Below are 57,671 nucleotides of genomic sequence, written 5' to 3'. Positions count from 1 at the left end.
TCGCCTGCCGGAAAAAGATTCAGGTATTCCCGTCCTGTCATATAAGGGTAAAAATAGTTTTCGGCTTCCAGATACGCTATATCTTTTCTTTTCAGAGCTGTGTCCTTGTAAAGGACCGAACCTTCGGACGGGCGGATGAAAGCATAAAGCGTATTCAGCAAGGTGGTCTTTCCTGCACCGTTCAAGCCGACCAAACCATGTATTTTACCCGGTTCCATCGAGAGGTTGATCCCTTTCAGGACAGGAGATTCTTTTTTATATTCTACTTGCAGATTCCGGATTGTAAGCATATAAATAGGTTGTTAGAGTCCGGCGTGCCGCCAGATAGTTTTTGATCAGGAAAAACAGGATAACCGGTAAAAGAACCGGAAGGAAAATGCTTATTACAGCAACAGTAAGGGGCACTTGTCCTCCTGTTATCTTAGTGCCAGGCAGATAATGGGTATATTTGTTTACAATGAATAACGATATATTAAGGGATACTGCGGCTAGAAAGGTGAGGATAAGCCACCAGTGTTCCGGATATAAAAACGTATATATCACGCAAACGGGAATTATCGCGCAGAAGAATAATTTAAGATACAGGAACAGTTTCCTGTGCAGAAACTTATTGGCAGGGAGTTCCTGTGCACAGAGTATCTGTACCGGCTCTGAAAATCGGAATAGATCGGATAATATAACCGTAAAGAACCAAAATGATGCCAAAGAGGCGAAAGGCAGCAACAGACCTACCCATGCACTGATATAAAGAACCAATAGCAAGCCACCGTATTTTCGTATTCCTGACCGTAGTTCAAAGGCTTCTGCCGGTATCCATTCAGGAGAATCTATCCCTTTCTTTGTCCGGTGAAAAGGCTGTTTTATGAAACTGACTCCCAGGCATCCTATTATAATTGCCAGCGATATATACCAAAATGAATTTATTAGTATAATAATAAAGAACGGTAAGGATAATAAGATGTAATCTATGCAAAATACTTTCCAGGCATTCCTTTCCGCAAGAAAGATGAAATGGTAGTCTTTTCTTCCTAACTGAAACAAAGACAGAAGTGTCTGCAAGAGGGCTGCTATGATCAGGCATCCTGTTAATTCCTTTGTAAATTGGTACAGTGCAATTCCGGGGATAAGCAAAATGCCTGTTATCGCAATCAGATAGATCACAGGAATTTCACGGATAAACTTTCCCGACTGCCGGAGCCTGAAACGAAGGAATGCACTGTTCATGGGTGTTCAATTAACGTTCCCGACAAATGTAGGGAATTTTATCTATTTCAGATTAGTATACATGGTAATTGTATTTTGCATCGGGAAGAAATTTGTATTTGCTAATAGGCGGCTATCCGGTGTAAAGCGAATATATTTACTATCTTTGCGAGGCAATGAGCAAAAATATGGAAGACGATTTTGATATAAGAGATACCCGTATGCCGGAAAGTGAACGAGAGTACGAGAATGCACTCCGTCCCCTTTCTTTTCACGATTTCAGCGGACAGGCCAAAGTAGTCGAGAACCTGAAAATCTTTGTAATGGCTGCCCGTATGCGTAAAGAAGCATTGGATCATGTATTGCTGCATGGACCTCCCGGACTGGGAAAAACGACATTATCGAATATTATCGCCAATGAACTGGGAGTAGGTTTTAAAGTGACTTCCGGGCCGGTGTTGGATAAGCCCGGCGATCTGGCGGGTGTGCTGACTTCGCTGGAAAAGGATGATGTCCTTTTTATCGATGAGATTCACCGTCTGAGTCCGATCGTGGAAGAATATTTGTATTCGGCTATGGAGGATTACCGGATCGACATTATGATCGATAAAGGACCGAGCGCCCGTTCCATCCAAATAGACTTGGCGCCTTTTACGTTGGTGGGGGCAACTACCCGTAGCGGTTTGCTGACCAGTCCGTTGCGTGCCCGTTTCGGGATCAATATGCACCTCGAATATTATGAGATGGAGACATTGACGAAGATCATTCTTCGTAGTGCGGATATCCTGAATGTAAAATGCGAACTGAGTGCAGCCAAGGAAATAGCTTCCCGCAGCCGTGGAACTCCTCGTATTGCCAATGCGTTGTTGCGTCGTGTGCGTGACTTTGCACAGGTGAAAGGTTCCGGCGAAATAGACAAGGCTATATCCTGCTATGCGTTGGAGGCGTTAAATATTGACCGATACGGTCTGGATCAGATAGATAATAAGTTACTGACAACAATTATAGACAAATTTGGCGGAGGTCCGGTCGGCCTGACGACTATTGCTACGGCTTTAGGTGAAGATCCCGGAACGCTGGAAGAAGTATATGAACCTTTCCTGATCAAAGAAGGATTTATCAAACGCACACCGCGGGGCCGCGAGGTAACGGAACTGGCTTATACCCATTTGGGACGGACGCGGGGTGACGGAGTGATAGGTTCTTTATTTTAATTGTCAATTGTCAATTATCAATTGTTTAGTTATGGCTGGAGGAATGAAGCGGCTCGCAGGAGAGACTGCGATTTATGGCGTTAGCAGTATTGTAGGGAAATTCCTGAACTGGATGCTCGTGCCGATGTATACGCGTGTACTGGCAACGGAGAGTGATTTTGGGATCGTTACGAATTTATATGCCTGGACGGCGTTGTTGATGGTTATACTTACTTATGGGATGGAAACGGGATTTTTCCGTTTTATGAATAAGAAGGAAATAACGCTTCCGATGCGGGTATATGCTACCACTTTGTTTAGTATAGCTTCCACTTCCGTTCTGTTCCTGGTGATCATTTTTAATGCCTTGCATCCTATCAGTAATTCTTTGGGATATGCTTCGAATCCGGAATTTGTCGGAATGATGGCGGCTATTGTAGCGATAGATGCCTTTTGCTGTATCCCGTTTGCTTTTCTGAGATATCAGGGAAAAGCGGTTCGTTTTGCCTCTATAAAGCTGTTCAATATTTTTTTAAATATTATCCTGGTTCTTTTCTTTTTAATAGTTTGTCCGTGGTTATCCGATCATCTTCCGGCTTTGGTTAATTGGTTTTATATGCCCGATTACCAGGTCGGTTATATCTTTATTGCTAATGTGATAACTTCGGTGGTAACCTTTGTTTTGCTTATTCCGGATATGGTTCCGGGGTTGCGTGAAAAAGCCAGTTTCGTTTTGCTCCGTCAAATGCTCAAATACTCTTTCCCAATATTGATCTTGGGAATAGCCGGTATCTTTAACCAGACGGCAGATAAGATATTATTTCCTTTTCTGTTTGAAGATAAGGAGTTGGCAAATACACAGCTGGGAATATATGGTGCCTGCTTTAAAATAGCTGTTGTACTGGTGATGTTTACCCAGGCGTTCCGCTATGCTTATGAGCCATTCATCTTTGCGAAGAATAAGGATGATGACAGCAAGAAGTCCTATTCGGAAGCGATGAAGTATTTCATTATTTTTTCATTGATCATATTCCTGGGAGTCATGTTCTATATCGATATATTAAAGCATTTTGTGGCAGAAGCTTATTATCCGGGATTACGTGTGGTACCTATCGTTATGTTGGGTGAATTATTTTTCGGTATTTATTTCAATCTTTCGTTTTGGTATAAATTGATTGATCAAACCCAGTGGGGAGCTTATTTCTCAACGATCGGGTGTATAGCTACGATTCTGATTATTGTATTCTTTGCTCCAACATACGGATATATGGCTTGTGCATGGGCCTCTTTTGCCAGTAATCTGATCATGATGCTTCTTTCATATCTTATCGGCCAAAAGAAATTCCCGATACAATACGATCTTAAATCCGCAGCTATCTATTCTGTTTTAGCCGTCGCTTTCTATCTCGCCGGCATGTTGCCGACGATAGAATCGGAGTTTTTGCGTTTAGGATACCGTACTTTGCTGCTTTGTCTGTTTGTCGGTATCGTGGTGAAACGTGATTTGCCGTTACAGGAATTACCCTATGTCGGACGTTATTTTGGGAAAAAGAAATAGTTCCCGAATATTTATTCCGGTTTGAGGGGGAGCGTCAGGATGATACGTAGGCCGGTTGTATAATCGGGGTCTACGTAAATCTTACCTTTCATACGGTGTGCAATCTGCCGGCAGAGGTATAATCCCAATCCGGAACCCGGAACGAAATCGTCTGCTTTGGTGAACCGCTCGAATATCCATTCACGTTGGTCAGGGGAAATGCCACAACCGGTGTCTGTGATCTCAACTACCATCCGGTTCTGTTCCTCTTCTGCTTTGTAAGCAAGGGTAATGTGTCCCTTGTCGGTGAATTTATTCGCATTGTTCAACAGGTGGGACAGGATGAGGCTGAAATGGTTTGCATTGGTGTAAGCCATATCTTTTTGCCGGTCGCCTTCGATCTGGTATTCAATATCCTCTTTTCCGTTAAGCCTCTTCAATTGTTCCATTTCACAAGAGCAAAGCAGGTGGATATTGACCGGTGATAATGATAATTCTTCCTTATTACTGTCCAGTTGGGCAATTTCCAGAACACTGTTCATCATGGAAGTGATGTGGTTGCAATTCTCGAAAATGATTTTGCTGAATTCCTGTTTTTCTTCGGCTGTAATATCTTCTTCCGTGATCAGGTCGGCAAATCCGTTGATCGCATTCAATGGTGTCCGGACCTCATGACACATGTTTTTAATGAAAGCATTTTTCATCCGCTCACTTTCCTGGGCTTTCTCGCTGGCAAGGATTACTTGTAGGTTAGATTCTTGCAGTTTTATATATAAAGCTTTAATTTTCCATAAGCGAAATGCGACAAAAATGGCAAAACTGACGGCCAGGATGAATAAAGACAGGAACATATAGAGTTGATTTCTGCTCTTTTGCAGATCGATTTCCAATGCTTTCTTTTCAATGACCAGTTCATCTACCCGTTTTTTGATTTCCAGGTCTTCCAGCTTCTCGTTCATGTTCCTGATCCGTGTAGAGTCCAGCAACAGGGTATATTCTTTTTGAGCCTGATAAGCATCCTTATAAAGATGAAGGCTGTCGAGCATATCTATTTTATCCTTCAGAGTCGATATGATATGATCGGACAGGTCAATTTTGAAGTCAGCTGTACGGAAATAATGCATGACGGAATCGCAATATTGTGTGGCTTTCAAGAGTTGATCTGTTGTCCGGTAATAATTAAGCGATGTGAAAAGTCGATCGTAATCTGCAGAAAAGGGGGCATCTTCAGGATATTGCCTGTTCAAGTCCATAAAATGCTGATAATAGGAAGTTGCCATATCTTTACCGAATGTTTTAGCGGTACAAGCCAGACAGGAATAGGCATTGAGCAGATGTCGTTTGGTTACATAAGGACGCTTTTTCATCTCTTTTGTTTCTGCATATTCTTTTTGCATGTAAAGATACTGAAAGGCGTATTTGGCCTGGTCTGTCGGATCAAGTGAATAGAGCGTCAGGAGGTTAAACGTGTTCAGGCGGAACAGATAAGAATATTGCAGCGGGATATTTTCAGAAAGTGTTATAACCTCTTTAAAGCGTGTACAGATATCGTTATGCAATTTTTCTTCATTACCCGGTTCTTCGCGGTTGCTGTATGCCATTCCCAACAGGTAATTGATGGACATTTTTTCCAGTGGTGACAAATCTTTGTCTGTTTCCAGTTTAAGCTGGTATTGTTCTATCAACTTTTTTCTGCTTTCCCCTTCTGTATAAAAGACGACACGTACATCGATGATCGTTTGCATATAAGTAACCAAAAAATCGCGTGCTTTCCCTTTCAGTTCGCGTTTTGCCTCGTCCATGTAGACATCGGTACTGTCTTTGATGTCGTTGTTGACGTAGAAACGAAGAATTTCAGTAAGAGCTGCTTCTTTATAGTAATCGTCGTTCTCGGCAATAGCTTCTTTATAAAGTTCTTTGGCATAGTTGACTTGTTCCTCTTGACGGGAGATATCCATTAGGTTAGTCAGTATTTCCAGCTTTTCCCGGGCGGAGGTTACTGATTTTAAACCAGCGTTTAAGATTTCTTTAGTCGCAGAATTATTAGCTACGACAGACAGGACGTAACTAAGCAGATATATAAGAATTAAGTAGCGTTTCATTATTTATATAGATATTAAAATGAACTCTTGTCGTAAAATGTGATTGCTCATTCGCAAAGTTAATTGAAAATCAACAATTCTTTTAATTTTGAACAACTTATTCTTGTTCACACTTCTTATTTTTTATTTCGATATACAATTTCTATCTTTGCACGATTAAGGTGAGGCTATTAGTCGGAGTATTTATAAATACAAGTTAGTGGGATGGAAAAAGGAGTGTTACACAAGCAAATACGCGACTTCTTTGTTCGTAATTTTGACGTTCGCCAAGAGAAAGAAAATGAACTGGAAACAGTTGAATCTATAAAGAAAGGTATTGAGTTTAAAGGTACTAATCTTTGGGTTTTGATCTTTGCAACATTTGTCGCTTCATTGGGGTTGAATACCAACTCTACTGCGGTGATTATCGGTGCGATGTTAATCTCTCCGTTGATGGGACCTATTATGGGATTCGGTCTTGGATTGGGTATCTATGACTTTGAACTGATCAAGCGCTCTTTCCGTAATTTTCTGACAGCAACTGTCTTTAGTGTAATCACTTCAACCTTGTTTTTTCTGATCTCACCAATCAGTGAGGCACAAAGTGAATTGTTGGCGCGTACGCAACCGACCGTGTATGATGTCCTGATCGCTTTCTTCGGTGGATTGGCGGGAATTGTTGCCAGTTCTACCAAAAGTAAGGGAAATGTGATTCCGGGTGTGGCTATCGCAACGGCGTTGATGCCTCCGCTTTGTACGGCGGGTTTCGGATTGGCAAGTGGTAATCTGTATTATTTCTTCGGAGCTTTTTATCTCTATTTCATCAATACGGTATTTATCAGCCTGGCTACTTTCGTGGTTGTCCGGCTTTTGAAATACCCTAAAAAGGTGTTCCTGGATAAGCAACGTGAGAAAGTGGTGACGCGCTATGTCGGTGTGATCGTATTTTTCACGATCGTTCCCAGTCTTTTCTTAAGTTATAACCTGATCCGTTCCAGTTATTTCAATGACCGGGTTACCAATTTCGTATCGGAAGAGCTGGCGTTCCCGAATACGCAGATATTAAGCAAAACGGTGACAAATACCAGTGAGAAGCAGGAGGTGAAGGTCGTATTGATCGGTGAAAACGTGCCGGACCCGATGATCGAAATAGCACGGAGCCGGCTTCGCAAATATGGACTGAAAGATGTTTCATTAGTTGTCCAGCAAGGTTTTGGACAGGAAGCCACAGATATAAATGAACTGAAAAGCATGTTGATGCAGGATCTTTATAAGAATAGTGAAGAAGTTTTACGTGTACAGTCCATACAGATCGATTCGTTGAAAAAGACGGTCGACCGTTATAAAAATGCTTCACGTATCACATCCGAACTGATCCCGGAAATGAAAGTATTATTTCCGGCCGTTCTCGAAGCCTCCTGTTCGAATACCTATATTATGACTACCGACAGCATGAAGCAGGATACGGTTATGTTGGTTTACCTGAAAAGTAAAGAACGTATCAATGAAAAAGAACAACAAAAAATACGGGAGTGGTTGGAGGCCCGTGTGAATGCAAAGAATATCAAATTACTAATCGAATAAATATAAAGAATGAATTTTATGAAGAAGGTATGGGCAGTTTTACTGCTTCTGATTGCTGCAGGCCAGGTATATGCCGATGAGGGTATGTGGGTTCTGAAGGAATTAAACAAACAGAACCTGGCGAGGATCAAGGAACTTGGATTTGTTCCGTCCTACAAGCAGCTCTACAGTGAAACTGACCCGTGTGTGGCCAATGCTGTTGTGATTTTTGGTGGCGGATGTACCGGTATTACCGTATCGGAAGAGGGATTGGTCTTTACCAATCATCACTGTGGTTTCGGCTCGATCCAGCAGTTGAGTAGTGTTGAACATGATTATCTGAAAGATGGTTTTGTTTCGCAGAGTAAGGAAGAAGAGTTGCCCGTTCCGGGTTTGAGTGTCCGATACCTGCGTGAGACAGTGGATGTCAGTGACCGTATCAACGGTGAAATCGCGAATATTGAAGAAGAATATCTGCGTTTGGCTGCTGCCGATTCTATCGGACAGGTAATCTGCGACTCTATCGGCAATACGGAATTTCAGTCGGCAGACGTGATCCCTTTCTACAATAATAACAAGTATTTCCTGGTTGTTTACGATGTATTCAACGATGTTCGTATGGTGTTTGCTCCGCCCAGTTCTGTCGGAAAGTTCGGTGGCGATACGGATAACTGGATGTGGCCGCGTCATACGGGTGATTTCTCTGTATTCCGTGTGTATGCCGATGGCAATAATAAACCGGCAGAATACAGCAAAGACAACAAGCCGTACAGTCCTAAATATGTAGCGGAAGTATCTCTGCAGGGCTATCAGGATAAAGACTATGCGATGACGATCGGTTTTCCGGGAAGTACGGACCGCTATCTGAGTTCATGGGGCGTAAAACAGCGTATCGAAGACAGCAATAAACCGCGTATCGAGGTGCGTGGCGTGAAGCAGGCTATTTGGAAAGAAGCTATGTTGGCCAGCGATGAAGTTCGCATTAAATATGCATCTAAATATGCAGGAAGTTCCAACTATTGGAAGAACTCGATCGGTATGAACCGCGGTTTGGCTAACCTGAACGTGATAGACCGTAAGAAGGAAGAAGAAGCTGCTTTTGCAGCCTGGGTTGCTCAGACACCGGAGCGTAAAGAAAAATATGGAGAAGTACTGGAATTATTGGAAAAAGGATATACTTCGACAGATGAATACAGAAATGTTTCCACTTATTTGTCTGAAGCATTTGTGAGCGGTACTGAAATAGTGCGTCTGGCACGTATGGTTCAGGGAGTGGATGTAAATGGTTCTACTCCGGAAGAGATAGACAGCATTCTGCAGGATAAGATCCAGCCGTTCTTTAAGGATTATGATGCTACGCTCGATCAGAAAGTACTGGCAGCCATGATGCAGGTAGTGAAAGAACGTGTTCCTGCCCAGTATCTGCCGGATATCTATCAGAAGATCGATAAAAAGTATAAGGGCAATTATGCTAAATATGCAGCAGATGTCTTTAAAAAGACTTCCTTGCTATCATACGACAAGATCGAGAAGATGCTGAAAGATCCTAAACTGTATGCGAAACTGAAAAAAGATCCGGCAGCCGAACTGAGCTTGTCTACGCTGATTTCTTTATTCGAATTGCAGCAGTTTATGGGTGATGCCCATTTCGAAATCGCTAAAGGCGAGCGTCTGTATTTTGCCGGACTGAAAGAGATGTATCCGGAAAAGGCCCTTTCTTCGGATGCGAACTTCACTATGCGTTTGAGCTACGGTTCCATCGGCGGTTACCGTCCGTATGATGCTGCCTGGTATGATTATTACTCTACAGAAAAAGGTATTCTTGAAAAAGAGAATCCGGAAGATGACGAATTTTGGGTTCAGCCGGAAATCCTGGATCTGATCCGCAGCAAAGACTTCGGTCAGTATGCCAATGAAAACGGCGAATTACAGCTTTGCTTCTTAACGAACAACGATATTACCGGTGGAAACTCAGGAAGCCCTGTATTCGATAAAAACGCCCGTTTGATCGGTCTTGCTTTCGATGGAAACTGGGAAGCGATGAGTGGCGATATCGCATTCGAACCGGACTTGCAGCGTTGTATCGCAGTAGATATCCGTTATGTCCTTTACATGATCGACAAATGGGGAAAATGCCCGCGCTTGATCAAGGAATTGCAGCTGGTTAGATAACGAGTAATAGTATTCAACAAGAAGGCTGCGCCATCTCTTCACAGGGAATTAGACGCAGCCTTTTCTGTTAACATTTTTTAGGCGCACCATCTAACCAACGTTGGTTACGCCCCTTGCCTAACGTTGGTTAGGAGGGTTAACCAACGTTGGTGAGCTATCCTGCCTAACGTTGGGCAGGGAGGCTGACTAAAGGTGGTTATTTTACAGCCCGTTTGGTCCGGACTGTTACATTACCTTTCAGGCCTACGGCACTGTCTGTTGTTCCGTTCAGTAATACTCGCAGGTCACATCTTTCGTTTACTGCAGGGAACTCGACTGTAAAGTCTTCTTCCTTATCTGATGCCTTGGAGCCTATCTGTTTTCCGTTCAACCAAATTTCTGCTTTCCCCGTCAACTGTTTGAAGAGGATACTTCCACCTTCTGTCTTATGTGCTTCATAGGGATTGAACGTGGAACGTAATATAACGAAGTTGGCATTTTCCAGTTTGATCAGTTCATTACCTGCTACCGGTTGCCAGCTGTTCATGTCGTTGTCTGCTATCTGGCGGGTTGCATCAGGCTTCTCGGTCGAAAGGGGAGAAGCAACCCATTTATTCAGCAACATAGGCGGAAATTCAGGAGCAATGGATGGAATAGGAGCGACCTGGTCGGCATTGATTGTAATCGCAGCCGGTTTTAATCCGGGAGTGGAGGCTGTCAGTGTAATTGTTCCTGCGCCTTCTTTACTTTGGATGATCACTTGTGCAAGGCCATTAAACAGGCTGCGTTTATTCCCTTTTTCCGGTTCGTGACAATTGGGGTCACCATTTCCCAAACCGATGATTTCTGCCGGACCGGTTACGGTGAATTCGATCATATGGTTGGCTGTCGGGACGTGGCGGCCTTTGGAATCGACGACCTCTACGGTTATAGGCATAGCATCTCTTCCGTCGCCTGCCAGGTTGTTACGATCCGGAGTCAGGCGGACCTGGACAGGTTCTTTAGTCGTTTCCACCTTCGTTCGCGAAACGATCTTGCCGTTTTTGTAGCCGATCGCTTCCAGTTTGCCCGGCTTGTAAGGAACGAACCAGGTATTCATTTCATAGGGATCTACCTGTTGTTCGGATATTTCTTTGCCGTTCAGCAACAGTTTCACTTTGTCTGCATTGCTTAAAGCCATTACTTTGATCGGTTTTCCGATGGAATCGGCAGGCCAGTTCCAGTGTGGGACCAGTTCCAGGATTGGCTTATCCTTTACCCATTGTGCCTGATGCAGATAATAAGCCATTTTGGGGAAACCACATAAGTCCATGATGCCGAAGAAGGAACTGACTGTTGGCCAGCGATGCGGAGTCGGCTCGCCATGATAATCGAATCCGGTCCAGTAGAAGCAACCGGCCATCCAGGGACGTTCGTTCACAGCTTTCCAGGCTCTGCGATGCGTAGCACCCCAGCCGGCACATTCAGTGTCATAGGAATCCATCACGTGCGTTTCGTAGTCTGTCTTATATTCTCCTCGGGTCATAAAGGCCGAACCATCTTCCGAACTGGTCAGAGGAAGTTCCGGATTCTCTTCATGGAAGCGGTCGTAACTTTCGATCTGGTAATTGAATCCTCCGACATCTACAGCTTGTGATACATTGTATTTGGAGAAGAATCCTCCGTTCATGGCTGCCGTAATAGGGCGAGTCGGATCCATCTTTTTAACGACATCATACATACGTCGAACCATTTCAACCCCGTTTTCCGTGCCCTGCATCGGTTCTTCATTGAAAACAGACCAAAGGATGACACTTGGACAATTACGGTCGCGGCGTACTTGCCACTCCAGTTGACGCACATATTCGGGTGAAGTGTTGAACAATCTGTTTTCATCTAAAACCATGATACCCATGCTGTCGCAAGCAGCCATAAACTCTTTGGCAACCGGATTATGAGCTACACGATAGGCATTGACTCCCATCTCTTTCAATTTGCGGAGGCGGAATTCCCAAAAGGCATCGGGAACGGCAACACCGACTCCGGCGTGATCCTGGTGGTTACAAACACCTTTTATCTTGATGTTCTCTCCATTCAGCCAAAAACCTGTATTGTTATCGAAACGGATGGTACGGAAGCCGCATTTGGTTTCGACCTCATCGGTTACAATGCCGTTTTGTTTCACTGTAGTCTTTACTTTATAGAGGCTAGGACTGTCGGGTGACCAAAGTTTCGGGTCTGATACGGTCAGCGGGAGATGGGTAATGCCTTCTCTTAATGCAGTGACAGAGACTGCTTTTGACTGTGTTGTCATTTGTTTGCCATCGGGAGCGAACAGGGTGACTTCGACTTCTCCGTCAGCCGGTAACTTGCCCGAGTTATATAAAGTAACTTCCACAGGTATTTCCCATTGGCTGTCGTTCTTCTTTACCGGATGAGCAAATACACCGTCGGTAATGATATGCAGCGGCGAACGTTTGACCAGCCATGTATGACGGTAGATTCCCGCTCCTTCATACCACCAGCCTTCCTGTGCTTCTGCATCCACGCGTACGGCGATCGTATTGATCTCATCTCCGTAAGTCGCATACGGAGTGATGTCGATATACATGGAGGTGTATCCGCACCAGTTGCGATGCAGTACAGTTCCGTTTACCCAAATGGTTGCATGGGTTGAAATACCGTCGAATTGTATCTCAAGATGTTTCCCCTTGTCTTCGGGATCGAGTTTGAATTTGCGGCGATACCAGCCAAAACCGCGGTCGTAGTATCCCTGGGAGAGGTTGGCATCCGGATTCACATTCCCTTCGATGGCCCAGTCATGAGGTAGATTGACTATACGCCAGGAAGAGTCGTCATAGTTTGGAGAGGCGACTCCGCTTACATATCCGGCTTTGGCGTTCCGGTAAGTTGCATTATGGCCTTTGATGACCGGATAAGGGATATCCCCTTTGTGGAAGCTCCAGCCTTTATCGAGGGACAGGACTTCGCGCTTGGTTACTTTTTCCTGTGCATGTGCCTGCAGAGAGAAGCTTATGCACAAAAGAAGTAGAAAACTTTTGAATGTTGTCATTGTAATATTATTGGATTATTTGAATATCGATTTTATTACCTCTCCAGTCCAGGATAAAGGTTGATCGACCTTGAACAGATGCAGGATAGTTGCTGCAGTATTTACCGTATTATTGGCTTCTGTGATCTTGAATCCTTTTTTTATTCCGGGACCAGTGATTCCCCACGGCACGATCATTTCGTCTGTGCTGACTCCGCCATGTCCGTAATTAATACCGCCATGGTCTGTGAGAAACATGAAATGAGTATCTTTATACATTCCTTCCTGTTTCATTTTATTGATGAACTTGCCGATCTCGATGTCTGCTTCTTCAATCGATCGGATATATTCCGGAGACATCCATTTATATTTATGTCCGGCATGATCGGTATGCACAGAGTAGAGAAAGACTAAAGTCGGATTTGTCCGATTTGCCATCAGGAAGGACAATGCTTTTTCATAATTCGGTATGTAAGCATCCTGTTCAAGATAACTTACTTCGTCGAAATATTGTTTGTTATATGGATAGAACAGATTGATCCAGTTATAGTAAAATGCCGTTTTCATCGTAGGAATAGCATCTTTCAATATTTTGAATACCGAAGGATAATATCCTGCATTGTCTTTTTCTATAGCGGGTAATGTGAATTTGGTTATTTCCCAGCTGTTGTCCACTACACCGTGCTGTTCCGGACCGCTCCCGGTTAGATGGCTGGTCCAGTTGGGTAATGTGACCGAAGGCATGACCACACGTGTCTCTAGTGAAAGCGAACCCTCGGCCATCAGTGCATCCAGATTGGGTGTTTTTGCTTTCAGATATCCGTCTACGCAAATGCCGTCGAGAGAGATTAAAACAATGCGTTTTGCACGGGAGGCGCTTGCCTTTGTTGATAAAGCCGTTGTGGGACTGGCAAGGGAGACAGTACCTAATGTCAATGCTCCGGCAAGTCCTTTCTTAAAAAAGTTTCTTCTTGAGTTTTCCATAGGAGTTTATATTTTATATTGTTTTGTCAATGGTTTAGCAGTGCTCAAAAATAATGGAATATATTGTTTTACACTTAATTTTCACAAAAAAAGTACGCAAACGTTTGCGTACTTTTCTTTTGCCCTGTTTACATGAGTTTAAATAGAATCCATTTCTATTTTGAAACGATATTCCTGTTTTACCTGAATACCGGAAATAGTAGGATTTACACAATCGGCAGGATCAACATTTTTTTCAAAATAAATAGGAGCGTCAGCCGATTTTAATCCGTTGATGCGGATTTCCATCGGGTTGACATCAATGGCTTCTTTTAACCGACTTAAGCTAAGAATCCAGTCTGTACCGTCATAGAATGAATCTCCTATTAACCGACCGTTCTGGTATGCGTTGGCTATATCCCCTTTGTAGGAGATATACATGCGTGTTTCTTCTTCTCCGGAAGATACCCTCGGAGCTTTTATTTCGTAGAGGGCAATGTGTTCTTTCGGATCGTAAGTGACAACCTTTTTTTCTTCTTTTGCGATAATTACCGGTTGATTGTCTTTTGCCGATAGCCAGGTTGCATCTGTATTCCATATAATACGTTCGCCGTTCTTCAAGAGAATTTCAATCTCGGCCATGACACTTTTATTTGTCGGTAAAGAGAACTCTATCGTATTGTCTTCTTTTTGAAGTAAAGAAGTTACGTCAGCATACGAATAATGGTCCATCGTAGTCGTTTTAGCCTCTTTACCGTTTAGAATACAACGGACAGAAGTTGGAGAGACGTAGCGTAAATAGGCCTGTTCTATCGTAGAGAATGTATTCAGAACAAATGAGCGTTTTACTTTATCTCCTTCTGTCGGTCGGATCCACTGACTTTTTTCCATAGGTGTGATTGAACGGAAAGTGGCTTGCAGATTGCGTGGGGCTGCCTGATACTTTTGTTGTTTGAAGGAACCATTCCGGTACATCCATATTTCTGTTGCAGGCCGATCATCGATAAGCGTGATCTTGTCCTTGTCGTAGATCAATGCCGAATGAGTGATAGCAACAAATTCTTTTCCTTTTAGAGTTCCTTTCCATATATGGTCAGATTCCTCTTCCGTCAATGTCACGAAACGTACCGTCGAACCGTCCTTTTTAGTGATTTCGATTACGCATTCTTTACCAGGAGTTAACTGATTGATAAAATATCCGTTTTTCTCTTTTTTACAACTGCCGTTTTTTACTTTAACATCCAGTATTTCTTTGTCTGCTATTAGATATTCACTTTGAATATAATCGTCTTCAAAAAAGAAATAGGTATCGTTGTTATCTTCTTTTAAAGAGCAAATAGGTTGTGCGGTTGCATATTTCAATAAGACATTGCTCAATTCTTGATTGAACGGCCAAAGGAAATAAGTTCCATCTTTTATTGTCACTTTTTTACGCGGCATACGGATGGTTTCATCTTTCAGCTTTATGGAAAACTGAACATTTTTATAATCTTTCTTACCGTTTCTGTATAAATAGTTCGAACAAAATAAGTATCCTGTAGCCCCATTGTTACGAACAGCCCATTGTAAATTATCACGATTTTGATTTTCTTTGGGAAGATAAGCGATGGATGGTGCCAATGTCGTTCCAAAATCATTCATGAAATAATTATATTTTTTAGTTTCCTGCATAACAGTACCTAATGTTCCAAATTCACGGATCGGTGCTTGATAATCGTAACTGATCCGTGGTCCGGAAGATTGGAAGGTTCTCTTTTCTCCTACGGGGTTGGAGCCACCTACATACATGTAATATCCCATTAGATTAGCCCCACATCCCAGGCGTAAATTAATCATTTCTCCCGCCAGTTCTTCAGGGACAACTGCGCGGCGGTGATAAAATGTGGTTGACCCGACACCGACTTCACAGGTAAAGAAAGGAGAATCGTTGTTCTCTCCACTCAATGATTCTACGTCTCCTTCGATTTTGATGATATCTGTGCCGATGTTATCGGATAAACGATTGTAAGTAAAGAACTCAAAGTTAGAAGTTGGCATTTCTTCTTTTCCGGTGGTAGTCCACGGTGCTTCAATATAGAAGCCGGCGTAAGGCACGATTTCTCCTTTAGGATATTCACTGTCCATCCAGTGAGTCATGGTATAAAGAGGTACATCGAAACCAATTTCGACAGCCATTTTCTTCAAGTTCATTAAATGAGAGACGATCATTCCTCTTGTTACATATTCATTTTCTAGTTGAAGAGCCATGATCGGACCGCCATCTTTCCATAGCAAGCCATTGATCTGTTCATATAAACCTTGATACCATCGACGCGTATATTCAAGGTATAGAGGGTCATTCGAGCGAACTTTGAGGTGTTTGTTTTCGACAATCCAGTCAGGAAGTCCTCCGTTCTTGATTTCTGCATTGCAATAGGGGCCGACGCGGAGATGTACTTTCAACCCTAACTCTTTACATAATTCAACAAAACGCCGGAGATTGAGATGACCTTCCCAGGATAATTCGCCTTCCGTCTCTTCATGTAATGACCAAAGACAGTAGGTCGCAACGATATTAATGCCGGAAGCTTTCATTTTCAATAGAGCGTCTCGCCAATAGTCCGGCTGCATCCGGCTGTAGTGAAATTCCCCCATGACAGGTAGTTTTGGAATTCCTCCTTCATCCATGTACAGGTTATTTATACGGATTTCTTTTCCGGCCGGACCTGGATTACCTAGTGTCAGGTATTTGACGGAAGGAAGGGAGACTTTACTTAGGTCTATCGTATGCTGGGCGGAGATTGTTCCCGCGATAAGAGAAAAAACGGATAATAAGCGTATTTTATTCATTCCCGATAATATTGAATTTAGTTAAGAGGCTGGGTTAAAAAGGATAAAAAATCCTTCTTAACCCAACTTTCAGAAAAAAGTTAAAAGAGTATGTTTTACGAAATTTCCTTATTTTACGAAATTCGTAATCTTGATTGTCCAGTTTGCATCATCCCCGTTTCCGGCTGTAACTTTATATACAAATTCTTTTGTTGAAAAGTCGGAGGGGAATGTTCCCATTGCCGGAGCACCACCAACCGGGCTGATACGGGCAGAAGAGGATGCATCTACATTGATTGCCAAGGTGCTTAATGAAACCTGATTTCTGATTTCGGTTGTAAAAGTTTGTGTGGCATCAGGTACTTTAATCGAACAGACTATTTCTTTTGCATTATTGTCGATTGTCTTCTCCGTACCCATTTCTATCACCCGGAGTCTTTTACCACTCTCATCCCACCATCTGTATTCAAAACGAATATTTGTAATATCATTCTGATTGTACGTTTCCAAGTCATCCAAACCGGCCTTCAGACAAGATGTGTTTATGACGATCAATAAAAGTAGAACTAAATAATTATACAGTGCTTTCATTTTTCTTGTTGTTTTATAAGATATTTATGATTTGTTACCATCCTTCGTTTTGATCGAGAGACGGGTTATTTACTCTTTCTCCTTCAGGAACCGGGAACAAATATCTTTTCTTTGTAAAGATACGTTCGTTGGAAGAGCTCTGATAGGGTAAAGGAATAATTTCAAAGCTTTTTCCGTCTTCGGAAATACTGATAGCGTGATGAGCTTTTGTCAATTCTTCCACTTTATCTTTTTTGTCGGCTTTTCCCCATCGCAATAGACTCCAATATCTGTCACCTTCATGCACTAACTCGATACGGCGTTCGCGTTTATAGGCTTTCCAGGCAAGTTCTGAAGACAAGTTCAAAGGTAGTTCGGGCATCCCACCATGTACTGTGCGGGTTTTGTTAATATATTCAATTGCCGTAGAGATGTTGCCCAAGCGTAACATTGCCTCAGCATAGTTCAGATAAGAGCGTCCCAATCGCAGAACTACGTAATGATAGTAAGTCGGGTCCGAATTCAATAACGGTTTTGCCGTGTATATGCCTTTGCGATAAACATATCCGTTTAGAGCCATTCCCCAATCACCTCCGGCCTTACTATCCCAATGCATGTTACCTTTTGCGCGCATCGTTACGAGGCTGTTGAAAAAATGGCTTGAGTCTTGTACGACAGTTGCATAGAAGCGATTGTCCCGGTTCTTATAAATAGCGTCCGAAACATATCCGCCATTTTGTTGCCAGCTTTTGTAAAAACTACTTTGATCCCAGTCTTTGGCTGTTCCGTCCGTGTCTCTGACTTCGTAATCGTTTACCAGGTCAACGGAAGGAAATGTACCGATCCATCCTTCAAAGCTATCATTCAGTTTAGGATTGGCAAACTCTTTCAGTTTATCATTGTTCACATTCGGAACAAGATTCTGCATCCAGGTATCTGCGAACGTTGTGTTATTTTCATGCCTGAACTGGGCTAGAATAATCTCTTTTGAATTGAGTGCATAATCGAACTCGTTGAACATTTTTTCGTAATCGGTATCCAAACTATATTCTCCGAGGGCAAAAAGGTCTTCACTGGCTTTCTTTGCAATGTTGTAGTACTCATCTTGGCCGGATTCGATATAGGCTGCACCGTGAAGTGCTACTTCCGCCATTAATGCATAGGCTGCACCTTGAGTAAGCATACCTGTCTCGGAGCCTTTAATGGAGGAGGGCAGTTCGGCAGCTGCATCCTGCAAATCTTTCAGTATGAAATCATACGTGTCCTTGATTGTTTCCGTTCTGGGCAGTTCCATCTTTTCTTCCGGATCGAGTACACGATCTACAATCATCAGTTTTCCGAACAAACGAGCACGGCTGAAGTAGATCATGGCACGCTGCATCTTAGCCTGTGCAATCAGGTAATTTTTATCTTGTTCCAGGAAGGTCGTGTTTTCTTCCATTTTTTGGAGCATGAGATTACATTTGCGGATGTTGGTATAAATATCCCCGGCTTTATCTTTATCTGCCCCAGGGTTCCAGCCGGCATCAAAATATCGGTCGATCTGTTCTTTATTTACGTTCGAAGCGTCTCCGTCATCCTGGATGACATCATTGTCCGTCCATTTATCATTCCACACCAACTGTCCGGTGGCATAATTGAGTGAGGGATACAAGAAGGCTTGTGCCAATTCCGCACTTTCCCATACATCGTTTTCCGAGAATTTGTCTAACGGGCCTTTGTCTAGAATGTCACTACAAGCCGTACACCCTATTAGTAAGGCCACTGATATTGTTTTAATATTCATATTTTTCATATTATTAAAATTCAATTGTTATACCTTTATTAAAATCCGACTGTTACACCGATAGAGTAAACACGCTGTACCGGATAACCTCCGTTTGTGGAAGTCGTTTCCGGATCGAAATAGTCTGAAACTCCGGAAATGGTAAATAGGTTGCTTCCCGTCAGGTTTACCCGGCACATGCTGAGCCAGTCTGCATTCTTCAACAGCTTGTATTTGAAATCATAAGATAGTGACAAGTTTTTCAAACGAAGGAATGAAGCATTTTTCACCCAGAAGCTCGATTCTACTTGATTGTTACCTCCGTTAACGCTTGCTGATAACGATTTTCTAGGGAAAAGTGCATCCCTGTTATCTTCTCTCCAATAATCCAGTTGATATTCGTTTTTTACATGGACGGATTCGTCTTTTTTGGTATTGACACCGAATTCCATGTTGCGTTTACCTGTTCCGTAGAGCAGGCCGGATAGAGAAAATCCTTTGTAAGAAAATGCAAAATCCACGCCATAGGTAAAATGAGGAGCGGTAGGCATACCGTAACGTATCTGGTCTTCAGCATCTATCTTTCCGTCACCGTTGAGATCCTGATAAACGATATCTCCTAACTTTGTTTCGGAAGATGCTAACCTGCGCGGTACACCCAATATTTGTTCCGGGGACTGATACAAACCGTTGTCGATAAGTATGACTTTGTAATAATCCGTTTGGTGTGTACTGCGTTTATACGGGTTCATCAGCGTAGATAACGCTTCTTCTTGCTTTACCACATACAAATTGTTGTAATAGGTCATGTTTGTTCCGATCTCATAATGGAAATCCGAACCTATATTATCATTCCATCTCATGGATAACTCAAAGCCTTCGCGACGATGTTCATTGTTCGACTTGATCTGTGGCAATTTGGTCCCCAGCGGAGTCGTGTAACGGTCTTCCGGACTAACCAATCCCCCCTTGGTTATATAAAAGAAATAGTCGACGGAACCTTTTAACCGATAGTTGAAAAAGGCCGCATCAATACCGTAGTTTAGAGAATTACGTGTGTACCAGCTTAATAATTCGGGGGATGTCAGTCCTCCTTCATTAAATCCGGATAATAAATCTCCACCGATACAGATTGCATTTTCAACCATATTGTAAGTGGACAGATAACCGAATCGGTTTACTCCGGACTCTGTCCCCATCTGTCCGTAAGAACCACGTAGCTTTATGAGATCGACGTTCTTCGGATTGAGTTTTTTGAAGAAAGGTTCTTCCGTAATATCCCATCCCAAAGCGACAGATGGGAAGAATCCCCAACGATGTCCCGGAGCAAAATTATCCGAACCATCGTAGCGGAAGCTACCTTCTATATAATAACGGTTCGCGAAGTCATATTTCAAGCGACCAACCAATCCCATTCGACCGCCTTCTTCCGAATTTCCTGCATTTTGCATGGTCGTGCTGGAGCCGGCAAACAACTGATCGACGGTAGTCGACAGATAGTCTCTGCGGGAAGCCCAGAAATTATGTCCGGTATTTTCAGCCAGGGTAAATACCGCCTTGGCATCAATTGAATGCACACTGGCAAATGTACGCTGGAAAGCTGCATTTAATTCAAATTGGTAAGATTCACCGGTATAGGATTCTTCTCTTAGTGATGGTTTTGTTACTTCCAACAATGTACCATCTTTACCATATTGGGGAGCACGGGCTGAAAGCTTTTTTATATGACTGGAATTGACGCGGTAATAAAGCATAGAACCAAGTGACAAACCTTCCACCCAAGGCAATGCCCAGTCGGCTGCAAATTGTGTGTTTAAGTACATTCCGTCGTTCTTATCATATCCGGAGCGTTCATCCATTTCCATCAACGGGTTATCAGATACTGTACTTAAAGTGCCGTCTTCATTGAAGGCAAGATCTAAAGGTGATTTGGCATTCAGATGATCCCAGATTTTATCAGCAGAAAATGAAGGGTATTTTTTCTTTTCCATGGCAGCATTGATGTTGAAAGATACTTTCAGACCAATTTCTTCAAAAGTCGTATTCACATTGCTTCGGAGATTGTATCTTGAATAATTCAAAGCATCGGAAGTGTACAAACTACCTTGGTCGAAAAGACCTAATGAAAGATAATAGTTGACATCTTTCTGATTGCCAGTCATAGATAGAGAATGTCTGTATTCCGGAGCGAAGTTTTTCAATCCTAACGAATACCAGTCTGTATTCGGATACAGGTAAGGATCGGACTGGTTTCGGATGGCATCCATTTCTTCCTTGCTGAATTGATGGTATTCTCCGTATCCGTCTGCTATTGCTGCCTGGTTCTGAACATCTGCATATGTGTAAGCATCCAGTTTCTTTGGTAAAACAGTTGGCTGGCTGTACTGTGCATTGAAAGAGTAGACTATTGACCGTTTGCCTTTTCGACCTTCTTTTGTTTTAACCAAAACAATACCGTCTGCTGCGCGTGAACCGTAAACAGCCAGTGAGGCAGCATCTTTTAAGATGGAGATGCTTTCAATGTCTTCAGAGTTCAATGTTTTGAACTCCCAGTCTGTGGTAATGATACCATCGATAACATATAACGGGTCACCACCGCCACGAATGGATATTTTAGGTTCACTACCCGGTTCTCCGCCTTGGTTCTGGATGATTACGCCGGAAGCCCGTCCCTGCAGGGTGGATGCGACGTTCGGAAAAGGTAAGTCCTGTAATGTTTCTCCTTTTACGGATGTGACGGCAGAAACCATTTTTTTAGCAGAAGTGGTACCATAACCGATAATGATAATTTCATCCAATGTTTCGCTATCTTCTTTTAGCAGGATAGAGAAATCCGATTTGTTTCCGACCGCGATTTCCTGTGCCAGATAGCCTATATAAGAAATAGTAAGGGTTGCGTTTGCCGGAACATCCAGTGTGAAACGACCGTCTATATCTGTGACACTACCAATAGTAGTCCCTTTCACTACGACATTAGCTCCGATAATAGGAGTACCGGTTGTTTCTTTAACAATACCGGATATTTTTCGTTTTTCCTGATTGATTGATCCTTTTTCTGCTTTTCGTAGGGAAATATATCCTTCATTGAAGTTATATTTGATTTGGCTGTCGGCAAATACCTCTTCCAGTACTTCTGAAACAGGTTTGTTTTTTGCTTTGACTTGTACCTGTTCTTGCAGATCGATCTCTTTTTCGCTATACATAAAAAGATAATCGGTCTGTTTCTCTATCTCATGGATAAATTCCCTGAGTGGCAGATTATTCTTGCTGATGCTCACTTTGGCATTTTGGGAATGCAAAGAAGTGGCACTTAGCTGGAAAATTGCAATTAATGTGAGAACTGTCGTTATTTTCATAATACGAATTGTATGCTTTAATTCAATATAATTGACACGATTGAACAATAGCAATAAGTTTTTTTTCATAACTTTGCTCATAGCTTTAAAAGTTAATACTGTTTTTAAATGTTTGTGGAATACATGAAAAAAGGAAGGTATTGACTTAGGGGGTAGGTGCTGGTAACACTTGCCCCTTTTTTTATACCATGTCCTGTGGAATGATCTGGTTCTATTTCATAGGCATTATAATTTTAGGTGAATATTTGTTTTATTAAAATATTTCGATTTCTTCATTGTTGACTATTTTGTACCGGAAATGGTGAACGCCCTGAAGTGCTTTCAATATCCTTTCAATATCATCACTTTGGCGGAATTTTCCAGATACATACTGATCAATCTGGGCTGTATTTTTGATATCAAATTTTACCTTATACCATAAGGTCAGATAATCCAGTATTTCAGAAAATTTCTTATTACTAAAATAGAATATTCCACTTTCCAAATACTCTTCATTGTTGAATGAAGCGGTGGATTTTATTAGGTTACCATTAAAAAGGGAGACCATTTCATTTGGTTTCAGAATAACATTTTCCTGTGGTCTGTTATTGTTGATAACCTGTACACTACCTTCTACCAGATTTGTTTCAAACCGGTTGCTTTCTGAATAAGCGAATATATTGAATTTGGTACCGAGTACTTTTATATCATATTGTTTAGTTTTAACGATAAAAGGACGTTCCGTATCTTTTGTTACTGAAAAGAAACCTTCTCCATCCAGTTCAACCGAACGTTCTTTATTGCTAAACTCATTCGGGATTTTAATAACCGACCGGGGACTTAACCATGCTTTCGTCCCGTCCAGAAGTGTCATATAGATACGTTGACCTTTGGGAACTTCTATTTTTGTATAGAGTACGGTTTTTTCTTTGGGTATGAATTTATCGGTGAGTAACCAGATATTGACGAGAAGAATAGCTGCCACAGCCGCATATTTAGCCAGATTGAGATAAAGGTTACGGGTCTTTTTGTGGTTGATCCGGCTTCCCAGTTCTTCCATTTTTTGTGTGGCCCATTCATTATCTCCACTTTGCTCTCCGAGTTTGGATATCGTAACTGTGTTCTGCATCCGGATAAATTCTGCTTTATTAGCCGGATCAGATTCTATCTGATCGAAGAGTGCTCTCTTTTCTATGTTTGAAAGTTCTCCGAGGAAATATTTATCTAGTTGTTCATTCATGTTATTAGTGCTTGTTCTGTTTATATGACGGATAAGTTCCGGCCATCTACTAGTCGGAAACAGAAAAAAGTAAATTTTTTTTGAAAAAGATTTTAGATGATGAAAACAAAGAGAGGGAGATAGTCCTTTAGCTCAACTTTCAGTTTACGTATAGCGGTTACAATGTGGTTTTGCACAGTATGGACGGAAATATCCATTTGTGTGGCTATCTCTTCATATTTTAAACCATTCATTCTGCTCAGAATGAACACCTGCCGGCATTTCTCCGGCAGGTGTTCGATTGCTTTAGCCAGTAAGTCTTCTATTTCCTTCTCCGTAAAAATGTTTTCATCGAATTGCATCAATGCCTCCATTTTTAATTTTAGTTCTCTTTCCGGAAGGTTATCCAGCGATTCATTCTTGCTGTCTATGAATGTTTTGTGACGATAGAAATCAATACATCTGTTTTTTGTCAGAGTAAACAGAAAGGCATTCGGATTGGTCAGGGAATCCAGCATATCCCGGTGTTCCCAAAGATACATGAAAATATCCTGTACGATGTTTTCCGCATCTTCAATAGATATTACATATTCCCGTGCAAAACGTACAAGCTTAGGAAAATAGATCAGATAGATTTTTGAGAATGTAGCATTCTCTATTCCTGAGAGTTGTGTCATACCTTCTCCTTTCCCTTTACAGATACATATAATACAGTTTTTCCATGACCGAGTTTTTTTATTTTCTCATCTTCGATCAACTCGTTCAGATCGCGTATGGTAGTGGAACGGTTACATCCGTTCAAACGCATATATTGTGCAGCCGTAAAGTATTCTTTCCCTTCCATAGAGTTCAGCATCCGGCCTTTACGTTGTTCCGGAGAATAACGAGTAGCTCCGGCTTGAGAATCACGTTCCAGGTCTAGGGGTTTCAACTGTTCTTTCAACTTTTTGCTTCCTTTAAAATGGACATTATTGAAATGTACTGACCAGGAACGTAATTCCTTCTTGTCCATTACCGGACGGCATTTCAGCGAGATAGAGAATGAGCCGAGATCATCCAGTTCCACAGTATATCCTCTGCGTAGGTTCTTGGAAATCACTTTTGCTAGAGCATCCAGCATTCCTTTGGTCGTAGCCGTGGAATAACCACAGCTATCGGCTATCTCTTCTGCAATTTCCGGTGTACGGATTGTCCCTTTAGGCACGATTCGAGCATGTAGAGGCTGTTTCTTCCCATCTTTTCTGGGATTAGGATTCTCATATAAAGCGTATTTAGCTCCCATAATAATTTCTGATAAAAGGTTATTTAACAGTTTTATTGCATATCACAGCTGTGTTTCTTTCATATCACAGTTGGATTCCGTTTGTATCACAGTTGAGTTTCTTTTGTATCACAGCTGTGATATGAATAGGGAATCAATACAAATGTACAATATATTCCAGTAAACCTATACAGTCTGCGAGGTAATTTAATCTTGCTGGAGGATAATTCATGCTATCTGTCTATTATATTTGATTACGTTTGTATTGCAGTTTGGGATATTTATGTAAGTTTGTATTGTCTATACTATTATAACAATGTCAGAGATCGAACGATTTAACAATATATATGTGAAGCATTATGATAAGACATACCGCTTTGCCCGGTTGTATGTTCGTAATGACCAGGTGGCTGAAGATATAGCAACGGAATCTCTTATCAAGCTGTGGGAAACGATGAAAAAGGAGCCTGTTGAGAAGCCTCTTGCTCTGTTATTGACCATACTCAAACATAAATCACTTGACTATTTGAAAAAGCAGATCAGTATAGAAGAAGCCTTTGAAGCCATGGCGGCATGGCAACAACGGGAATTATCTATCCGTATTTCGACGCTTGAAGCCTGTAACCCGAATGATATTTTCTCAGAAGAGATCCAACAGATCTTAACCAGGACTTTAGAAGAACTGCCTTCGCAGACCCGCAAGGTTTTTATGATGAGTCGTTTCGAGCAGAAATCCGGCAAGGAAATTGCCGAAGCACTGGGTATCACGGTAAAAGGAGTCGATTATCATATAGCAAAAGCATTGAAAGCGTTACGCATTTCTTTAAAAGATTATCTGCCTTTGATTTATTTCCTGCTTAATTGAATTGGGTTTCATTCGGACGAAAAAATAGTTTCATTCGAATGAAATTTTTTTTTCGTCCGGTACTAGTGAACTTTCTCCAGCTGTCGTCTTATATATGTAAAGCAAAAGAATATGGACGATAAACTATTACAATTATATTTTGAAGGTCGTACAACGGAAGGACAGTCCCGCCTGATCACGGAATGGCTGGATGCTGATGCGGCAAATATGAAACATTATCAGCAGCTGTGCCGTTTGTATGAAATTGGTTTCTGGCACGAAGAACCGGAAACTGTCACACTGTCGCTGAAAGGAAAGTTCAGGTGGCGGAGTATTATGCGGGAGGCGGTGAAGATTGCTGCTGTTTTTGTTTTGGGATTTACGTTGAATTACTGGTTCAATCCGGGCACGGAAGAAGATATTGCCATGCAGACCGTACATGTGCCGGCCGGACAGAATGCACAGTTGATACTGGCCGATGGCTCTAAAGTCTGGCTGAATGCCGGAAGTACACTGAATTTTCCTACTCGCTTCGTTGAGGGAAAACGGCAGGTAACCCTGGAAGGTGAAGGTTTTTTTGAAGTAAAGGCCAATAAGGAAAAACCATTTATTGTTTCGACATCTATATATGATATTAAGGCATTGGGTACCTCCTTTAATGTAAATGCCTATAAGCAATCGAAGGAATTTGAGACAGCCCTGTTAACAGGAAAAGTCGAAATATCGGATCGTATAACAGCCCGTGTCCTGTCTCTTGCTCCCAACAATCGTGCCGTGCTTGGGAATAACGGGCTATCGGTTGTTCCCATAGAAAGTAAGGATTATTACCTCTGGCGCGAAGGTATTCTCTATTTTGATGAGCCGCTTACCGAAGTACTGGATAAACTGAAATTATATTTTGATGTAAACATCGATGTAAAAAATAAATCCGTACTGGAGAACAAACGGCATTGTACGGGTAAGTTCCGGACGAGGGATGGTTTGGATCATATCCTGAGAGTTCTGCAATTGACAAATCATTTCACTTATAAGAAAGATGAGGAGAAGAATCTGATTACTATTAATTGACTTTATTGTGTAACCTTTAAAATCTGATCGCCTATGACACAAACGTAAAAAGTATATGAAAAACCGGCAAGCGCGCCAACGCTTACCGGTTATGGGTTAGAACCCCGAACTGGGATATTTATCGAAGTACTAACAACTTATTAACTACAAAATTATGAATTATATTTTGTACAGACAATCTATACGTGAAATTAAACATACATTTCGTATTATGAAGATCACTATTGTAGCTTTGTTTACTTGCATTTATACACTTTTTGCAGTAGAAGCCAACTCACAGAATACAAAAGTCTCAATACAAGCTAACGATTTTTCTATTCAGAAAGTGATTAGTGAAATAGAAAAACAGACCGATTATTTGTTTGTGTATGACAAGAATGACGTAAACGTAAGCAGAAAAGTTTCTCTGACTGCTAATAACGAATCCGTCTCTGAAGTGTTAAACAAGATATTTGAGGGTACAGGTGTGACCTATAAAATGGTGGGTAAGAATATAACTCTTATTAAAAGGGAGGCGCTTACTGATAATAACCAGCAGGTGTCTAAAAAGGTAACAGGTAAAGTTTTGGATCAGAATGGTGACCCTGTTATTGGAGCCAATGTGGTAGAAAAGGGAACTACTAACGGTAGTATAACTGATATCGACGGGCATTTCACTTTATCGGTTGCTCCGAATTCAACATTGATATTCTCCTTTATTGGTTATGCGACTGCGGAACTGCCTGTTTCCGGTAAAACAAATTTGACTGTAACATTACGGGAAGATACCGAAATACTGGATGAGGTTGTAGTAGTAGGTTATGGAACCATGAAAAAGAAGGATCTGACAGGAGCAGTAGCAGCTGTTAAAGGGGATGCCTTGGCTTCTCGTAAGACAACCCAATTGTCGACTGCATTACAAGGTGCTGTTGCCGGAGTAACGGTGACACGTGATAATAGTGCTCCGGGTGCGGCTGCAGGAAGTATTAAAGTACGTGGTGTCACAACGATTGGCGACACCAGCCCATTGGTTATTATAGATGGTGTCCCGGGAAGTATTAACGATGTGAACCCGAATGATGTCGAAAGTATGTCTGTGTTGAAGGATGCTGCATCAGCTTCTATTTATGGCTCTCGCGCTGCTGCTGGTGTTATTTTGATTACAACGAAGCGAGCTCAAGAAAAAAGTCTTTCAATTGATTATAATTTTGAGTATGGTTTGGAAATTCCGACAAAGCAACCCAAATATGTAGGTGTTAAGCGTTTCTTGGAAACGACTAACGAACTGCGCTACAATGATAATAAATCAGGAGGATGGAATCAGGCCTATTCTGAAGATGATGTCAATAATTGGGAGAAATATAATCAGACAGATCCTGACAAATATCCGATGACGGATTGGGTTGGTATGATTTTAGACGGATCAGCTCCTCGACAGACACATACGATTAGTTTGGCAGGAGGTTCAAAAGCCGTTAAGTCGAATGCCTCATTTGTATATGATAAAGTAGATGGATTGTATGCAGACCGTTACTATGAACGGTTTATGATCCGTGCAAATAATGATTTTACGGTGAATAAGTATTTAGGGGCAACTTTAGACTTCAATTTCAAGCGGACAAAAAATCATCAGCCCTATTATTCTCCATTTTCAGATATGCGTTTGGCCCCGATGATTTACCCGGCTGTTTGGGCAAACGGAGAGTATGCCAGCGGTAAAAATGGTTGTAATCCTTATGCTATGGTAAACTCGGGAGGTTCTAAAGACGAATGGTATAACAAAGTGGGTGGACGTGCAGCCATAAATATCACACCTCTTGAAGGATTAAAAATTTCCGGAGTGATCGCTCCTAACTATACATTTACTAAGAATAAGGATTTTCGCAAAACTGTCTCTTATTCTTTGGAAGATGATCCGAATACAATCGGCGGCTACATGGAAGGTTATAATACGACCAAGTTGTCTGAAAAAAGAAATGATAGTTATGATGTAACGATCCAGGGAATTGCAAATTATATGAAAACATTCGGCAAACACGATTTAAATGTGATGGCTGGTTATGAAACGTATCGTTATTTTGGTGAAAACTTAGGGGCTTCACGTGATCAGTATGAACTTAACAATTTCCCTTATTTGGATATCGGCCCTTTGGATCTTAGGGATAATAGTGGAAGTGCCGTACAGTTAGCTTATCAATCCTGGTTCGGTCGTGTTGTTTATAATTATGATAATCGATATCTGTTGCAGGCGAATGTGCGTTATGACGGATCTTCCCGTTTTCATTCAGACTATCGTTGGGGTGTTTTTCCTTCTTTTTCTGCCGGTTGGGTAATGAGCGAAGAAGCTTTTATGAAAAATGCGGATATAGACTGGCTGTCTTTCCTGAAATTAAGAGCTTCTTATGGTACTTTGGGTAATGAGAGAATTACGGATAATGATGGTAATGCGTTGTATTATCCATATCAGGCATTTATTAATTTTAGTGATGTCTTGTTTTATCAGAATGGAACGATAGTACCCGAATTATCTGCTGCACAGTGGGCATACGCGGTTGAAAATATATCTTGGGAGACGACAAGCTCTGTCGATGTCGGTTTGGACGCTACGTTCTTTAATAATCGTTTGCGTTTTACTGCCGATTATTATAAGAAGCAGACCAAGGACATGTTGTTGGCTTTGGAGATTCCGGATTATGTCGGATTTGACAATCCTCAGCGGAATACGGGTAAAATGTATACCAATGGATATGACATTGAACTTGCTTGGAATGATCAGATCGGCGATTTGACGTATGGCATTTCTGCCAATTTCTCTGATTTTGTTTCTAAAATGGGAGACTTAGGAGGTACGGAATTTTTAGGAGACCAAGTGAAGATGGAAGACAGTGAATTTAATGAATGGTATGGTTATTTGAGTGACGGCCTGATATTGACAGAAGAAGATCTGAATGGTCCTAAATTAAATAATAACGTACAACTTGGCGATGTGAAATATAAAGATATTTCCGGACCGGACGGTGTTCCGGATGGTAAGATTTCACCGGAATATGACCGTGTATTGTTGGGCGGTTCTCTTCCGAGATTCCAATATGGTGGTTCATTGAACTTAGGTTATAAGGGTTTTGATTTTTCATTGGCATTTCAAGGGGTTGGACGACGCAATGCACGTTTGTCTTCTGCAATGGTACAGCCGTTGCAGGCTAACTGGGGAAATACTCCTGCCATTATAGATGGCAATTATTGGAGTGAAAAGAATACGGAAACCCAGAATGCAGCTGCTTTTTATCCCCGTTTGACGTATGCTAATGCAAGTAACAATTATGCAATGTCGGACTACTGGATGTTTAAAGGCCGTTATTTTCGTTTGAAGAATCTTACGTTCGGGTATACATTACCAACTGCATGGACTGAAAAAGTGACAATTAAGCAGGTTCGTGTTTATATTGCCGCCAATGATCTGTTTTGCATCAGTAAATATCCGAGCGGTTGGGACCCGGAAATGGGAAGTTCTTCTTATCCGATCACAACATCTTTGTTGTTTGGTTTATCTGTTAAATTTTAAAAGAGCGAAAAGATGAAACGTACATTAGTTATATTATTGGGATGCTGTTTAGGATTGAATTCATGTTATGAATTGGATTTGAATCCACTGTCACAGGCATCTAGCGAGAACTGGTACTCCAGTGAAACGGAAATAGAAATGTCTGTCAAAGATTTTTATAGAGATTCTTTTTGGCCGTTGGACAATGAAGATAAAACTGATAATTTTATCTACCGGGAAACTCCTTCGGAAATCATAAAAGGAACTTTTAACGGTCAAAGTGGTGATGTTACTACATTATGGGCTAACCAATATAAATCCATAGCCCGTGCAAATACGATCTTGGCTAATATGGATAAGGCAGCAAGCATGGGAATATCGGAGGTGAAATTGAAACAATATGAATCCGAAGCCTTGTTCCAGCGGGCTTCTTGTTATGCGAGGCTGGTCACTTATTTCGGAGATGTTGTTTATGTGACGGAAGTGGTCGACATAGAGGAAGCATTTAAACTCGGACGTACTCCGAAATCTGAAATTATACCAAAGATCTATGCCGATTATGATAAGGCAATCGAGGGGTTACCTGAAAAATATTCAGGAGTCTCTTCCCAACGCGCTACAAAAGGAGCTGCATTAGCATTGAAAGCTCGCTTTGCTTTGTATATGGGAGATTGGGAAATCGTAGCAGAGGCCGCTAAGAAATGTATGGATTTAAATATTTACAAATTGTATCCGGATTATGCGGGCCTTTTCCTGTCCTCTACAAAGAATGCAGAGGAATCCATATTCTTACTACCCCGTTCTATCGAATATAAAGTAACATTAGGCAACTGGACGGTGATGAATGAAGTATCAAGAAATACCGGAGGTTGGGGAGCTTTTGCTCCTTCATGGGATTTGCTTGCTGCCTATGAGTGTACGGATGGGTTACCTATTGATGAATCTCCTTTATTCGATCCGCATGATCCGTTCAAGAACCGTGATCCCCGTTGTACGGCTACTATTGTTGAATTTGGAACTCCGCATCTGGGGTTTGAATATAACCCTCATCCGGATGCCGTAGAAGTAATGAACTATAATACTGGCAAAATGCAAAAGAACAATGATGCCCGTGTGAATGCCCAGTTCGCATCTTTTAACGGATTATTATGGAAAAAAGGGATTGATGAAACATGGCTGGAAAACGGGAAGGATGTGGCCCCGGATAAGATCATAATCCGTTATGCGGACGTTCTGTTAATGTATGCGGAGGCAAAGATCGAATTGAATCAGATCGATCAGTCGGTTCTGGATGCGATCAACCAAGTACGTGCAAGAGCGTATGGTGTCGACTATACCAATGTAAGTGCCTATCCGGCAGTAACTACGACTAACCAGCAGCAACTACGGACGATCCTGCGCACGGAACGGCGTGTAGAGTTTGCAAAAGAAGGATTGCGTTATATGGACCTGGTCAGATGGAAGATTGCAGGCAAGGCCTTGACACGACCGAATTATGGTATGTTGTATCCTGTTAATCTGTTACAGGAGAAAGTGGTGAATAAAGGTTTGTGGTTCTGGCCCGGCATTCCACAGGTTGACGAAGATGGAATCCCTGATTTTTCTGCTATGGAGAAAGCCGGATTGATAGCCTCGATGTCTCAGCGTATGTGGAACGACCGCCAGTATCTCTGGCCGATCCCGACGAAAGAGGTTCTGATCAATGAAAACCTGAAACAGAATCCGGGATATTGATAAGATTAGGTTAGCACTATTAAATACCAGAGGCTCTTCTCTGATTTTTAAATGAAAACCTGACCGGAGAGCCTCTGTATAAACATTATTTTCAGAAATAATCAAAAAAGAAGATGAAGATGAAATTAAACAGTACGATAGGTCTGATGGCTGTACTATCGGTGATGAGTTGTTCAGTGCAGAAAGAAACTAAGAGAATCCCGGATTCCGTTTCCGGTATTTATCCCCATTTGGCATATTATAACAATGAAGGAGAGTGTGGAACCGGGGCGGTTGTTCCCTGGGTAGACCGGCTGTGGGTCATAACCTATGGACCGCATTTGCCGAACGGGTCATCTGACAAATTGTATGAAGTAACACCGGATTTTCGGCAGATCGTACGTGACGAGAGTATAGGAGGAACCCCGGCGAATCGTATGATACATAAAGAAAGCGATCAATTATTTATCGGTCCGTATGCCATTGATAAAACCGGAAAAGTCCGCGTGATACCTTACCAGACGATGCCGGGACGTCATACCGGGAATGCTCGTCATCTAACGGACCCGGCAGGTAAAATCTATTACGGGACGATGGAAGAAGGTTTTTATGAAGTAGACGTCAATACGTTGGAGGTAAAAGAACTGTATCAGGACGGAAATAACAAGAAACAGAAAAAGAGTGATACGGATGCAGGTCCAATTAACGCCTTATTGCCCGGCGTACATGGGAAAGGACTTTATTCCGGTCAGGGAGTTATGTTATTTACCAACAATGGTGAAGGGACTCAGGAAGCATTGAAGAAGTTCGATGTGGAAGCCGGTGTTTTGGCAGAATGGGATGGAAAAGACTGGAAAGTGGTTCGTCGGAATCAGTTTGTGGAAGTGACGGGACCTGGAGGAATTTATGGTAATACCAATCCGGAAACGGATCCGTTATGGGCAACCGGATGGGATCATAAGTCAGTGATATTAGGAGTTCGTGATGCGAAGGATGGTTGGTCGTTTTATCGTCTTCCGAAAGCGAGCCATAGCTATGACGGTGCACATGGTTGGAATACGGAATGGCCGCGTATCCGGAATGTAGGGACAGGGGCTGCCCCGGATTATCTGATGACGATGCATGGGATGTTTTGGCGTTTCCCCGGACAGTTCACGGCAAAAAACAATGTCGGTATCCGACCTCGTTCTGCTTATCTGAAAGTGATAGGTGATTTTACCCGTTGGAATGATCAGCTGGTTTTTGGTTGTGATGATTCTGCTCAAAAAGAGTTCCTGAATAAACGAAAGGCGAAAGGAGATATAGAAGGACCAGGACAGTCCAATTCCAATCTGTGGTTTACCTCTTTCACTAAACCGGATGAATTGGGACCGGCTACAGCTGAAGGTGCAGTTTGGGCGAAAGAAAGTGTAAAAGCGAATGAAGCCTCCGAACCATTTTTGTTTGCCGGTTGGGCTGACCGTATAGGTTGGGTTAAGAATGAAGGGGTTCAACCTGTAACGTTTACCTATGAAGTGGATGAAACCGGTACTAACGATTGGAAGCAACTGAAGTCTGTCACAGTGGAACCGGGTAAAGCCGCTTGTGTAATGTTTTCTGCAGGTGATAAAGGAGAATGGATCCGTGTGAAAGCAGATAAAAACACATTGGCAACGGCAAGTTTCTCTTATACGACATCGGATGTGCGTTCATCACAGCCTTCGGCCATGTATAAAGGTTTAGCTTTTGTAGCAGAAACAGACTTAACAGGAGGCTTATTATATGGACTTGGAGACAATCGTCGGGCTTTAGGACTATTGGCCAGTACTGTTGTAGATGGAGAGGTTACAGAAACTGGTTATTATGAAATGGGTGATAAGTTGGAACTGGTTCGCAAAGATGATACTGCAACAGCTGATTTTATTCGGTCTAAATTTGCTATTCCGCAACAAGTTGTTTCCATAGAAAGTAGTTCGGTGTTGGTTGTGGATGATTTAGGACGAAGGTGGCGCTTACCTTTAGGAAATGAAGAATATACATCATTGACCGATCAGGGAAAACTTCGTATTTGTCGTGAAGTCGCAACAGAACGTGATTTATTCTCTTGTATGGGAACATTTTATGAACTTCCTGCAGAAAATGCAGATGGTTATGCTAAAATTCGCCCGGTCTCAACTCATAATTATCGTATTAATGATTATGCCTCTTATCGTGGAATGCTTGTTCTCACAGGTGTAAAACCGGAAGAGGGAAAAGAAAATGAACATATTATTGTTTCCAATGATGGTAAAGCTGCTGTATGGGTAGGAGTTATTGATGATCTGTGGCAATTGGGTAAACCGGTTGGTAAAGGAGGTCCGTGGAAAGATACGGAAGTAAAGGCGAATACTCCGTCTGACCCTTATCTGATAGGTTTTTATGATAAAAAAGAATTGACATTATCACATCAGTCGGCAAGTGATATTTCTTTTACAATTGAGGTAGATCCTACAGGAAACGGAGATTGGATGGAGTATCTTGTGCAGAAGGTGAAAGCAGGAGAAAAGTGGACGTATGAATTCCCTAAAGAATTTCAGGCCCGCTGGATCCGTTTTTCTACTGATGCAGATACAAAAGCTACGGCATGGTTGACGTATAAATAAACTGGTAAAAATGGATTTGCTTATGAAAAGATATAGTATATTAATAGTTTGTTTACTTCTTGGATTGGACCTGTTTGGGCAGGAACAGACGTGGAGGAGTATTCCTTATTATCTGAAAGGGTATGAGGCTGAATATGAGAGATCACCCAAAGAAGCTGCTTTGGCATGGTTTAAAGATGCCCGTTTTGGTCTGTTTATCCATTGGGGACCAGCTTCTTTGTATGGAAAAGGGGAATGGGTTATGTATAACGAGACAATTCCTTATGATGAATATGAACAGACTGCCAGGAAGTTCAAAGGAGATAGATTTAATGCCCAGGATTATGTCGATTTGGCTGTTAGTGCTAAAATGAAATATATAACATTTGTAGCAAAACATCATGACGGTTATACTTTATGGGATACGAAGGCCACCGATTATAATAGTATGGACTATCCGGCTCAACGTGATTTCGTAAAGGAGTTAGCAGTTGCCTGCCAAAAAGCCGGATTAGGTCTATTTATTTATTATTCGATAGGCATAGATTGGCATCATCCTTATTTTTTACCGAGCTCTATGTATAATCCGGCCCGTCCTCATTATAAGAAGATCCCTGATGCCTATAAATTTAAAGAGGTCGAGGACTTTAAACATTATCTGAATTTTGCAAAAACACAGATAATGGAATTATGTACGCAATATGGTCCGATTGCAGGGCTTTGGTTTGATACGGTCGGTGGTGTATATCAGTACTCTGAACTTTTTAATATTCAGGAAATTTATGATATGATCCATGCTATTCAGCCTCATGCACTGGTTGTTTTTAAAACCGGAGCTAATGGCAATGAGGATTTCATTACAGGTGAAAGGGAAATGGGTTCTCTGGCTTCAGTATTTAAAAGTGCAGGTCTTCCTCAAAAGGTACAGGATGCTGCAGACCATTCCTGGGAAAGTAATAAGGAAAAGCCGGCAGAATTGAATATTCCTATTCAAACGTTGGGTTGGGCCTATCATAGTTCTCCGCGCCAAAGGCAAAAGTCAAAAGAGGAAGTCATAGACTTGCTTAATTATTGTGCTCAGATAAATGCAAACTTACTATTGAATATAGGACCGCGTCCGGATGGTACAATTTTAGAAGAGAATGTAGTGACTTTGAAAGAAGTGGGTGATTATCTTGAAAGTAATGGTTTTCCTGTTTTGAATACAAACGACTATATGTATTATAGAACAAAAGCCGTCCAACAAACTGATAAAGAGAAAGAGAATCAGACGGCCAGATAAATAAACTATTGTAAAACCAGAATGTTTTCCTCTGAAAGGAAGGCATTTTGGTTTTTTCATATTAAACATGAAAAAGCCTGTTTACCCTTTCTTCTGTTTCTTATATTCCCGCGGTGACATCCCCATTACCTTACTAAACAATCGGGAGAAATAATAGGTGTCTTCTATCCCTATCTTATAGCAGATTTGGTTTACTTTCATATCCGTGAAGTCCAGGAGCTGGCAAGCCTGCTGTATTTTCAGTTGGTTGAAGTAAGTCAGTGGGGCATATCCGGTACGTTTACTGAACAGAACAGAGAAATGGGATGGTGAGTAACCGATATGAGTTGCCAGGTCGGCCAATGTCAGTTTCTTTTCCAGGTTTTCTTTCATATAATGGATGGCCGCTGTTACGATATCATTTGCATCCGATTCGTTGCGGGCCGCTTCGCGGTATTGTTGCAGGTAGCGTAAAGACCCCAGGTAATAATGGAAGGCGGAGCAGGCATACAACAGGTTCTCATGGCTGTATCCCATTTCCAGTGTGCGGAATATCTCTTCGAAAAGATCGTTCCGGTTACTGATACGGGACTGTACGCTCGGTTTGATCTCTATCGGACGACTGGCCTGCCCGGCAAAGTAAGAGGCTAGTTTCCCTTTGAAATGTATCCAGTAAATTGTCCAGGGATTATTCTCGTCCGAACCGTAAGCGTGAGGAACTCCCGCTGGCAGTATGAAATATTGATTTGCTCTTACCGTACATTCCTGTTCGCCGACGCGAAACCAGCCGGCTCCTTCTATACAATAAATGAAAACGAACTGGCTGACCGGTTCCGTACGTTCCCGGAAATGATGCAGGGCTTTCGGATAATAACCTATGTCTGTAATATGCAGGATCGATGAAAGAGCATCTTTCTCCATCTCCTGCACAACCGATTGGGGAAGCACAAGTGCACGTTCGCCGCTAAAACCGTCTTTTAGTTTGATCATGGTACCAGATTTATAGATATTTGCAAAGATATGATTAAATCGGAATATTGTCCATCTTTAAGCTGATTTTATCTATTTCGTTGTTGAAGAAAAGACCGTTTCTTTGCACCATAACTTTAATTCTATTGTCATGAAGCGAACAACAGCTTATTTATTACTTATCTGTCTCGTCTCTGCCATGGGAGGATTGCTATTCGGTTACGACTGGGTGGTGATCGGTGGTGCAAAGATATTTTATGAACCGTTCTTTGGGTTGGAAGGCTCTGCCGCTCTTCGCGGATGGGCTATGAGTAGTGCTTTGATCGGTTGCCTGGTGGGTGCATTACTGTCCGGCGAATGGAGTGATAAATACGGGCGCAAGAAAATGTTGATCATCGCTTCTTTTCTTTTTGTATGGTCGGCCTATGGGACAGGGGCGGTCGACAGTTTTACCTGGTTTGTTATTTATCGTATAATCGGTGGGTTTGGTATCGGGATTGCTTCGAACGTATCGCCGGTATATATCGCTGAGGTAGCTCCGGCTTCAGTCCGTGGAAAATTTGTTTCCCTCAATCAGTTAACGATTGTATTAGGTATCCTGTTTGCACAGTTGGCAAACTGGCAGATCGGAGAATACTTTACACAAGGAGGCGAAACGCTGACGGCAAACAGTATCGAATGGGCGTGGCGTTGGATGTTCTGGGCGGAGCTGGTTCCGGCAGGATTGTTTTTTGTCCTTTCTTTTATTATTCCTGAAAGTCCTCGCTGGCTGGCAACCGTACAAAAGACCACACAGGCACGAGGCATTCTTCTGCGTATCGGTGGCGATGAGTATGCCGATCAGACTTTGAACGAATTAGCCCAATTGACCGATAAAAAGGAGGAAAAAGTAAACTGGAGTGCACTCTTGAAGCCAGGAGTCCGGAATGTATTGGTAATCGGGATCGTACTGGCTATCTTCCAGCAGTGGTGTGGTATCAATGTGATCTTCAATTATGCACATGAGATATTTTCAGAGGCAGGCTATGCCGTATCTGATGTCTTGATGAATATTGTAGTGACAGGGGTGACTAATGTGATCTTTACTTTCGTCGCTATCTATACGGTGGATAAATGGGGCAGACGTACCCTGATGTTTGTCGGTTCTGTTGGGCTGGCCATTATTTACGCGGTATTAGGTACCTGCTACTTCCTGGAAATGAGCGGCTGGCCGATGCTTCTATTGGTAGTGATGGCTATTGCCTGCTATGCCATGTCGCTGGCACCGGTGGTTTGGGTGGTTCTTTCCGAAATATTCCCGGTACGGATACGCGGGATGGCAATGGCGATCTCTACCTTCTTCCTTTGGGTGGCCTGTTTCCTGTTGACCTATACCTTCCCGATACTGAATGAAGCGGTGGGCGCTTCGGGAACCTTCTGGCTGTATGGTCTTATCTGTCTGGGCGGATTCCTGTTTATCCGTGCGAAACTTCCTGAAACAAAAGGTAAAACTTTAGAGGAACTGGAAAAAGAATTAACGAAATAAATATACTGAAATGACTGAAAATGTGAAAGTTTGGGAAGAAGATATCCTTCTTCCTACCTACGGTATTGGCAAAGCTGAAAAGAATCCGATGTTCCTGGAGAAGCGTGTTTACCAGGGAAGCAGTGGTGTGGTTTACCCTTATCCGGTGGTTGAAAAGATAGAGGATACCTGCGAGGAAAAGAGTTACCATGCTGTCTGGCTGGAAAACGAATATATAAAAGTGATGATCCTTCCCGAGCTGGGCGGACGGGTACAAATGGCGTACGATAAGATCAAAAACCGCCATTTCATCTACTATAACCATGTTATCAAACCCGCTTTGGTCGGACTGACCGGACCGTGGATCTCCGGCGGTATCGAGTTTAACTGGCCGCAACATCACCGTCCGAGTACGTTCCTGCCGATCGACTATACGATCGAACGTTGTGCCGATGGAAGTGCCATCGTTTGGGTAAGCGAACGCGAACGGATGTTCCATCAGAAAGGGATGGCAGGTTTTACCTTGCGTCCGGGACGTGCAGTATTGGAGATACAGGGGAAATTGTATAATCCGACTCCGGTTCCACAGACCTTCCTTTGGTGGGCCAACCCGGCAGTTGCCGTAAATGATGCCTATCAATCGGTATTTCCTGCCGATGTAAACGCCGTTTTCGATCATGGAAAACGGGATGTTTCGCGTTACCCGATTGCTACGGGCACTTATTATAAGATGGACTATTCGGCAGGCGTAGATATTTCCCGTTACAAGAATATCCCGGTTCCAACCTCTTATATGGCGATCCGTTCCAAATATAACTTTGTGGGAGGCTATGAGAACGATACCCGTGCCGGTGTCCTGCATGTGGCGAACCATCATATCTCACCGGGTAAAAAGCAGTGGACCTGGGGGAACGGTGATTTCGGGCAGGCCTGGGACCGCAACCTGACGGATACCGACGGCCCTTATATCGAACTGATGACCGGTGTCTACACCGACAACCAGCCTGATTTCACCTGGCTGCAACCTTACGAAGAAAAAACATTCACCCAGTACTTCATGCCTTACCGTGAACTGGGTGTCGTGAAGAACGCCTCTTCCGATCTTCTGATGAACATAGAACCCGATGGAAAGGGCGCTTTATTAAAGATATTTGCCACTTCGGTACAGAAGGAGCTGCATATTACCATCGAAAAAGCAGGGGAGACCTGTCTCGATATTACCCGTGATATCACCCCCGAAAATGTACTGGAGGAGTTTGTTCCTGTCGACAGTTTGTGTGATGTGAAGGTTTGTATCTGTAATGCAAAAGGCAAACAGGTATTGACATGGGAACCTGAACCGGATGTGATCAAAGAAGTTCCCGAACCTGCGAAAGCAGCACTCGATCCGGAATATGTACGGACTACCGAACAACTCTACCTGACCGGTCTGCATCTGGAACAGTATCGCCATGCCACCTATTCGGCTACGGATTATTATCGGGAGGCCATCCGCCGCGATCCGACCGATGTACGCAATAATAATGCAATGGGTTTGTGGCTGATCCGCAAAGGACAGTTTGCCCAGGCAGAACCTTATCTGCGTCAGGCGGTGAAGACATTGACCGAGCGGAATCCAAATCCGTATGACGGCGAACCGTTATACAACCTGGGTCTCTCCCTGAAATATCAGGGAAAGAATGAAGAAGCATACGACTTTTTCTATAAAGCCTGTTGGAATGCAGCCTGGCAGGATGCCGGTTATTATTCTCTCACCCAATTATCAGTCGCAAAAGGAGAGTGGGAAGAAGCTCTTTATGAAATAGATAAATCCCTGCTCCGCAACTGGCATAACCTGCGGGGACGTCATTTGAAGGCTATTATTCTTCGTCACTTGGGACGAAACGATGAGGCGATTGCGTTGATCGACGAATCGTTGCGTATCGACCGTTTCAATTTTGGTTGCGGCTTTGAAAAGTATCTGATAACCGGGAACGATTCCGATCTGAAAGCACTGGTCGCTTTGATGCGTCCGGAAGGACATAATTATAGCGAGCTGGCACTCGATTACGCATCGGCAGGTTGCTGGGAAGAAGCATTGAAGGTGGCTGAGACGGCCATCGATTTGCAGGTTGCCGATCAGACGATGTTACATTATTATAAGAGTTGGTTCCTGATCCGCTTGGATCGGAAAGAGGAGGCTTTGGCGGCAATCCGTGAGGCTGAACAGCAAATACCTGACTGCTGTTTCCCGAATACGTTGGAAGCTATTTTGGCTCTTCAGGCAGTGATTGATTTTGCAGCCGAGGCTCCGAAAGCATTGTATTATCTGGGCAATTTGTGGTACGACAAACGTCAGTATCCGGAAGCGATTGCCTGTTGGGAAGCTTCGAAGAAACAGGATGAAACATTCCCGACCGTATTGCGTAACCTTTCGCTCGCTTATTTCAATAAACTGAATAAGCAGGAAGAAGCAGTTGTTTTATTGGAGAAGGCTTTTGCCCTCGATCCGACAGACGCCCGTATTCTGATGGAGCTCGACCAACTGTATAAACGCTTGAACCGTCCGCATGCCGATCGGCTGGCTTTCTTGGATAAACACAAAGAAGTCGCTTTCGAGCGCGATGACCTGTATCTGGAATATGTCACTTTACTCAACCAGCTTGGACAGTATGAAGAAGCCATCCGCAGGATCGATGCCCGCCAGTTCCATCCGTGGGAAGGGGGAGAAGGTAAAGTTCCTGCCCAATATCAGCTTGCCCGCGTAGAGCTGGTGAAGCAATTGCTGTCAGAAGGGAAATATCAGGATGCATTGAACTTGATAGAAGAATGTTTCGTCTATCCGCATAACTTTGGAGAAGGGAAACTGTACGGTGCCCAGGAGAATGATTTCAATTATTATAAAGCTTGTGCTTTGCAGGGATTGGGACGCAATGAAGAAGCAACCGGATTATTCCTCAAAGCCAGTGTCGGAAACAGTCAGCCTGCTGCTGCCATGTATTACAACGACCAGAAGCCGGATAAAATATTCTATCAAGGATTGGCCTTGCGTAAACTGGGGCGTGAAGACGAGGCACGCGGTCGCTTCAACAATCTGATCTCCTATGGTGAAAAGCATGTGTATGATATCTTTAAGATGGATTACTTCGCCGTCTCCCTGCCGGACTTGCAGATTTGGGAAGATGATATGAACAAAAAGAACCGTATCCACTGCAATTACCTGATGGCATTAGGCCACCTGGGATTGGGAGATACCGAAAAAGCAATGAAGTATTTCGATATTGCTGCCGAAATGGATAATAACCATCAAGGAGTACAGATACATCGGGAAATGATCTGACTATAGGAGGTCTTGGTTGTTACAGGTTCCTTTGCCGTCTGCTTTAGCTGACGGATTACAAATTGTTTCTTTTTGGGCTTTAGCCACATTTCTCTTAACATAGAGAGTGTGTTTAAAATGGGACTAAAGTCCAGAGATTGATCATTTATCAATCCGTCAGCTAAAGCAGACGGCAAAGGAACCTGTAAGGGCTAAGTCACTTTGATGAGGGGATAGCTTACTAACAATAACCAAGCAACTAGAACAACAAAATATGATGAAGCAACTTCTATTTGTATGCATATCTCTGATGATATTTTCTTCTTGCAGGGAAAGATCATCTGAACTCTCTTTAGCCGGAGAGTGGCAGTTTGCTTTGGACAGTACTGATGTCGGAGTAACGGAGAAGTGGTTTGAACATTCGTTTACCGATAAAATAGAGTTACCGGGGACTACCGATGAGGCAGGCTACGGCACTCCGAACAGTTTGCCTCCTTCAGTCGGCAAGCCGCAGATACTTCACCTGACCCGTCGGAACAGCTATGTCGGCCCCGCCTGGTATTCGCGTGAAATCACGATTCCATCGGACTGGAAAGACAAATCTATCGAACTGAAACTGGAACGCGTTATTTGGCAGACGAAAGTCTGGATAGACGGACAATCTGTGCCGGGAACTTGTGAAAGCCTGATCAGTCCGCATCGTTTCGACCTGACGGACTATCTGACACCCGGTAAACACAAGCTGGCGATCCGTGTCGATAACCGGAAACAACACGATATTTCTGTCAATGATATGGCACATGCCTACACCAACGAAACGCAGATCATGTGGAACGGTATCATCGGAGAAATATCTCTGACTGCAAAAGAGGCCCTTTCCATCGACAATCTGCAGGTGTATCCGGATATCACCCGTAAGCAAATCCGCATACAAGGTAAGGTCTTTAATGCAGGTGAACGAATAGAAGGTATGTTGTCAGCGAAGGTGGAAAACTCAACAAGCAGATTGCAAATAGCTTCTTTCGAGCAGCAGATGGATTTTCAGCCAGGTGAAAACCTGGTGAACATCACCTGTCCGATGGGTGATTCGATAGAAGTGTGGAGTGAATTTAACCCTACTCTATATACAATGGATCTGAAGGTGGAAGCTGGTTCACAGAAGGCAAAAGGGAGTGTTAGGTTTGGTATGCGTGAATTTAGCCGAAACCAGTCAGATCTGTTATTGAACGGGAAAAAGGTATTTCTGCGGGGAACGCTCGAATGCTGTATTTTCCCCCTTACCGGTCGTCCGCCGATGGAACCGGAAGGATGGAAGAAAGTATTCCTCACTGCCCGCGAATGGGGATTGAACCATCTCCGTTTCCATTCCTGGTGCCCACCGGAAGCCGCTTTTCAAGTGGCGGATTCTTTGGGCTTTTATCTGCAGGTGGAGCTGCCTCTCTGGTCTTTGAAAGTGGGTGAAGAAGCCCGGACAAACAAATTCCTGTATGCTGAAGCCGACCGTATCCTGTCGGAATATGGAAATCATCCCTCTTTCTGTTTCTTTAGTTTGGGTAATGAGTTGCAACCCGATTTTGATTTCCTGACCGGATTACTGAAACATGTCAAATCGCAGGACCCGCGCCATCTCTATACAACTACCTCCTTTACCTTTGAAGGAGGTCATGGTGACTGGCCCGAACCGGACGATGATTTCTTTATCACGCAATGGACAAAGAAAGGCTGGGTACGTGGTCAGGGTGTGTTTGATACCCAGTCACCTTCGTTTGACAAAGATTATGTTGCATCCGTCGAGGGCATGACCGTTCCGTTGATCACCCACGAGATCGGACAGTATTCCGTTTTCCCGAACCTGAAGGAGATAGATAAATATACAGGTGTACTCGACCCTCTGAACTTTAAAGGTGTCAGACAGGAACTGGAACAGAAAGGTCTTTTGGATAAAGCCGGTGATTACCTGAAAGCATCCGGTTATCTGGCATCTATTCTCTATAAGGAAGAGATAGAACGTGCGATGAAAACGGCTGGTTGCAGTGGTTTCCAGTTGCTGGACCTGCACGACTTTCCCGGACAGGGAACGGCTTTGGTCGGTCTGTTGGATGCCTTTTGGGACAGTAAGGGGGTAACCGATGCGGAGACTTTCCGTCAGGCATGTGCTCCGGTAACTCCTTTGGCACGTTTTCCGAAAGCTGTTTATACAAACGATGAGACTTTTACGGCATCTGTGGAGATTGCGAACTTTACCGATCGCGAGCTGAGCGGGCAATCTCTTTCCTGGGTATTGAAAGATGAGGCGGGAAAAGAGATGAATCAGGGAAAGATCGCTTGTCCTCCCCTTTCCATCGGATTGAACAAATTGCCTGTAGCGATCAGTTGTCCTTTGAATCGGAAGGAAGCAGGCCGCCTGACTTTATCGCTTTCATTGGAGGATACGCCTTACCGGAATGAATGGTCTGTTTGGGTATATCCGGCAGAGTTGACAACTGAAAAGGGCGAAATCATCGTTACTCGTGACCAACGGGAGGCTCAAAAGGCGTTAGCCGACGGAAAGAAAGTATTGTATAACCCCGATTATAAGAAGGTGGAAGGACTGGAAGGCAAATTCGTTCCGGTGTTCTGGAGTCCGGTTCATTTCCCGAAGCAGGCAGGTTCGATGGGTATCTTATGTGATGCCACGCATCCGGCATTCCGCCATTTCCCGACAGGCAACTATACCGACTGGCAATGGTGGTCATTGCTGAAACAGTCCCGGACGGTCGTGACAGACAGTTTGCCTGCTGTAACGCCTTTGGTGGAGGTTGTCGATAACTTTGCCAATAACCGCCGCTTGTCGAATCTGTTTGAGGTGAAAGTCGGAGCGGGCAAACTCCTGTTCTGTTCTATGGATTTGCTGTCTGACTGGAAGCAACGCCCGGAAGCGCGTCAGTTATATTTCAGTCTGCTTGAATATATGAAAAGCAATGCATTTAACCCGTCAAACACGATGGAATCGGGAGTTTTGTCCCGATTGCTTATGGGCGGAACCTCTGCGGAAACAAGCAAACCGGAAGATATTTATTGATTAATGTAAAAAGAAAGTAACTTATGAAGAAGCTGTTTATTGTGTTATTTGCACTGGTGACAGGAATGGGTTGGGCACAACAGTCTGCTGTTACAACGGGTAATGACGGAAAGTCGTGGACATTGTCTACGCGCTCTTTTATTTATCAGATACGTGTGTCTGAACAGGGAGTCGTGAATATGTTTTATTTCGGTGATAAAAGCCAGGATCCGGACATGCTTCGTCATCCGTTAGGCGAGGAAGTAACGGTTCGCGGCGGCTATTCGGCTACCACTCCGATGCTGGAAGCTGTCTTTAAAGACCGGGTGAGGGATATAGAGCTGACTTATGCCGGTTCGGAGCTTTTGACACAGGATGGATACACGACGTTGGCTATCCATCAGAAAGATAAGTTTTATCCGCTGGCGGTAACGGAATATATCCGTGTCCTTCCGGAATACGACCTGATGGAAAAGTGGATAGAGATAAAGAATACGGGAAAGAAAGGCAGTATCGATATCGAAAATGCCCAGTCCGGAACCTTCTTTCTGCCGAAGAATGCCTATGAACTGACGCATCTGTCCGGCAGGTGGGGCTACGAATATCAGATGAACGTGACCAAACTGACCCAGGGACTGAAAACAATTCAGACAAAAGACCTGCGCTCATACGGTTCTTCCTTCTTTGCGATAAGACCGGAAGGCGAGCAGGAAGAGACCTGCGGGGAAGTCTGGTTCGGCACTTTGCAGTATAGCGGCAACTGGCGGATGGATTTCGAAAAGTATGCTCCCGGCGAGGTACAGGTGACCGGAGGTATCAGTTTTTGGGATCAACTCCTGGTTCTTCAGCCCGGAAAAAGTTTTACTACCCCCAAAATGATGATAGGATATACCAATCGGGGGATGGAGGGGGTCTCACAGAACCTGGCCTCTTTTACCCGTGAAAAAGTGCTGTATCCTTCCCATCACGACCAGGTACGCCCGGTTTTGTATAATAGCTGGTATGCGACCACTTTTGATGTGAATGAAGAGCATCAGCTGGCATTGGCAAAGATTGCTAAAGAGCTGGGTGTCGAGGTTTTCGTAATCGACGATGGCTGGTTTAAAGGCCGTGTGAACGATAAAGGCGGTCTGGGCGACTGGACGGTCGATAAGAATAAATTCCCCAACGGCCTGCAGCCGATGATCGATAAGATCAATGCTATGGGGCTGGATTTCGGTATCTGGATAGAGCCGGAGATGGTGAATCCGAACAGCGACCTCTACCGTCAGCATCCTGACTGGGTGTTCCATTATCCCAACCGTACCCGTCATGAGACACGTAACCAGCTGATGCTGAATCTTGCTCGTGAGGATGTCTATCAGTATCTGTATACCAGCTTCTCTACTCTGTTGCGTGAAAACAATATCAAATTCATCAAATGGGATATGAACCGCGGGGTGACTGAACCGGGCTTCCTGTCTGCACCGACTGACGAGCAACGGGCTGTGCGTATCAAATATATCGAAAACCTGTACCGCCTGTTTGAGACGCTACGTGCCGAATTTCCGGATGTGTGGTTCGAGAACTGTGCCGGTGGCGGGGGAAGAGTGGACCTGGGTATGATGGCACGTACCGATTTCTGCTGGGCAAGCGATAATACCGATCCGGTGGAACGTACTTTCATCCAGTATTCTTTCCTGAACGCTTTCCCGTCCAATTCCATGATCAGTTGGGTGACGCAGGAGGACTGGCATAACCAAAAGCATCCGCTGGAATTTAAATTCGACGTATCCATGTGCGGTGTGCTGGGTGTCGGCTATGACATAACAAAGTGGACCGATAAGGAGAAAGAAACGGCTCGTGAGAAGATAGCCCTGTATAAAGAGATCCGTGAAACGGTTCATAAAGGCGATCATTACCGTCTCGTTTCCCCCTATGAAAATAACCGGAGCGTGCTCCAGTTTGTCAATAAGCCGAAAACGGAATCTGTAGTATTTGTATATAACCTGGCAGAATATCCTGACAACGCCATTCCGGAGACCAAATGCCCCAAAAAGGTGAAACTACGCGGACTGGAAGCGGATGCTTCTTATCGGATCGACGGCATGGAAGGTATTTATAAAGGCCGCCAGTTAATGAATATAGGTGTCGAGTTTCCGTTGTACGGAGCTTTCAAAAGCCGTATCTTCAAGATCGTAAAACAATAATAAAGCATAGCTTCTTATATGAAACTTCTATCTGCATCGACATTCAGCGGCGGGGGATTGATCCCTGCCGCTGAATTGATCACATTAAGGAACCGTAACGGTCTTGTCGCCCAGTTCACCGATTACGGTGCACGTTGGGTAAGTATGTGGGTACCCGACCGGGAGGGTCGCTTGTCGGATATCGTGCTTGGGTTCGATACGATAGACGGTTACCGGACGGCAGGGGAGAGATACCACGGTGCTATCGTCGGTTGTGTCTGCGGACGGATCAGTAATGCCTGTTTCCGGATAGGAGGGCAGGAGTATCTGTTAGCTTCCAACGATGTGTACGGTACACCTGTTCGTAACCATTTACACGGTGGAATCGATGCTTTTCACAACCGTTACTGGAAATTCCGTACATATATTTCTCCTTCCGGAGAGGAAGCTGTCGAGTTCACAAATAATTCACAAAGCGGTGAAGAGGGCTATCCGGGCAACCTGCAAGTGAAGGTTACGTACCTGCTGAAAGCGGACAATACCCTGCGGATGGAATGTGAAGCAACGACCGACCATCCGACTCCTGTTAATATGACCAATCATGCTTTCTTCAACCTGCAATCTCCTTCCGCTCCGGCAGAGAGGAAAAATGTCTTATCCCATAACCTGACACTGAACGCTTCTGCTATCATAGAATGCGACGGTGAATTAATTCCTACAGGCCGATTGTTACCGGTAGACGGAACCTCGCTCGACTTTCGTTCGCCCCGTACCATTGTCTCGTCATTGGTTGAGGAACATCCGCAGATACAAAAGGACAAAGGTTTCTCCCTGGCCTATGCCTTGGATACCGAAGAATCCGAAGCATCGGACGAATTGCACTTTGCCGCCCGCCTGTCTGATGCTCTTTCCGGAAGAATGTTGGAAATATATACCAACCAGCCCTCCGTTCAGGTATATAACGGTTACTTTATGGATGGTACGGACATCGGGAAAGATAATACCCCTTACTATGCCAGTGCAGGTATAGCCATTGAAACACAGGGCTATCCGGATGCGCCTAACCAACCGGCTTTCCCCTCTATCCTGATAGATGAGGCAAAGAAGTATCGCCATATCACCGAATACTGCTTCACGAACGTGAGCCGGTAGCCACAAGAAAAATAACTTTCTACACAAAGTTTTTAGAAAAGTATCTGTCATCTGTCATTCGCTGATGTAACACGTAGTCATTCAGTGGATAAGAGCATGACAGATACTTTTTTTATTTGCAATGGAGTTTGTCATCTGTCATCTATACCGCTAACAGACTATCTGTTAAAAGACAGACAACTACGTGTTAAATACCGACAAACTACGTGTTAAGTCCTTATTTAGTAAAACTACCCTGTACAGGGTAGCTGATTGAGGTGTACAGGCTGCCCGCGCAGGGTGTACAGGGTAATATCCCAGGGTGTACAGGGTAGCAACAAAATATAAGGACTTAACACATAGTTCCTCCTTTCTTAACAGATAGTATCTCCCTTATCAACGATTAAAAGGAGTAGGGAGGGCTGTTATATTGGTTCATCTCTAAGCATAGCCACTCATATTCTACACAAGCTTCGGATTTGTCGCAAATAATTTGTATATTTGCGACAAACAGAATGTAATGGCAAGCATAGAAGACAGTATTTTGACAGCTATTAAAGCCAAAGGAAGAGGAAGCATCTTCTTTCCTTCTGATTTTACGTCATACGGAGAGGTCAAGGCAGTTGGAAAAAGTCTTGAACGACTGACCGCAAAAGCTGACATCATCCGTTTGGCGAGAGGAATATATTCATATCCTGAGATTGATACAGTCTTAGGACTTGGTATATTGATGCCATCCATAGAACAGATAGCTGAAACCATAGCTCGTAGGGATAAAGCTCGTATCGTTCCAACTGGTATTTATGCCATGAATAAATTGGGCATATCTACACAAGTGCCAATGAACGTCGTTTATCTGACAGATGGCGCACCCCGTAAGGTAAGCCTAGGAAATGGCCGCTCAATACAGTTCAAATATACAACCCCCAAAAATCTCTCATTCACAAATCCACTCGCAATGCTTGTTACATTTGCCCTGAAAGAAGTAGGGAAAGATAATGTAACTGGTGATATAGCCAAGCAAATTAAGAACGTGCTTCAGAAAGAACAAAAGGAAAATGTATTGGCAGACGAAGCACTCATGCCTGCATGGATAAGAACCTTCATTAGACAAGCGTATGAATAATTACTTTGAATTATCGAAGGAACAACAGCAAATGGTGCTTATCCAAGCTGCCAATAAAACTGGCTTGCCAGTACAAGCTGTTGAGAAAGACTTATGGGTAACTGTGGTTCTACAAATGGTTTTCACATTACCTGTAGCTAATCATCTACCGAAACAGACATGGAGAAATGGCTTCAAGTAGAAGCCGATCCTGACGGCGAGGGTGATGGAACATACCCAGAACCAAGAGTGATACACATTCGCTACAAATCTCTTTTCGATGAAGACTTACCTTATTTGCATTCAGAGGTAAAACTAGAGGTTGGTGCTCGTTCCTTACTCGAACCCACAGCAGAAGCTGCGATAACAAGTGTTTTAGAAGATGTGTTACCTGTTAGTACAACAATTAAGCAAGTTATGATACCTACAGCCTTAGCAGAGAAGACATTTCTTGAAAAGGTATTTTTGTTGCATGAGCTGTTTTCGTCTCAATGTTCAAGAGAGGCTAATCGTAAATCTCGTCATCTGTATGACTTAATGCAGATGATGAGCACCGACATTGCAGCAAGGGCTATCGCCAACGATGAACTTTGGAATACAATACACCATCATCGTGAATTGTTCACAAGTATGAGTGGGGTAGATTATACTCCTGACATTCGCAAACGCATAAGGTTATTACCTCCCAATGATGTCATTGACGATTGGCGTAACGATTACAAGGATATGCTATCGTCTATGATATATGGGGAAAAACCTACATTCGCTGTGCTGATGGAGAAAATGAGAGAATTAGAAAATATATTTCATAATGCTAAACATTAAGAATATTGATAAAATGAGATATTGTTTTTCTGGTCACGAGTCATTTAATACTGATCGCTTGTTCGCCGGTGGCTGTTCGTTTATATGCAGGACCGTATCATAAGGAAGATATTCAAACACCGGAAGGAAAGAGCTTTACATTGATAAATCTACCTTATTGCCTGACTGGCAAGTTGACTTCCTACCTTGAACTACATTTCAACCCGTAATATGACGGGATGAATGCAAAAACACAACAAATGAATGCAGTTTTACTTCGTGCATTCATCTGTTGTGCTTTTGATTTACAAGGAATAGGGCTACTAAATGAACCCAGTGAATGATATTTCCTTATAAACTTAATTTTGTCCGGATCGCTTTCGGGATTGCGTCCTTGTGTACCATTACATAAATGGTCTTGGCGCGGACGAAGCTTTCTGACATATTCAGATAACCACCGAACTTATTGCGGTCTGTGCCCCAGGAGTTTTTGGTGATGTAATATTTTGTGCCGTTCTGGTCTTTGGCGATACCGGTCAGATGCATCAGATGGTCGTCGGTAGTGACGAATGCTTCGAAACCTTCTTGACGAATCTCAGGAGTTACTTTGATTTCGGGGTAAGGCTGCTCGAATTTATACACTTCTTCCAGACGTTCTTTCTCGTCCATCTTCTCGAAACGAGCACGGTCGGTATTGGAGAAGTCTTCCACCTTCTTTACTTCCGGGTTGATGGCTACACCATTCTTGAAAGAGAAGCCTTTTTCACTTACGTCGCCGTCCCAACATACGGTGAAACCGTTGTTTAAGGCATAATCTACCGTTTCGATCATCTCGTCGAGCGGCAGGTTGTACATCAGGGAATGTTCCCAGTTGTCCGGTACTTCCACATCGAACTTTACATAATACGGATGGTGTGTGAAACTGGTCAGCTCGATATAATCATCCATATTCAGACCCAAAGATTCAGCGAACGATTTGGGAGTGTATTCTTTGCCTTTATAAGTGAATTGGGCAGGCAGTTCTCCCAGATACGTATCAAACAGGTTCCGGATCAGCTTATCGTATTCCGGACTGCGTTTTTTGTTCTTGACAGCGACATTGGCTATTGCTTCCATATACTGAGCCATCTCGTAGTGGTTGTGGCGTTCGGAGTCGTAGTTGATTCCTTTATAGACCTCTTCGGGGACGATCCCAACCTGGCGATACGCATTCATGAAGGTATGAGACAAGCTGCCTTGTCCGATGTTACCTTCTCCGCGACGCAGGTAGTTGTCCTGCAGCTGATTCATATATTTCTGGCGGACAATGAACATTTCGGACAGGTCGTATTCGCCTTTACCCATACGTAATAGCTCCGACTCCATGAATGAGGTAGTGGCGAAACACCAGCAAGTACCGGTAGCAGCCTGGTTCTTTACCGGGGTAGCCGGAACGGTCACCACTTCGGTAAACTGATAACCTTGTGCAAACGCGCTGAAAGTGGAAAGCAGCAAGGCACAAGAGATAAATAGTGCTTTCATAAGATATGATTTAATGATATGTATATAATTCAGTATTTAAAACCCTCTTGCGAACATATTCCAGAACTCGTCTGCCATATCTTCCCAGCGCTGCATGGTTGCTCCGGCAAAGTCGGAAGTATAGCCGGTCAGGAAAGTATTGGCGGCTTCGCTGCCTTTTGCCTGCTGTATCTCTTTGTATTGGCTCTCGACAAAAGGTAATTCCCGCTGTCCCTTCTCCTCGAAATGGGTGATGGCTGCCTGCATTTTCTCTTTTGTCAGTCCCCAGCGGACAGTTGCCAGTTTGTTGGCTTCACGGAACGACCAGATGGCTGCATCTTTCCGGTGACGGTGCTGCCCGCAGATACCGAAGCTGGGCGGAAGTGCGGTGGAACCGGAGAAAATAGGAATACGGGGACTCTGTCCCGGATTATCGAAAGACAACCAGGCAACACCACCTACAGCATCAGGTAGCCAGCTGCGCAACTGGATCACATGCGAATAAGAACATTGCGGAACAGCTACCAGGCGGTTACGGTCCACAGTACCGTCTTTGACACCGTTCAGCATATTGATCATGTCTGTCGTCATCCAGGGATTGGCTGCCGGACTTGTTATCGTGTCTTTCTCCGTACTGTCTTTCTTTTTGGCGAGGATTTTCAGATTCTTCGTCGTATCCCAGTCCGTCCCTTCGTAGGTAGCACGCAAAAGCGCCATTACATCGGTGGCGGCAACCGGTTTATCCGGCTTGACGCTCAACGGAAGCTCTTCCGAATCGTAAGCCAGTTTCAGGGAAGGAGCCAGGCTGTTCAGGATAAAGAACTCACGCAGGCTGAAAGATTTCGGTTCACCGAAATAATTTCCGCCACTGTAAGCCTTCCAGAAGCGGAACGGCTCTTTTCCATCCCATAATTCCATCTTTTTAGCGACTTCGAACACGTTATCCGAAGCCATATAATTGTCTTTATCCTTTAAATCGAGCGTGGAGATGCGGGAAATATTCGCCGAAACGCTGACATGGTCGTCCGGTATACGAACTGCAGCCCACACACCGCCGATCTTGTCGGGGCCTTCTCCGAATATCTCGAATATCCATACTTCGTTCGGGTCGGCGATGGTCAGGCATTCGCCGGAATCACCGTAACCGTATTCTTTCACCAGTTTACCCATCAGGCGGATGGCGTCGCGGGCTGTCGAACAACGTTGCAGGACGATCTTTTCCAGTTCTTCGATCATGAACATACCGTTCTTGTTTACCAGCTCTTTCCGTCCGGAAATCGTGGTTTCACCGATACCCAGCTGCTTTTCGTTCAGACAAGGGTAAGAGGTATTCAGGAACTGATAGGTGGAACGTGCCTGGGGAATATTCCCTTTCAGTTCCACATTTGTCTGGTCGTTCGGATATTCGGTGTGCATCCGTCCGTTGTAGATGGCAACGGTTGTGTCGCGGTCGTAAGTGGCTGCCGGGACGATTTCCATCCAGGTGCGGTAGTTTCCGTCACAGGTGTGGCTCGTCATGACCGAACCGTCCGTCGACGCTTTTTTGCCGACCATAATACTTGTACAGCTCTCCGGTGTATTGACCGGCCGGGCATATTCTATTTCCTGCGCAGTGGTGATGAGACAGTGGCAGATAAGTGTAAGAATAAGGATAAACAATCTGTTCATGTGTTTGTCATTTGATTTAGTGCCTAAAGATACAAACTGTATCGGAATAAATCCATATATTTGCCCAAATCTAAGATGTGTACGATAACATAACAATTATAATCCATGAGAAAACTATTTTCTATCGTCGCATTGCTGGTATTCCTGACCTTACCGGCATTGGCTCAGCTTGCCTTGTTTCCCACTCCCGCGAAGGTGTCGGGGGGAAAAGGTTCTTTTACAGTAGGTATTGCATCCCCGGTAACCGGAAACGGAGGATATGCCGATCAACTGGCTAAAAAACTTCCGTCCGAACTGAAAGGACTGGGATTGTCGGGCACTCCTTCACAGGGAACGATTCGCCTGGTACTGGATGAGAAACTGCGTATGCCGGACGAGGCGTATGCATTGACTGTTACTCCCGAGTCGGTTTTATTGGAAGCCTCTTCCGAATCCGGCCTGTTTTATGCGAAAGAAGCTTTGAAACAACTGGCACGTTTCGGCAAAGGAACAGTGCGGGCCTGTAAGATCACCGATCAGCCGCGTTATGGCTGGCGGGGTTTCATGCTGGACGAAAGCCGCCATTTCTTCGGAAAAGAGAAGGTGAAACAGTATCTGGATATCATGGCTTCCCTTCGTATGAACGTCTTTCACTGGCATCTGACCGACGAGCCGGGCTGGCGTATCGAGATCAAGAAATATCCGAAACTGACCTCTGTCGGTGCTATCGGCAACTGGCATGATCCGAAAGCTCCCGCTACATTCTATACCCAGGAAGAGATTAAGGAAATCGTAGCCTATGCGGCAGAACGTCATATTATGGTCGTTCCCGAATTTGATATGCCCGGACATGCGACTGCTGTCAGCCGTTCCTACCCGGAATTATCCGGTGGCGGTGAAGGCAAATGGGACGGTTTCACCTTCCATCCCTGCAAGGAAACGACTTACCGGTTCATCAGCGATGTGCTCGATGAAATCGTTTCTTTATTTCCTTCTCCTTATATTCATATCGGTGGAGATGAGGTCCATTACGGCAATCAGAGCTGGTTTACCGATCCGGAAATCCAGCAATTCATCAAGGATAAGAAGTTACAGAATGAAACGGGGCTGGAACATTATTTCGTGAACCGTGCCGCTGATATCGTAGCTTCCAAAGGAAAGACGATGATCGGCTGGGACGAAATCATCGATGCCGGTGTTTCTCCGGGCAAGGCAGTGGTTATGTGGTGGCGTCATGATCGCAAACATCAGCTGGTAAAGGCTCTTGAGAATGGCTACCAGGTGATTATGACTCCGCGCCGTCCGTTCTATGCGGATTTCGTTCAATACGGAGAACACAATGTCGGTCGTCTGTGGAATGGTTACAATACGATCGAAGATGTGTACCGTTTCCCCGAACCTATTATCCATCTGACAAAAGATTATGAAGACCAGGTGATGGGTTTGCAGTTCTCTTTGTGGACGGAACGTGTGGCGGATACGAAACGTCTGGACTTTATGACTTTCCCGCGCTTAGTTGCTGTGGCGGAAGACGGTTGGACACCTGCCAAAGAAAAGGAATGCAGTCTGTTCATGAAGAAATTACCGTATTTCCTGGATTACCTGAAGACATTAGGTATCTATTACTTCGATCCGTTCAATCCGGCATCTACTCCCGAACCGGATGCTCCGGCTAAAGAAGATGTATTGCAGAATGGTTGATGTGAAATAAAAAAAGGGCGGAATCGATAACGGTTCCGCCCTTTTTGATTGATATATAAAAGGTTAATATTTTTTCTTACGTGCGTTACGGTCTGAAGTTTCGCGTCTCCAGGGTTTCTCGCTGTTACGTCTGTCAGTAGTGCTGCCGCTGAAACCACCGTCACGTCTGCCTTTGTAGCCTCCGCCGCCTTTATAACCGCCTCTTGAACCGCTGCCTCCGCCGCGTGTGTTACCTCCGCCACGGCTGAAGCCGCCACGACCGCCTCTGCTGCCACCGCCTTCGCCTTTGCCCTGGGCAGGTTCTACGGAAATACGTTTGCCGTCAACTTCGAAACCGTTCATGCTGTCCATGACACGCTGTGCTTCGCCTTCTTCTACTTCGAAGAATGAGAAGTTGTCGCGCAGGTCGATCTTACCGATGCGAACCTTGCCCGGAACACATTTGTTGACCAGTTCGATCAGCTGGTTCGGATACAGGCCGTCTGTTTTACCGAAGTTGAGGAAGAAGCGTGAGAAACCTTCTTCAGCCGCATGGCTGCGACGTTCTCCGCGCTCTCCACGTTCACTGCGGGCTGCGCGTTCGTCTACTTCCTGAATTTCGTCAGCATCCTTATAATAGTCGATCATACGGTTAAATTCCAGCGAAACAACACGTTTGATGATGTCTTCCTTGTCCAGCCATTCCAGTTTACGGTAAATCTGCGGCATCAGTGTGGCAATCTCTTCTTCGTCTACCTTTACTTTTTCGATCTGGTCTACGAGGTTGAAAAGCTGCTTTTCACAGATATCGTGTCCGCTGGGCATTTCACCCTTCTCGAATTTCTTCTTGATGATATTCTCGATCAGGCGGATTTTTCCTTTTTCCTTTACGTGGCAGATAGAGATGGAAATACCCGTCTTTCCGGCACGTCCCGTACGTCCGCGGCGATGGGTATACGATTCTACTTCATCGGGCAGACCGTAGTTGATCACGTGCGTCAGGTCGTCCACGTCCAGTCCACGTGCAGCTACGTCGGTAGCAACTAACAGCTGGATGTTTTTTACTCGGAATTTCTGCATCACGTAGTCACGCTGTGCCTGGCTCAGTTCGCCGTGCAGCGAGTCTGCATTGTAGCCGTCCTGTATCAGTTTGTCGGCAATCTCCTGCGTTTCCTTACGGGTACGGCAGAAAACGATACCGTAGATATTCGGATAATAGTCGGCAATACGTTTCAGTGCCAGGTATTTGTCCTGCGCACGAACCATATAATAAATATCCTTGATATTCTTGTTACCTTCGTTCTTGTTCCCGATAACGATTTCTTTCGGGTTCTTCATGTACTTCTTCATGATGCTGGCAATGCCCTGCGGCATGGTAGCGGAGAAAAGTAACATGTTACGAGCGGGCGGTACTTCAGCCAGGATCGCGTTGATACTGTCGGTGAAACCCATGTTCAGCATTTCGTCCGCTTCGTCGAGGATCACGTTCTTTACCGTACTCAGATCGACTGTCTTACGGTTCATCAAGTCCAACAGACGGCCCGGTGTAGCGACTACTACGTGTACACCGCGTTTCAGTGTCTTGATCTGACTTTCAATGCTCGAACCTCCGTATACCGGCAGCACCTTCAGGTTGTCGATATATTTGGAGTAATCATTCAGGTCGTCTGCAATTTGCAGGCAAAGTTCCCTGGTGGGACAAAGTATGAGTGCTTGAGGCTGATATCTTGTCACATCGATCTTCTGCAGGATGGGCAACCCGAAAGCGGCTGTTTTTCCTGTTCCTGTTTGTGCCAATGCAATTACGTCGTTGTCTTCTCCCAGTAAGAAAGGAATCACTTCTTCCTGTACCGGCATGGGCGATTCGTAACCCATTTCCTGGATTGCCTTCAATATGGGGGCGGCAACTCCTAATTCTTCAAATGTTTTCAAAATGTGATATGTGTATATATAATAAATTCAGAGGGTACAAAGGTAGATAAATAATTCGGATTCACATTAATATAACAAAATATCTTTTAACGCGTTCCGTTTCTTTTCTGTCAGTCCTAAGCCTTTTGACAGATATTTGTCTACCGAGCCGTAATCTTTCCGGATCCGTTTCAGAACCAGGTCGATCAACCCTTCGTTGACAGTGACCAGCGTGGTGATCGTTTCCTGTGCATTCGTGCTCAGGTCGCGCGCCATATAGGCCAGGTGTCCGATATTGATGTTTTCATTGGAAGCCATGTAATCTCTTACAATAGTTTCTTCCGGTATGCCGAGAGCAAACAACAGCATGGCTGTCAGATAACCTGTACGGTCTTTTCCCATCGAGCAGTTGATCAGGATCGGATAGTTATCTTCTTCCAGAAAAACATCGAGCGCTTTGGCAAACTGTTCGCTGTAATCGGTCACGTATTGCAGATAGGTATCCTGCATGAACAGGAGTCCGTCTCCTTTGCGCATCCGGTCTTCCTGTATCCGGGCGACTACATTGTCCATATTCTTGATCGGAATAGGGATATGTATAATATTTGCATTGGAATAACGTAGCGGACTAACTGCCAGTTCATCATTCCCGCGCAGGTCTATAACTGTTTTGATATGCAGATTGTTCAGGCGGATCGAATCCCATTCGCTCAGCGAACTGAGTTGTCCGGAGCGGAATACCTTTCCCCAGCGGGTGGTCTGATGGTTATGGGAAGTGCCGTAGCCCCCGATTTCACGTACGTTCTGTATGCTGTCCATGGCAACGGAGCGGGCTCCGAGCGTCTTAAAATATTTATCGTTGAAAGACAACAAAAAATATTTACGCGACATGTTGTCGTTGGTGATATAAGTCGTCACGCCGTCTTTGATGTTGGCGTATCCTGCGGGCAGGGATTTGTTGAATGTTTCGGGATTGTCGGAAACATACATTTTAAGTATACCTTCTATTTGTGGTTCCGTCTCCCATTTCAGGATATAATTACCTATATCATCGCGCAGACATATCGCCCGTATTTCAGGATTGTTGGAAGAACAACCCGTGAATAGTGCAACACAAGCAAACAGAGAGAAAATCTTTACTAACATTGTTTTTCTAGCATACATACATCACAAAGATAATAAATCCTGTTCTTTATCGTACGGGAGTTAATGATATTTAAGACTACTT

General features: G+C 43.8%; 35 protein-coding genes and 1 pseudogene (2 of these 36 running past the window's edge). 18 read left to right on the top strand and 18 right to left on the bottom strand.

Features of this window, described 5'->3' with window-relative positions; all coding sequences use genetic code 11:
* Both DXD68_RS12920 and DXD68_RS12915 read right to left on the bottom strand, forming a co-directional pair.
* On the bottom strand, nucleotides 1–290 hold the 5' end (the start) of the coding sequence (locus DXD68_RS12920; RefSeq protein ID WP_122361976.1) for an ATP-binding cassette domain-containing protein. Its footprint begins 400 nt before the window's first position; the window shows 290 of its 690 coding nt (coding positions 1–290); it begins with the start codon at nucleotides 288–290; its stop codon lies beyond the left edge, outside the window.
* Complete coding sequence (locus tag DXD68_RS12915; protein WP_122361975.1) at nucleotides 256–1,224, bottom strand: hypothetical protein; 969 nt, start codon at nucleotides 1,222–1,224, stop codon at nucleotides 256–258. The genes DXD68_RS12920 and DXD68_RS12915 overlap by 35 nt, the downstream gene beginning before the upstream one ends.
* A gap of 167 nt (nucleotides 1,225–1,391) precedes the next feature.
* Here DXD68_RS12915 and ruvB point away from each other — a divergent pair, with 167 nt between their 5' ends.
* Together ruvB and DXD68_RS12905 are read left to right on the top strand one after the other, a co-directional pair.
* A complete protein-coding gene (ruvB, locus tag DXD68_RS12910; RefSeq protein WP_122362077.1) occupies nucleotides 1,392–2,417 on the top strand; it encodes a Holliday junction branch migration DNA helicase RuvB in 1,026 nt (341 codons plus the stop codon).
* A 31-nt stretch (nucleotides 2,418–2,448) separates the two neighbouring features.
* The gene (locus tag DXD68_RS12905) at nucleotides 2,449–3,954 is read left to right on the top strand and encodes a lipopolysaccharide biosynthesis protein (RefSeq protein ID WP_122361974.1); all 1,506 of its coding nucleotides are present in this window, start codon (nucleotides 2,449–2,451) and stop codon (nucleotides 3,952–3,954) included.
* Nucleotides 3,955–3,965: 11 nt separating this feature from the next.
* Here the strand turns inward: DXD68_RS12905 and DXD68_RS12900 are convergent, their stop codons facing one another.
* The gene (locus tag DXD68_RS12900) at nucleotides 3,966–6,035 is read right to left on the bottom strand and encodes a sensor histidine kinase (protein ID WP_122361973.1); all 2,070 of its coding nucleotides are present in this window, start codon (nucleotides 6,033–6,035) and stop codon (nucleotides 3,966–3,968) included.
* A 204-nt stretch (nucleotides 6,036–6,239) separates the two neighbouring features.
* On the opposite strand from DXD68_RS12900, the gene DXD68_RS12895 reads away from it, so the two are divergent.
* Nucleotides 6,240–7,598, top strand: coding sequence for a TIGR00341 family protein (locus tag DXD68_RS12895; RefSeq protein WP_122361972.1), 1,359 nt, complete (start codon nucleotides 6,240–6,242; stop codon nucleotides 7,596–7,598).
* An 18-nt stretch (nucleotides 7,599–7,616) separates the two neighbouring features.
* A complete protein-coding gene (locus tag DXD68_RS12890) occupies nucleotides 7,617–9,749 on the top strand; it encodes a S46 family peptidase (RefSeq protein WP_353934106.1) in 2,133 nt (710 codons plus the stop codon).
* Between the two features lie 196 nt (nucleotides 9,750–9,945).
* On the opposite strand, the gene galA is transcribed toward DXD68_RS12890, so the two are convergent.
* From galA to DXD68_RS12845, 9 genes are all read right to left on the bottom strand, one after another.
* Entirely contained in the window at nucleotides 9,946–12,780 is a 2,835-nt protein-coding gene (gene galA / locus DXD68_RS12885) for a beta-galactosidase GalA (protein ID WP_122361969.1), read from the bottom strand.
* A 15-nt stretch (nucleotides 12,781–12,795) separates the two neighbouring features.
* On the bottom strand, nucleotides 12,796–13,743 hold the full coding sequence (locus tag DXD68_RS12880; protein WP_122361967.1) for an alkaline phosphatase family protein: 948 nt from the start codon (nucleotides 13,741–13,743) through the stop codon (nucleotides 12,796–12,798).
* A 138-nt stretch (nucleotides 13,744–13,881) separates the two neighbouring features.
* The gene (locus DXD68_RS12875) at nucleotides 13,882–16,551 is read right to left on the bottom strand and encodes a beta-galactosidase (protein WP_122361965.1); all 2,670 of its coding nucleotides are present in this window, start codon (nucleotides 16,549–16,551) and stop codon (nucleotides 13,882–13,884) included.
* Between the two features lie 108 nt (nucleotides 16,552–16,659).
* Entirely contained in the window at nucleotides 16,660–17,121 is a 462-nt protein-coding gene (locus DXD68_RS12870) for a DUF5018-related domain-containing protein (protein ID WP_122361963.1), read from the bottom strand.
* Nucleotides 17,122–17,155: 34 nt separating this feature from the next.
* The gene (locus tag DXD68_RS12865; RefSeq protein WP_122361961.1) at nucleotides 17,156–18,895 is read right to left on the bottom strand and encodes a RagB/SusD family nutrient uptake outer membrane protein; all 1,740 of its coding nucleotides are present in this window, start codon (nucleotides 18,893–18,895) and stop codon (nucleotides 17,156–17,158) included.
* A gap of 29 nt (nucleotides 18,896–18,924) precedes the next feature.
* Nucleotides 18,925–22,302 (bottom strand): SusC/RagA family TonB-linked outer membrane protein, encoded by a 3,378-nt coding sequence (locus DXD68_RS12860; protein WP_122361960.1) that lies wholly within the window; start codon nucleotides 22,300–22,302, stop codon nucleotides 18,925–18,927.
* 172 nt (nucleotides 22,303–22,474) lie between these two features.
* A complete protein-coding gene (locus DXD68_RS12855; protein WP_122361958.1) occupies nucleotides 22,475–23,440 on the bottom strand; it encodes a FecR family protein in 966 nt (321 codons plus the stop codon).
* Nucleotides 23,441–23,532: 92 nt separating this feature from the next.
* Complete coding sequence (locus DXD68_RS12850; RefSeq protein WP_122361957.1) at nucleotides 23,533–24,096, bottom strand: RNA polymerase sigma-70 factor; 564 nt, start codon at nucleotides 24,094–24,096, stop codon at nucleotides 23,533–23,535.
* Nucleotides 24,093–24,701 carry an HU family DNA-binding protein gene (locus tag DXD68_RS12845; protein WP_122361955.1) on the bottom strand — a complete coding sequence of 203 codons (609 nt, stop codon included), beginning with the start codon at nucleotides 24,699–24,701 and terminating at the stop codon, nucleotides 24,093–24,095. The genes DXD68_RS12850 and DXD68_RS12845 overlap by 4 nt, the downstream gene beginning before the upstream one ends.
* 295 nt (nucleotides 24,702–24,996) lie before the next feature.
* Between DXD68_RS12845 and DXD68_RS12840 the strand changes: the two genes are divergently transcribed.
* From DXD68_RS12840 to DXD68_RS12815, 6 genes are all read left to right on the top strand, one after another.
* On the top strand, nucleotides 24,997–25,545 hold the full coding sequence (locus DXD68_RS12840; RefSeq protein WP_122361953.1) for an RNA polymerase sigma-70 factor: 549 nt from the start codon (nucleotides 24,997–24,999) through the stop codon (nucleotides 25,543–25,545).
* 111 nt (nucleotides 25,546–25,656) lie between these two features.
* The gene (locus DXD68_RS12835) at nucleotides 25,657–26,592 is read left to right on the top strand and encodes a FecR family protein (protein ID WP_122361951.1); all 936 of its coding nucleotides are present in this window, start codon (nucleotides 25,657–25,659) and stop codon (nucleotides 26,590–26,592) included.
* 211 nt (nucleotides 26,593–26,803) lie between these two features.
* Entirely contained in the window at nucleotides 26,804–30,133 is a 3,330-nt protein-coding gene (locus DXD68_RS12830; RefSeq protein WP_122362076.1) for a TonB-dependent receptor, read from the top strand.
* 12 nt (nucleotides 30,134–30,145) lie between these two features.
* On the top strand, nucleotides 30,146–31,846 hold the full coding sequence (locus DXD68_RS12825; RefSeq protein ID WP_122361949.1) for a RagB/SusD family nutrient uptake outer membrane protein: 1,701 nt from the start codon (nucleotides 30,146–30,148) through the stop codon (nucleotides 31,844–31,846).
* Nucleotides 31,847–31,965: 119 nt separating this feature from the next.
* Complete coding sequence (locus tag DXD68_RS12820) at nucleotides 31,966–34,446, top strand: hypothetical protein (RefSeq protein ID WP_122362075.1); 2,481 nt, start codon at nucleotides 31,966–31,968, stop codon at nucleotides 34,444–34,446.
* Between the two features lie 22 nt (nucleotides 34,447–34,468).
* Nucleotides 34,469–35,707, top strand: a complete 1,239-nt coding sequence (locus DXD68_RS12815; protein WP_122362074.1) for an alpha-L-fucosidase — start codon at nucleotides 34,469–34,471, stop codon at nucleotides 35,705–35,707.
* A gap of 81 nt (nucleotides 35,708–35,788) precedes the next feature.
* On the opposite strand, the gene DXD68_RS12810 is transcribed toward DXD68_RS12815, so the two are convergent.
* Complete coding sequence (locus DXD68_RS12810) at nucleotides 35,789–36,676, bottom strand: AraC family transcriptional regulator (protein WP_122361947.1); 888 nt, start codon at nucleotides 36,674–36,676, stop codon at nucleotides 35,789–35,791.
* 130 nt (nucleotides 36,677–36,806) lie between these two features.
* Here DXD68_RS12810 and DXD68_RS12805 point away from each other — a divergent pair, with 130 nt between their 5' ends.
* From DXD68_RS12805 to DXD68_RS12775, 7 genes and pseudogenes are all read left to right on the top strand, one after another.
* The gene (locus tag DXD68_RS12805; protein WP_122361945.1) at nucleotides 36,807–38,180 is read left to right on the top strand and encodes a sugar porter family MFS transporter; all 1,374 of its coding nucleotides are present in this window, start codon (nucleotides 36,807–36,809) and stop codon (nucleotides 38,178–38,180) included.
* Between the two features lie 10 nt (nucleotides 38,181–38,190).
* Nucleotides 38,191–41,478 (top strand): DUF5107 domain-containing protein, encoded by a 3,288-nt coding sequence (locus DXD68_RS12800; RefSeq protein WP_122361943.1) that lies wholly within the window; start codon nucleotides 38,191–38,193, stop codon nucleotides 41,476–41,478.
* A gap of 256 nt (nucleotides 41,479–41,734) precedes the next feature.
* Nucleotides 41,735–44,518, top strand: coding sequence for a glycoside hydrolase family 2 protein (locus DXD68_RS12795; RefSeq protein WP_410510722.1), 2,784 nt, complete (start codon nucleotides 41,735–41,737; stop codon nucleotides 44,516–44,518).
* A 23-nt stretch (nucleotides 44,519–44,541) separates the two neighbouring features.
* Nucleotides 44,542–46,686: an alpha-galactosidase gene (locus DXD68_RS12790; protein ID WP_122361939.1), complete on the top strand. Its 2,145-nt coding sequence runs from the start codon at nucleotides 44,542–44,544 to the stop codon at nucleotides 46,684–46,686.
* Between the two features lie 18 nt (nucleotides 46,687–46,704).
* Nucleotides 46,705–47,817, top strand: a complete 1,113-nt coding sequence (locus tag DXD68_RS12785) for an aldose epimerase family protein (protein ID WP_233577138.1) — start codon at nucleotides 46,705–46,707, stop codon at nucleotides 47,815–47,817.
* A gap of 499 nt (nucleotides 47,818–48,316) precedes the next feature.
* On the top strand, nucleotides 48,317–48,922 hold the full coding sequence (locus DXD68_RS12780; RefSeq protein WP_122361935.1) for a DUF6088 family protein: 606 nt from the start codon (nucleotides 48,317–48,319) through the stop codon (nucleotides 48,920–48,922).
* A pseudogene (locus DXD68_RS12775) lies at nucleotides 48,915–49,726 on the top strand (nucleotidyl transferase AbiEii/AbiGii toxin family protein). The gene DXD68_RS12780 and the pseudogene DXD68_RS12775 overlap by 8 nt, the downstream one beginning before the upstream one ends.
* A gap of 330 nt (nucleotides 49,727–50,056) precedes the next feature.
* Here DXD68_RS12775 and DXD68_RS12770 read toward each other — a convergent pair.
* Together DXD68_RS12770 and DXD68_RS12765 are read right to left on the bottom strand one after the other, a co-directional pair.
* The gene (locus DXD68_RS12770; RefSeq protein ID WP_122361933.1) at nucleotides 50,057–51,226 is read right to left on the bottom strand and encodes an aminopeptidase C; all 1,170 of its coding nucleotides are present in this window, start codon (nucleotides 51,224–51,226) and stop codon (nucleotides 50,057–50,059) included.
* A gap of 36 nt (nucleotides 51,227–51,262) precedes the next feature.
* Nucleotides 51,263–52,873, bottom strand: a complete 1,611-nt coding sequence (locus tag DXD68_RS12765) for a dipeptidase (RefSeq protein ID WP_122361931.1) — start codon at nucleotides 52,871–52,873, stop codon at nucleotides 51,263–51,265.
* 105 nt (nucleotides 52,874–52,978) lie between these two features.
* Here DXD68_RS12765 and DXD68_RS12760 point away from each other — a divergent pair, with 105 nt between their 5' ends.
* On the top strand, nucleotides 52,979–54,553 hold the full coding sequence (locus DXD68_RS12760; protein WP_122361929.1) for a beta-N-acetylhexosaminidase: 1,575 nt from the start codon (nucleotides 52,979–52,981) through the stop codon (nucleotides 54,551–54,553).
* A gap of 63 nt (nucleotides 54,554–54,616) precedes the next feature.
* On the opposite strand, the gene DXD68_RS12755 is transcribed toward DXD68_RS12760, so the two are convergent.
* The 3 genes from DXD68_RS12755 to DXD68_RS12745 all read right to left on the bottom strand — a co-directional run.
* On the bottom strand, nucleotides 54,617–56,407 hold the full coding sequence (locus tag DXD68_RS12755) for a DEAD/DEAH box helicase (protein WP_122362073.1): 1,791 nt from the start codon (nucleotides 56,405–56,407) through the stop codon (nucleotides 54,617–54,619).
* Between the two features lie 123 nt (nucleotides 56,408–56,530).
* Nucleotides 56,531–57,589, bottom strand: coding sequence for a tyrosine-protein phosphatase (locus tag DXD68_RS12750; RefSeq protein ID WP_122361927.1), 1,059 nt, complete (start codon nucleotides 57,587–57,589; stop codon nucleotides 56,531–56,533).
* Between the two features lie 76 nt (nucleotides 57,590–57,665).
* Nucleotides 57,666–57,671 carry the 3' portion of a carbohydrate kinase family protein gene (locus DXD68_RS12745; RefSeq protein WP_122361925.1) on the bottom strand. The gene runs 918 nt beyond the window's last position, so only the last 6 of its 924 coding nucleotides appear in the window; the start codon falls outside the window, past its right edge; it ends in the stop codon at nucleotides 57,666–57,668.

It is taken from the genome of Parabacteroides sp. TM07-1AC, assembly GCF_003480915.1.
Classification (GTDB): domain Bacteria; phylum Bacteroidota; class Bacteroidia; order Bacteroidales; family Tannerellaceae; genus Parabacteroides; species Parabacteroides chongii.
The sequence above is the reverse complement of the archived record's forward strand: the minus strand, read 5'-3'. Positions and strand labels throughout refer to the sequence as shown.

Bases quoted from the DNA above. Each gene is read 5' to 3' on its own strand.
- DXD68_RS12915 (WP_122361975.1), bottom strand. From the start codon at position 1,224: ATGAACAGTGCATTCCTTCGTTTCAGGCTCCGGCAGTCGGGAAAGTTT.
- ruvB (WP_122362077.1), top strand. From the start codon at position 1,392: ATGGAAGACGATTTTGATATAAGAGATACCCGTATGCCGGAAAGTGAA.
- DXD68_RS12905 (WP_122361974.1), top strand. From the start codon at position 2,449: ATGGCTGGAGGAATGAAGCGGCTCGCAGGAGAGACTGCGATTTATGGC.
- DXD68_RS12900 (WP_122361973.1), bottom strand. From the start codon at position 6,035: ATGAAACGCTACTTAATTCTTATATATCTGCTTAGTTACGTCCTGTCT.
- DXD68_RS12895 (WP_122361972.1), top strand. From the start codon at position 6,240: ATGGAAAAAGGAGTGTTACACAAGCAAATACGCGACTTCTTTGTTCGT.
- DXD68_RS12890 (WP_353934106.1), top strand. From the start codon at position 7,617: ATGAAGAAGGTATGGGCAGTTTTACTGCTTCTGATTGCTGCAGGCCAG.
- galA (WP_122361969.1), bottom strand. From the start codon at position 12,780: ATGACAACATTCAAAAGTTTTCTACTTCTTTTGTGCATAAGCTTCTCT.
- DXD68_RS12880 (WP_122361967.1), bottom strand. From the start codon at position 13,743: ATGGAAAACTCAAGAAGAAACTTTTTTAAGAAAGGACTTGCCGGAGCA.
- DXD68_RS12875 (WP_122361965.1), bottom strand. From the start codon at position 16,551: ATGAATAAAATACGCTTATTATCCGTTTTTTCTCTTATCGCGGGAACA.
- DXD68_RS12870 (WP_122361963.1), bottom strand. From the start codon at position 17,121: ATGAAAGCACTGTATAATTATTTAGTTCTACTTTTATTGATCGTCATA.
- DXD68_RS12865 (WP_122361961.1), bottom strand. From the start codon at position 18,895: ATGAAAAATATGAATATTAAAACAATATCAGTGGCCTTACTAATAGGG.
- DXD68_RS12860 (WP_122361960.1), bottom strand. From the start codon at position 22,302: ATGAGCAAAGTTATGAAAAAAAACTTATTGCTATTGTTCAATCGTGTC.
- DXD68_RS12855 (WP_122361958.1), bottom strand. From the start codon at position 23,440: ATGAATGAACAACTAGATAAATATTTCCTCGGAGAACTTTCAAACATA.
- DXD68_RS12850 (WP_122361957.1), bottom strand. From the start codon at position 24,096: ATGACACAACTCTCAGGAATAGAGAATGCTACATTCTCAAAAATCTAT.
- DXD68_RS12845 (WP_122361955.1), bottom strand. From the start codon at position 24,701: ATGGGAGCTAAATACGCTTTATATGAGAATCCTAATCCCAGAAAAGAT.
- DXD68_RS12840 (WP_122361953.1), top strand. From the start codon at position 24,997: ATGTCAGAGATCGAACGATTTAACAATATATATGTGAAGCATTATGAT.
- DXD68_RS12835 (WP_122361951.1), top strand. From the start codon at position 25,657: ATGGACGATAAACTATTACAATTATATTTTGAAGGTCGTACAACGGAA.
- DXD68_RS12830 (WP_122362076.1), top strand. From the start codon at position 26,804: ATGAAGATCACTATTGTAGCTTTGTTTACTTGCATTTATACACTTTTT.
- DXD68_RS12825 (WP_122361949.1), top strand. From the start codon at position 30,146: ATGAAACGTACATTAGTTATATTATTGGGATGCTGTTTAGGATTGAAT.
- DXD68_RS12820 (WP_122362075.1), top strand. From the start codon at position 31,966: ATGAAATTAAACAGTACGATAGGTCTGATGGCTGTACTATCGGTGATG.
- DXD68_RS12815 (WP_122362074.1), top strand. From the start codon at position 34,469: ATGAAAAGATATAGTATATTAATAGTTTGTTTACTTCTTGGATTGGAC.
- DXD68_RS12810 (WP_122361947.1), bottom strand. From the start codon at position 36,676: ATGATCAAACTAAAAGACGGTTTTAGCGGCGAACGTGCACTTGTGCTT.
- DXD68_RS12805 (WP_122361945.1), top strand. From the start codon at position 36,807: ATGAAGCGAACAACAGCTTATTTATTACTTATCTGTCTCGTCTCTGCC.
- DXD68_RS12800 (WP_122361943.1), top strand. From the start codon at position 38,191: ATGACTGAAAATGTGAAAGTTTGGGAAGAAGATATCCTTCTTCCTACC.
- DXD68_RS12795 (WP_410510722.1), top strand. From the start codon at position 41,735: ATGAAGCAACTTCTATTTGTATGCATATCTCTGATGATATTTTCTTCT.
- DXD68_RS12790 (WP_122361939.1), top strand. From the start codon at position 44,542: ATGAAGAAGCTGTTTATTGTGTTATTTGCACTGGTGACAGGAATGGGT.
- DXD68_RS12785 (WP_233577138.1), top strand. From the start codon at position 46,705: ATGAAACTTCTATCTGCATCGACATTCAGCGGCGGGGGATTGATCCCT.
- DXD68_RS12780 (WP_122361935.1), top strand. From the start codon at position 48,317: ATGGCAAGCATAGAAGACAGTATTTTGACAGCTATTAAAGCCAAAGGA.
- DXD68_RS12770 (WP_122361933.1), bottom strand. From the start codon at position 51,226: ATGAAAGCACTATTTATCTCTTGTGCCTTGCTGCTTTCCACTTTCAGC.
- DXD68_RS12765 (WP_122361931.1), bottom strand. From the start codon at position 52,873: ATGAACAGATTGTTTATCCTTATTCTTACACTTATCTGCCACTGTCTC.
- DXD68_RS12760 (WP_122361929.1), top strand. From the start codon at position 52,979: ATGAGAAAACTATTTTCTATCGTCGCATTGCTGGTATTCCTGACCTTA.
- DXD68_RS12755 (WP_122362073.1), bottom strand. From the start codon at position 56,407: ATGGGTTACGAATCGCCCATGCCGGTACAGGAAGAAGTGATTCCTTTC.
- DXD68_RS12750 (WP_122361927.1), bottom strand. From the start codon at position 57,589: ATGTTAGTAAAGATTTTCTCTCTGTTTGCTTGTGTTGCACTATTCACG.